This window comes from Shewanella surugensis (assembly GCF_023284005.1).
Taxonomy (GTDB): Bacteria; Pseudomonadota; Gammaproteobacteria; order Enterobacterales; family Shewanellaceae; genus Shewanella; species Shewanella surugensis.
Window position 1 is genome coordinate 1 of sequence record NZ_JAKIKS010000043.1, and the last position, 42,411, is coordinate 42,411.

Below are 42,411 nucleotides of genomic sequence, written 5' to 3' on the forward strand. Positions count from 1 at the left end.
TCATTTTTAGTCATTGCGATGTTCCTTTTGTTAATTGTTGATCGGCCAAGATCAATTAACAGGTTACATCGCAATGCTTTATCCTCATACACCAGAAACGACTATAGCTCTTACTTGAGTATGCTTCCCCCTCATCATTTCATTTTCCTAATGATTACAAATCAATAAAATATCCTCTAAAAACTAAACCCTAAGTAACCTGAACTCGGGATAAGAAATTGAACTAATAGCCCTCTTTGTGATCAGATCTTTCGACCAAGATTAATCAATCACGCAGAGGGCATATGGATAAGTTAGTAGATATATTTTGTGATGTCGATGATTTTTGTACTATTTTTATTCCACAGTGGGAGCAACAATGTCTAACGGATGGAACGCGTAAACGTAAGCGTTCTGGTAGGATGACAATGAGTGAAATCATGACGATTATCATTGCCTTCCATACTTCCCATCATCGAGATTTTAAAAACTTCTACACAGGATATTTAGCGCGTTTCTTTAAATCAGAATTTCCCAATTTGCTGAGCTATACCCGATTCCTTGAAGTCATGCCTAACACTGTTATACCGCTCTGTAGCTACTTTTCATCCTTAAAAAGTGAGGCAACAGGCATAGAGTTTATTGATTCAACGAGTATTAAAGTCTGTCATAATTTACGAATACCAAGACATAAGACCTTATCAGGCTTAGCGAGTCGAGGAAAAGGCACCATGGGATGGTTTTATGGGTTTAAACTTCACCTCATAGTCAATCATCAGGGGGGTTGCCGCAAAAATCACGCCTGCAAATGTACATGATACTAAGCCAGTCAAAGAAATGGTTGTTAATTCAATGGATAAACTCTATGCTGATAAAGGTTACATCAGCAAAGCATTAGCCAGTGAGTTACTCGAACGGGGTGTGAGTATCGTGAATAATGTCCGTAAAAATATGAAAGCCAAAGCGTTATCATTATGGGATAGAGAGATGTTATCTAGGCGGTTTATCATAGAAACAATCAACGACCAGTTAAAAAACATCTCACAAATAGAGCATACTAGACACCGAAGTGTGCATGGTTTCATGCTCAATATAATAGGCGGTTTAGTGGCTTATCAACTCAAAGAGAGAAAGCCACAACTTAATATAACATCAGCTGAATTCAACGCGATGGCAGTGATGCGTTAAACCGATCTGAGGTTAAGTAAGTTACCCACTCAAGTAATCATTGTCAGCATTTGTCACTTCCCTTATGTGATCTACACTCATAGAAGATCCAAATTAAAAAACAGTTCCAGCTCAATAATCCATTGTATTTATCTAATACTAGAACAACACATTCTCTAAAAGGGACTTTTTATGACTGTAAGATTAAACACTCATCAACGTGTGTTATTTTTATGCAGTTTAGGGGGGCTATTAGAATTTTATGATTTTATTATCTCTGCATTATTAGCCAGTTATATTGCGAGTATTTTTTTCCCAACCGAGACCGAAATCAATGGATTGTTAGCGGCTTTTGCTACCTTTGCCGTCGGTTATTTAGCGAGACCTTTGGGCGGTATTATTTTTGGTCATTTTGGTGATGTTTATGGCCGAAAACGTACTTTTACCTTTTCAATTCTGATGATGGCCCTCGCCACATTCTGTATTGGGCTGATCCCAAATTATACGACACTAGGCATTACCGCGCCGATTTTACTTATTTTTTTTAAGATTATACAAGGGATCTCAATTGGAGGAGAAATACCAGGAGCTATCACTTACATTAGCGAGTTTTTTCCTAAAAAGAAGGGCTTAGCAACAGGTGTTGTTTTCTGCTTTCTCATTAGTGGAATAAGCATGGGCTATCTTGTACAAGCAAGTCTCATCAGTTTATATACTGACGAACAAATTACTGCTTGGGCATGGCGATTGCCTTTTTTCTTAGGCGGTATTTTTGGTATTATTGCCTTCTACCTAAGAAAGAAACTGATCGAAATTCCACAATTCATTCCTTATCTGGATCCTAACCAACCTTTTCCCATTCTAGAAGTGCTTAATAAACAATGGAGAGTCTTTATATTGACCACTATTATCACAGGGCTAGGAGCGATAGTCATTGTTAGTTTATTTACTTTTCTCCCCGCTTACCTCACCAAAATCCTCCATTACACACTGAATGATATGATTTGGATGAGTGCGTCTGCTGTTTTTATCGCAGCATTGAGCTGTATTTTGTTCGGCTGGTTATCTGATAAAGTACGTCGTATCAATCTATTACTATTGTTAATCGTCGCGGTGTTTATTCTAGCGACCCCTATTTTTTATATTTATACTGAACATTTCCTTTTATACCCACTTTCACTTGCTCTTAGCGCCCTGCTTGTCGGACTCAGCTGGGGCAATATTCCCGCCATCTTATCAGAATCTTTCCCTAGCAATATTCGCTATTCAGGCATTGGGTTATCTTATAACGTAGGTTTTGGCATTGTTGGCGGTCTTACTCCTTTGATACTCATTAGTAGCATAAAATGGAGTGAGTCAACCATGGCACCTGCTTATGTATTAATGCTCGCATCAGTACTCAGTTTATTAACGCTTGTTTGTTTTAAAAAAAACCTTTCAATGTTCAGTGATAAAGGAGTCTAATAAAGAAACCCCATATATGGATCTAATTACTTTGCAGTCTAGAAGGCTTACTTGAATTTTATGATTTTTGCACTATTAACGAGCGAAATACCTCAGGTATTTTTTCCTATCAAAGCACTACCCTCCATTGCAATTGACCTTATCCGCTTGGAGACAGGTTCATTTACTCTTTAAAAAGCATAGAATGTAGGTAGCGATATCAGGGTTGGTAGTGACTACTGTTACACCCACAGCAATATTACTTATTTTTAAGTATCGTGATCTAAACTCTTTAGACTTCATCGTATTCGAAGACAGCATGACGCATCTCGTCACGGGTCATTATTGGTTCATATTGAATAGCTTCAACTTTGAGAGAATGGAAGAAACTCTCAGCAACAGCGTTGTCCCAACAGTTTCCTTTTCGGCTCATGCTATCAAATATGGTCTTGATTGCAGCTGGTTCTTGATCATCTATCAGCTCTCGTTGAATACGAATGGCACCATAACGCTCTTTACTGTCATCAAAAATTTGCTTTATTTTCACATCTCTATAATCGCGATTAAGCATTCTATTGCTAGGATCTTGAGCATAATGACGCCAGTGATAATACCCACTTCGTGATACTCGAAGCACCCGCGCCATACGTTTCGTTGAGAAACAATGTTGGTGCTCAAGCATGAATTCAAAACGAGCTATTTTTGATTCTTCGCGAAGTAGGTGTCCGCCTTTTTTAAGATAGCTTAAACGTCTGCTTGCTCCGAAAGCTGACGTTTAAGCTTAGCAACTTCGGCGGCAAGCTCGGCTTCCCTCTGGCTAGTGCTTGCTTTCTTGGTTGTTTTTGCACGCCAGCTATAGATTTGTGATTCATGAATACCCAGCTCTTTTGCGGCTTTGGAAACCCCATTTCTTTCAGCTAAAGCAAGTGCTTCTTTCTTGAACTCATCTGTGTGTATTTTGCGTATTTTCTTTGTCATCATATCATACCTCGGTTAGTGATTTTACTCACTTAGCCGAGTGTCCGAAAATACTGCTAGGGATCAGTTATTTAAAAGGTAAATCCAAGGGATCACTGGGTAGCATTTCAAAACAATTCAATGTCATTGCAACGTAGCTATAATAGCCAAAAATACCGATCAACTCGACCAACGAAGACTCCCCAAAAACGGCTAACGCCTCTTGATACAACGGCGTCCCAAGACGCTTAGTGTGGTATAACGTTTGGCCAACGTGATAAATAAGACGTTCTTCGTCATGTTCAAAAGTAGGCTCATTACCCTTTCTTATTGCCTCAATAACATGGACATTCAATCCTTCAGCTTCAGCAATTGGGGCATGAATAAGCCATTCAGCTTGAGATTGCCACCAAGCCGCTGTGACTAATATAGCCAATTCTGATAATCGCCTCGGTAATTGGGTATGATATCGGCAAAATGCACCAAGTTTTTGACTATGCTGTGCTAGTTCAGGACTGTGAAGCCAAGCAAGAAAAGGCCCTTTAATATCACCTCTTCCCGCTTTAATTTCATCTAATATCTCCCTTTGTTGTACACTCATACTTGCTTCATTAAATAAACTTAAGCGGGATTTCATTAGCATCATCTCTTTATCTAAACGTATTAAAACAACCTCTCAAACTCAGTCGAAAAAGAAGACAAGTACAGCCCTATTCTTTCATCACCTGATAAAAAGTCTCTTTAAGCTTCTCTATAATCATATCAATATGCTCATCTTCAATAATAAAGGGAGGTGCTAATAAAATATGATCGCCTTGTCTTCCGTCAATCGTTCCTCCCATGGGATAACACATTAACCCATTTTGCATGGCAATTTGTTTTATACGCGCATGCATTTTCAATTGAGGATCAAAAGGTAATTTCATCTCTTTATTGGCCACCAGCTCCATCCCTAAAAATAACCCTCGACCCCGAATATCCCCAACATAAGGATGTTCGGCAAACGTCTCTGTTAACGCGTGTTGTAAACGCATGCCTTGTCGTTGAACATGCGTTAATAAATCTCTTTTTTCTATCGTTTGTTGCACCGCTAGCGCACCGGCACAAGCCATCGCATGACCAATATAGGTATGCCCATGTTGAAAAAAGCCACTGCCTTGTTCTATACACTGATATATAGTATCGCTGACCAGCGTTGCACCAATAGGCTGATACCCTGCACCGAGTCCCTTAGCAATACATAAAAGATCGGGGCTAACCCCCTCATGCTCAGCGGCAAATAAATGTCCTGTACGGCCCATACCACACATCACCTCATCAAGAATAAGTAAGATGTCGTAACGATCACAAATGTCTCTCACCCCTTTAAAGTAATGTTCTACTGCAGGTACAGCTCCCATCGTTGCACCGACAATAGGCTCAGCGATAAATGCCATCACCTCGTCTTCACCCAGTTCAATGATTTTTTGTTCAAGTTCATTCAATAATCGCTGACAATATTGAGCCGTCGTTTCGCTATCTTCTTGAAAACGATAAGCATGACAGGGGCTCACATGATGAGTTTCGAATAATAAAGGAGCAAAAGGCGCTCTGCGCCAAGCATTTCCCCCAGCGGCTAATGCGCCTAAGGTATTACCATGATAGCTTTGCCGCCGAGCAATAACATGACGACGCTGAGATTGACCACTTTCGACACAATATTGACGAGCCAATTTTAATGCCGATTCTACCGCTTCCGACCCCCCTGAAACAAAATACACATAATCTAATCCTTTAGGTGAACGAGATGCAAGAAAGTCAGCCAGTTCCTCCATAGGCTCAGTCGTAAAAAAACCACTATGGGCATAACAAATCTTATCAGTCTGTAACTTTAACGCTTCGATAACCACAGGATCTGAATGCCCTAAACACGACACCGCCGCCCCCCCACAAGCATCAAGGTAATACTTCCCATCACTATCAATAAGGTACACTCCCTCGCCCTTTACCGCAGTAGGGTATTGAGAACGTAAGTTTCGATGAAATACATGACTCATAATCGATAGGCCTTTTTTATTAAGCAAGCTTCACAGTGTTTATGCTCTATGATTATTCTTAATCTTTTACCTATTTATCATTGAATCAAGATCATAAGAATAAACATTCTTTGTGGGTAAAAAGCTAAAAATTGAATACATAAGATACATTCCAATAAACTTGAACATAAAGTTAAACTGAAATTGATTCAATGACTTTCTGACCAACACCTACGGGGCACTCTATAAACAACAATTAACACATTAATTAAAATCAATAATCAATCAAGTTGATATCAATTTAAACAAAAAAACAAACAATAAACCATATTCATCAACCTTATTAACTGACTGCGATACCATGAGCAGTGGTCATTTTTATTTACTCTTTAAAAGTCATCCTTCGAAATAAAGTTCTCATTTCTTTCTATACTTTTATAACTCTCATTATATTTCATTCACTTTATATCAAGCGTTTCATTATAAACCCATTAAGAATAAGGACATGTTCATGGATCTCAAACGGTTTCGATTAAGTCAGCATTATGCTATCCCTATCCTCACCACGCTAGGACTCATCTCCAGCAGCTTATTTGCCGCAGACAAACCCAATATTCTCGTCATTTGGGGAGATGACATTGGTCAAACGAATGTCAGTGCCTATAGCTTTGGATTGATGGGATACAAAACCCCAAACATAGACCGTATTGCTAAAGATGGCATGATGTTCACTGATTACTACGCAGAGCAATCTTGCACCGCAGGGCGCTCAACCTTTATCACGGGACAAACCGTATTGCGAACCGGATTAAGTAAAGTGGGTTTACCTGGCGCAGATGTAGGATTACAAGCCAAAGATGCCACCATTGCTGAAGTCCTTAAACCGTTAGGTTATGCCACAGGCCAATTTGGCAAAAATCATTTAGGTGACAAAGATGAATTTTTACCTACAAACCATGGATTCGATGAGTTTCTAGGCAACTTGTATCACCTCAATGCAGAAGAAGAGCCGGAAAATAGCAACTACCCTAAAGATCCTGAATTTAAGAAAAAGTTTGGTCCACGGGGCGTCATAAAGTCATCGGCCAATGGCGATATTGTTGATACGGGTCCATTAACCAAAAAACGCATGGAAACCATTGATGATGAAACCATATCAGCAGCCATCACCTTCATGGAAAAAAACGTTAAAGCCAATAAGCCCTTTTTCATTTGGTGGAATGCTACCAGAATGCATTTTCGTACTCACGTCAAACCTGAATATCAAGGGATCTCGGGGATCAGTAATTATGCTGATGGCATGATTGAACATGATAATCATGTCGGTCAACTCCTCGATAAGGTCGATCAACTCGGCATAGAAGATAATACCATTGTCTTCTATTCTACCGACAATGGCCCCCACATGAACACTTGGCCAGATGCAGGATTAACGCCTTTTAGAGGCGAAAAAAATACCAACTGGGAAGGTGCTTATCGTGTCCCTGCCATGGTCAAATGGCCTGGAAAGATCAAAGCGGGTCAAATCTCCAATGAAATCATGCATCACATGGACTGGCTACCCACCTTTGCCTCCGCTGCGGGTAACGACAATATTAAAGAGCAACTCCTTAAAGGCTATAAAGCTGATGGAAAAACCTTTAAAAATCATTTAGACGGTTATAACTTTTTGCCTTACCTCACAGGGAAAGAAGACAAAGGACGCCGAACAGAAATCTTTTACTTCACCGATGATGGTGATTTATCCGCATTACGCTATAACAATTGGAAAGCGGTCTTTATGGAGCAAAGAGTCAACGGCACATTGCAGATCTGGGCAGAGCCTTTTGTGACCTTGCGCTTCCCTAAACTGTTTAATTTACGTATGGATCCCTATGAAACAGCCGATCGAACATCTAACACTTACTATGATTGGGTCATTGATCACGCCTACATGTTTGTCCCTGCACAAGCTTATGTCGCTAATTTCTTAAGCACCTTTAAAGAATATCCTCCAAGCCAAAAGGCCGCGAGCTTTAATTTAGAGCAAGTCATGAGCATGCTTGAACTACCTGCTCAAAACTAGTGCTAATCTAGCGCCATAAACTGGGGGGACTGAATAAGTCAGTATCGAAAGAGTCATCATCATGGTGGCTCTTTTGATACCCAAGCCAATAGAAGATGCGAGATCCTGCTGGATTAACTATCTACGAAATGAATCAATAAATCACTGGATTTTTATTAAAAAATAATGGATGTTAATAAAATGTAATTCACAATGTTAATAACAAAACCTCTATAATTCAAATGATCCCTAAAAAAAATCGATCTATCAGCTCAAGATCATCGAGGAATCGATTATTAAGGCTCGTTTTATCCACCATCACCCTTATCGCTTCACACCCGTCTCATGCAAAACCGATTCATTCAAAGCCGTTAATAAGCCCACAAGTGAATACAGAAATCCACACCTGTATGCAATGCCACCGAGAACAAACCACACAATGGCAAGCTTCTCATCATGCTAAATCCATGCAAAAAGCCGATAGACAGTCGGTATTAGGTCATTTTAATCACTTTACCTTTAAAAATGATAATAGCTGGACGTTATTTGATCATGATAAAAACGGCTTTTACATTGAAACAGGACTAAAAGGTCAACCGGGTCAACGATATTCCATTCCTTTTGTATTTGGCTTTTATCCGTTGCAACAACTGCTTGTGGATATCGGTGGCGGTAGACTACAAGCTTATACCGTTGCTTGGGATGCGCGGTCTATCGAGGAAGGTGGGCAAACTTGGTATGATTTATATGAAGATGCCCACCAGCCTAACAGTCCTTTTTACTGGCAAGGCCAATTTAATAATTGGAATACCCGCTGCGCCCAGTGCCATTCGACTGAATTAACCCGAGGCTACGATCTTAATAATGACCGTTATAATACTCAATGGAGACAACCTAATGTGAGTTGTGAAGCCTGCCATGGCTCAGCATCGGTTCACCTTGCATTACAAAAAGAAGACGCTAATAACAGCCCACAACGTCAGCTCTATTCTGGGTTTGATAAACCACTACAACACCAGCCTCTTTTTACTTTGGATCCACAAGATCACACGGCCAGCCTCACATCATTATTAACCACAAGATTGGCCTTTGAAACACACCGACTTGCTAAGGCTGAACCTTCAAACGCTCAGCTCTCAAAGGAGCCAATATTAACAGCAGAACAAGCTGCAATCTTTGACTCCGTAGGAAACTCAATCGACTCAACGTCTGTATCCCGTATCGAAAATCATGCACTGCCATTGGATAAAGGTCAAGCAAGTCAATGTATTTTATGTCACAGTCGACGTCATACCCTTGTAGAAGGGCAAGGACAAGGGCAAATCAATCAAGAGATCATTCCTCGCCTGGCTCTGCCTCGTTTGTACCATAGAGACGGGCAAATTCAAGATGAGGTCTTTGTCTATGGCTCATTCAGTCAAAGTAAAATGGCTGCTGCAGGGGTGGTATGTAGCCACTGTCACCAAACACACAGTAACGAGCTCATCAGCCAAGACAATCCGCTCTGCACACAATGTCATCGAGCCAGTGTATTTGATAACCCCGCACATACACTGCATTCAATCCCATTACATTCGACAAATAAAGACACTCCTTTGTGTATCGACTGCCATATGCCAAGCAAGACGTATATGGGCGTCGATATAAGGCGCGATCATAGTTTTCGCATTCCTAATCCTTGGGTGAATGAAGCCCTCAATAGCCCTAATGTCTGTTTAAGCTGCCATCAAGATAAAGATCACCGCTGGACTCAACACGCCCTGGCATCTAAAAAAGACGCTATTTTTACCCACAACTCCGATATTGGCACCGCCACCTTACTCAATGAAACCGTCCCAGAACATGCTCAAAAAATCATTGAAAAGTGGGTGCTTGATCCCAGTCAAGCGCCTATGCGCAGAGCAGTACTATTAGATTTGTTAGATTTATCCCAGCCAAGTCATGTCAACGCCCTCAACATTGCAGCCAACGACAACGAAGCGTTAGTCAAGTTAGGCGTATTACATAAACTCAGTTCAGCGCCTTTTTCTTTACAGCTACAAATAGGCTTTGGCTTACTCTACGATGATAATAAAAATGTCAGACTCGAAGCCATTAAACTGCTTTCCCCTGCCTTTAAAACCAACATTCCTGTTACTGCACAAGAAAAGCTACAAGCAGTATTAAAAGAAGCAGTCGCAACCTACCAAACACAACAAGATCTTTTATCGGGTCAATTATCGCTGGCGGATTTAGCTTACAATGTTGGCGATATCGCGCAAGCTAAAGTGCACTATCAAAACGCCTTGCAGCTACAGCCTCAATTTTTACCCGCAAAATTGAATTTAGCCAGCCTGCATCGCGAAACCGGTCAATATCAGCAAGCAAAAAATCTGTTGCAAGCGATCCTAGTCATTGAGGGCAATCATAGCTTAGCCCAATATAATCTAGGCCTTATTTACGTCATTGAAAAACAATGGCCTAAAGCCCTTAGCGCCTTAAACACCGCTGCCAATACCTCACCGGATAATTTACAGTTTGCCTTTGTCTATTTATTGGCATTAGAAGCCAGCGGCCAAATAGATAATGCCCTTGTGCAACTGGAAAAATTAGCTCAACACACTCCTAACGATCCTGCATTGATTGAAATAAGACATAGACTGTCTCAATCACATTAATCAACTGAGTAAGAATAGACCTCTCATCACAACAGTGGCAAAAAAAGCCCCATTCACTATCCTTAATCTTATAAGGGATGACTCATCGATCTCATTAATCATCCCTTAACCTTGTTCTTATACCTGATATCGTCCTCAAGGCAGAGGTGAATGATCCCGCGCGCTGACAATGAGTGATTAGATACCTTATGCAACAACATACTATCAAGACATTTACCATTACTTTCACAACAATACTCTTCCTCCTTCTGCTTAGTGTCTCTGCTCACGCCCAATACCATAAAAAGAGAAATCCCCCCCCAAAGAAACCTAAACTCATTTTGCAAATTACAGTGGATGCACTGCGTGGTGATTTACTTACTCGTTATGCTAAAAATATGAGACAAGGCGGATTTAAGTACTTACTCAATAAAGGCATTGTTTATAATAATGCCCATTACCAACATGCCAATACCGAAACCATCGTCGGTCACGTGTCACTCGCAACGGGTGCGCCACCCACCGTCCATGGCATGGTCGGTAATATCTGGTTTGAACGAAGTCAAAATCGGATTGTGTATAATATCGAAGATCCCCACTACTCCTTACTCACAAAAGGAGCCGGAGTCGATAGCCAAAACGAAATAGACCCCACTCAAAGAGCCGCTAAAAATGAGGGCCGCTCCCCCATGGCGATATTATCAACCACCATTAGTGATGAAATCGCGTCGGCCTTTCCCCGCTCCAATATTTTTGCTGTCTCGATAAAAGATAGGGGCGCAGTCTCCTTCGCTGGACAATACGGCAAAGCCTTCTGGTTTTCAAAAGCCAGCGCTGAATTTGTCACCAGTAACTATTACTATCAAACCTACCCTGACTGGGTAAACCACTGGAATCAAAGCAATCCAACAAAAAAATACCATAATACTCAATGGACACGCAGCCTTGATCAAGACCAATACGTTCATGTAGAAGAAAATCAGCCCTCTTTGAATCCTGATTATAAAACAGACATAGCGGGGTTTTCGACTCGCTTTCCTCATCCCTATGGGCCCTCTGATGATAAATATTTTACCACTAAGTTAACCCTGAGCCCTGCCGGCGATGACTTAACCTTATCATTTGCAAAAACACTCATTGAAAACGAGCACCTCGGTAAAGATGAGATCCCCGATTACCTTTCCATTAGCTTCTCTTCCAATGATTACGTATTACATTTATTTGGTCCATCAAGCCAAGAGGCTGAAGATAACTTACTCAGGTTAGATCTAACATTAAAAGATCTGTTTAGCTATATTGATGAAAAAATTGGATTAGACAATACCTTAATCATATTATCAGCAGATCATGGTGCGCCTGAAATTCCAGGCTATTTAGTAAGAAAATTAGCCACACAGTTAACCACCGCAAGTACGAATAAAGCCCACTATTTCTCTTTAGCCCAATTTCAAGATGAAAACCTATTTACTGCTATTGAACACTCTCTTGGTCTGAAAAAAGGGCAAGGTAAAACACTCATACAACGCTATGCACATCCTTATGTGTACTTAGAACATTCACTCATAAAAAAATATAACCTCGACCTTAAACAAGTCCAAATCAGTATCGCTAACGAAATAATGAAACTTAACGGTGTTGAATATGCAATCCCAAGTACTCAAATTGCAACAGGACAGCTCCCTCAGACACACCTCATGCAATTAGTAACCAATAACTACCATCAATCACGCTCTGGCGATATTCATGTTATTTTTTCTCCTCAGGTTTTTATTAACGATCTTGATGGACTCACTGTGGCTTCAATGCATGGCTCTCCATGGCAATATGATACCTATGTGCCAGTGATATTTGCAGGCGCAAACTTAACACCCCAAACCATCAGCCGTTTCATCACTCCCTATGATATCGCGCCCACTATTGCCTCTTACTTAGCCATCACGCCCCCTTCAGGTTCTTCCTCACCGTTATTACAAGAAGTGATTTCTAGAAAGTAATGGTTCAATAAATCTAAGTTACAAGCACCTTGATTGCTCACCACCACTTATGACATACCACAAGGACATCTATTCGCTATCGATAGCTTCGATCCTCAATATAAAAACCCAACCTCCGTTGACTATTATCTGGATTTTGTTTTTACCCATACACAACAATCCGTACTCAACATCCCCTCACGATAAATAAAGTAAAATAAACACACAATAAATGCACTGTCATGTTTTAAACACACTTACTATAGGATTAACATCCAAAGAGTGTCGCAGGACACTTGTTTATACTCAGGTTTCAATATATGTTAAATTAATAATCGTTTAGCGGTCAAAAAGGATCGCTAACGCCGTTAGCACGCTACTATCGCCAACAATCGTCCATTTTTAAGGGGAATGCAGTGAAAAAAGTCGTGATCAGTGGTACCGGTCTCTATACCCCAGAACATAGCATCTCAAACGATGAATTAGTCATCTCTTTTAATCTCTACGTGGCGCAGTTTAATGAACAACATCGTGCAGCAATCGAAACAGGAGAAATCATTGCCCTAGTAAAAAGTGACAGTGCTTTTATAGAAAAGGCATCCGGCGTAAAAAGTCGCTACGTGGTCGACAAAAAAGGCATCCTCGATCCCAACCGCATGAAACCTTTTATTCCAGACCGTCATAATGATGAAGCATCATTACAATGTGAAATGTCTGTCATTGCCGCCAAAGAAGCCCTTGAACAAGCAGGGAAACAAGCTCAAGATGTCGACATGGTGATTGTTGCCTGCTCGAATTTACAACGCGCATACCCTGCTATCGCCATTGAAATTCAAACTCAACTAGGGATCCAAGGATTCGCTTATGACATGAATGTTGCCTGCAGTTCTGCCACCTTTGGCATTCAGGCCGCAATGAATGCCATTCAAAGTGGTAATGCACGATGCGTCCTCATGTTAAATCCTGAAATTTGTAGCAGTCATTTAAATTTTCGCGATCGCGATAGTCACTTTATTTTTGGTGATGCTTGTACTGCGGTGCTATTAGAAGAAGCAGAACACGCCAGCAGCAATGTCCAATATCTGATCTTAGGCACTAAGCTACAGACTGTTTTTTCTAATAACATACGCAATAATGCCGGCTTTCTAAATCGCTGTGATGAGGCTGGCTTAAAGACTGCTGACAAGCTGTTTATTCAAAATGGCCGTAAAGTCTTTAAAGAAGTTTGCCCAATGGTGGCCGATCATATCAGCGAACATTTACATGCATTATCGCTAACACCCGATACCATTAGTCGATTATGGTTACATCAAGCCAATTTAACCATGAACCAACTTATTGCTAAACGCGTACTGGGCCGTGAAGCCAACATTCATGAAGCACCAATCATTTTAGATCGCTACGCCAATACCAGTTCAGCGGGATCGATTATTGCTTATCACTTACATAAAAGTGATTTATCATCAGGAAGTATCGGAATAATCAGTAGTTTTGGTGCAGGTTATTCGATCGGCAGCGTTATCGTCAAAAAGTGTTAATTTAGAAAGTGAAATGAATACGGTAAGCCAGCATAACCTTATTATTCGCTGGCTTACTCATTTTTCTTTCATGTCATAAAATCATAATTCGGTTGAATCAATAAAGTGGTGAATCGCTTTTCTTTGCTGAGCCTCACTCAATAGATGTAAGTATTGGATAGGATCGCCGATCGCTAATTCTAATAATAATAACGTCTGAGTCGTTTCACAGCGGATCATGTCAATACGAAATTCATGAGCCTTTTCTCCTGTTAACATCAATATACTCTCTAATACTTTTTCAGCAGCATTAAGATCATCTTCACAGGGTGACACCAGTTGTGATGTACCACCGTGCATTTGATGAGTACGGAGATCCAATATCGAAGGGGTTTTTAATACGGTATGTGAGATGGTATTATCATAAATAATAAAGCTATATTCTCCTTCAATTTTCACATTTGGCATAAACTTTTGAATAATAATATCGGGTTTAATATCACAAATTGATGGATTAAAATCATATTCAATCAAATCTACTAAATAATTTTCTTCACCAAAGGTACCATAAACGGGCTTTACCACTAATTTGTCCCCTAGCCCATATTGATGAGCCAGTTGTTGCAATGCTTTTGGCCCAGTAATCGGAGTACTGACAAAATTGGTTGGAATAGTCGGCACCTTAATTCCCTATCACCGCCACGTTTTCCATCATTGATCCCTTTCTTTTTACCCATCCTAAGCATAGTCATTAGCAACATAAAAAGGTGCCTTACTTCTTGAACTGAGCATAATCTGTATTACACTTGATAGCCAAGCTATAACGAAATACCCCCTCTGTGCATCCCATGACTAAAGGTGAAGTAATGAAGGAATTTAGCAATATCATTGAAATTATCTGCCCAAACAAATTAAAACTGACTCCAACGGGAATGAAGTCAAATCACTTTTACCTCAATAAAACGTCGAGTCAATTAAATAGCTTTATTTGTCCACTGTGCCGCGAACAGCACCACTGGAGTGAAAAAGATGTTGTGGATTATTAATATTAATGATTATCAAAGAGCAGGCTATCTTCATAAAAATATTCTTTACCCATTTGATGCATCTTCCTCAAACATTATCGAGGAGACTCTGTAGACAATGAATATGAACAGCATCTCATTTTGGATTATCTTCTATCTTATTATGCTGGCTCTGTCTGTCATCATTGGGTATTTAAAGGGCAATATTATTGCAGGATTTTTACTGGGTTATGTACTAGGTCCTATAGGCCTCATATTAATCTTACTCAGTAAAGACAGAAGAACGATCCAATGCCATGCTTGTCTTGAAAAAATCCATAAGCATTCCTATATATGCCCTCATTGCCAAACAAAAGTACAACATAAACACAAGAAACTCATCAACTAATACAGTGAAGCGTCACTCATATACCCAATATCATTGAGCATGCGGGGGGTCCAGATATGTTAAGTTTATAAACATAAGGTTGGCCGCAGTTCAAAAAGTAAATGAATAACTAATACTGATTGAACCGTCAATAAAACGTCCTGTATCCTCACCTCGTTCACTACTATTCCAGCGATTACCTGAATAATTATTATATTGAACCGTGATCGTTCCTGGGTGCCAATCAAAGTAACCAAAGCCATAAGTATAGTCTGGATTCCAAGGCTGTTTTTGCGAACTGTCTAAATAATAAAAGGCCGTTCCATTGACATACCAGTTGCCAATGATCGCATACTTACAACCCAAACTGATTGTTTGCTGGCCCGTTAAGTATTCAGAAGACGCTAAATCAAAATATTCAGGTGTATAGTTATAATCAAACTGACATCCAATAGCCCCTTTATCAGTAAAGGATAACCAGTCAATCCAAGGCTCTCCAACAGGAAACTTCCAGCCTAATGACCAAGTCCCCTGCCCAAATTCGGTACTTTTTTGTCCCTCTTCGGGGGCAAATCGATTCCCACCATAATTAGAATATAACAAGCTAAAAGTGTACGGCCTCCAATCGCTATAACCAAATACATAAGTATAATCAGGATTCCAAGCTTGCTGTAAATCAGGATCAAAATAATAGTAAGCCGTCGCGGAAATGAACCAATTGCCTAAAATAGAATATTTAAGCGATAAACTCGCCGTTGTATTTTGATTACTCGGCCCCGAGGTTGCATCAGGCGGGAGGGTGGCAGGTGTTTCTGTAAGAGGAATGCCTAAACTCATATTACCATTCCACCTTTTATACCAAGGAGTCTCTTCCCCCCAAGAGAAAAAAGGTAAGTCAAAAGAACTGTTCGCACCTTGCCAAATTTGATCAAACTCCGTTTCTTCCCGTAATATGGATGTTTTTTTTCCGCTATTCTCTAAGTTACCCGATTCAGGCTTAGGTGCATTTTCCGCCATTTGCGTTTGATGACCATTGGCAAAACAACCGTAAGAATATAATAAGAACAATAAACTGATCCCAAATGATAAAAAAAACGTCCCCAAATATGACCATAGTCCCTTCATAATCATGCTTTCATCATCGTTATAGAATATTAATGCTTTCGTGTGTCAGTCCCCGCCTCAATCACATTAAAATAGGGGTGTAATTTCTTGATTTGAACCATAAGCTCACTAAAATAAACGCATTAGTATTAATATTATAAGCTACATTTTCCGCCCCATCTGAGAATAACCCTGTAGGAACATGATAATGTTTCAAGCTATTTTTTATCACTTTATCAGCTAATAACGTGGCGTATTCATCATCAAAAAGCATGCTCATTGCTAACGCAGCTTTATTACTGAATATTTGAACATTCTGTTTCGGCACCTCTTTACCTGATGAAGACACGCTCCACCAAGCATCCCCTTGATAATAAATATTATTATATAAAAACCAAGGTTTTCGATTCAGGGAATCTTCAGCGTAAACTAACAGGCGATTAAAACGTTCAAAATGCTGTTTATGTAATTGATATAAAGTATTTAATTGAAACCAACAGTCTTTTGGTCGACCCACTTCTATTGCATAAAGTAGGTAAGGATCTAAAGTAAAAAAAGGCAAATTACGTTTATCGATTAATAATGTCTTCTCTTCCACCTCAACCTCACCTAGATGACGACAATCATAAGCCTTGTCTACATTAAGGCCTGCAAGTTGATAGCCTTTGGCAGCATATTGTAAATAGCCTAAACGTCCTTCTTGGCGAAAGTGTTCCCCCTTAGATGTTAGCTTTATACCAAAAAGGGTCTTACCTTTTACAGCGTCTTCTAATTTCCATTTATCAGTAATCTTATCAACCTGATGAGATAGTTGGGGTTTTTGCTGCTTAATCACCTCTAACCAAATATAAAGCCGCCCTAAATCCAATGCAGACCAACCATTCCCATGAGAGGCACTTTTACTATAAGGCCCTGAAGGTAATCCCGTCACCGTGTTATATTGCCGATTAGGCAACTTATTGTCATACAATGGCATACTCATCAAGGTTGCTAATAGCTTTTCGAGCCTTATTTGCGTTAACTGGCTTTCAACAACACCCAATGCTTCTAAAGCCAAAATGCCACTAATCGCACTGCCTAAATCCCACATCGTTGTCTGTGTATAACCATTAACAGAGTCAATAAAACCGGTCACATCATTCCAATTGTCTTCCATAAAACGCTGCGCTTTACTTAACAGTAATAACTCTTGTCTCGTTAAAGGAATAACCTCTATACGGGATCGTGCTGATATCTTAACTCCTGATACATTGTCACTCGACTCTTGCATTTCATTGATATTAGGAATGACGGCTCGACGTTGAAAATGAACCGGAAGGTTATCGACCCGTTCATTCAATTTTCCATCTGAAATAACAACTGAACGTGAGAAAGAAGCTCCATTAGAATACGATGGGACAATATCAGTTTCCAATGACTCAACCACAACCAAAAGGGGGAGCAGATGGGAGAACAAATCCGTTTGCAATTGTTCAATCAAAACGAATGGATGCGTCAGGTGCGGTAAAGGTTCATGATCAGCAATCTGGTAATGAGGTTTGAGACTTCTCAATAATCCGCTTTCAGCACCTAATTCAGTATCGTCTTCAGTCGCTGAAACACAAGAAATAAACATGATAAGGGCTGACAACAAACATTGATAATCAAGTCTTATCTTCATCTCTGGCCCATATGTGTTCATTTCACCTTCATGCTCAAAAGTAATATCGTTTACTGATCCAAACGCCTTAAATGATCACCGCCCCAAAGCACTTTAAAATGCAAAAGACAAACATCTTCAAGTACTTTGAATATACACTCTATATTGAAGCTCGACTAAAGTAATGCTCCTTTTCGAGGGAAAATAATAGTGAAGCTATCTCTATCATTAATTTAAATAAAAAACTATTGTATTCTTATATGTTCTGATTTCACTTCTGTTAGCCATTTAGACAAGGATTCTGGTGACATTAGCGTATGTTGACCTAATTCTTTATCAGAAACCTCCATTAACTCGGGGGGTAATAAATTAATAATTTGTTCAAGATCCTTAACCGATTTAACGTGTTCATCAATCACTTTCGCCATGGCAATGTCATGTTCAACTTCACGTGACCTTAACGCTTTCACTAACCCCGTTAATAAAATAAGCCAAGTACTCATCGGGCCTTGTACAACCGACGCAGATTCGGCGGCCGAATCAATAAATGCAAAAGGAATGGTTTCAATCACAAGATCTTCTTTCATTGACGCTAAAATCCAATCGGTATCAAATGAAAAGTCAAATACCGTTGGCGCGGCAAGAATAGCTTCTAACGCACTTCGACTAAATAATTTATACGCTGCTTGGGTATCATAGATCCCTTTTGAGAAGATCTCACTCCCCACCATTCTCTGCATATGCCTTAACGTCTTAATCCCAATACCCCAACGCTCTTCTTGCTTCACTAAAATAGATTCGGCATGCTTTCTATTACCGAGTACCACATCCACATTTCTTTCGATAAAAGGTTCTAAAATAAGTCCTAGCTGCCCTAAATGCACTGAATTATCCGCATCGGTATAAATAATCGCATCCATTTTATCATCTAGCGCCTTAAGACAACCAAAAATAATTGCCCCACCTTTACTTGAATCATCAAGCGAGGCTAACTTGGCAAGAGGCCCTTGAATATCAGTAATTCCATCCTTTAAATGCAATACTTTCACTTTGCTACTTTTCTTGTTTTTCTTCACAATATCTTTAGCAATATTGTAGCTTTTATACGGGCAACCATCATCTACAGGGTATAGATTCCAATTGACATTAGAATCGTTACAGATCCAATTTAACTGCATCATTTTCGCATTTAATGAATCTTCCCCATTGGGATTATGATCGCTTTTTTCACAAAGTCGGTTATGCTCCCCCCACATGGCGTACACAATACCAATATCAAGAGGTACTTGAATTTGTAAAATATAACGACGTGAGCAAACCAATTTCACAGCTAATTGAAACTCAAGTGGACTATTAGGCTGTAAAGATAACTGAATGAATTCTTCAGATGAAATATCGGATAACTCAAGTAGCGCATCCGCTAAATAAAGCAACTGATCTTGATGACGAGACTCTGTTAAATCAAAGTGCTGATTGGCATTACTCACGAGTGTATCTAATATTGATGAGCTACTCATAATGAATCCTTTCATAATATTAATCACTAGACCCTGATCCACATAAACAATAGATCAGAGCCAACCCTATGACTAAGGCTAGTAATTACTCCTCAAATTGCAAGCGACACATCTTTAGTCTTCCACCAGCCGCTTATCATCTAACGCCTTATTTGATTCATCACTCGAGCCATCTTGAGCGGAAGGCTCGACCGTGTTTGGACTCGATGAATGGCGTTTTTGCCTTGCTTCTAATTGTTGATCTTGAATAATGGCTAAATTCCCTCTCGCCAAGGGATTATTTGAAGGTGTCGATTGAATGCTACCTTGTGATGCTGACGACACTCCCCCCGCACTGCTATTAATGGCTTTGGATTGTATTGATTCTTCACCCGCTTTGTCTTCAAAGGGAGGGTTGTCCTCAGCATCAAGATCCGCACTATCGCCCACCTCCGCTTGAGTTTGAATTGCACCAGGTGTGGCAATAAACGATTGAGTTTGAGAAAAATTAGCATCAAAACCTGACAATTTTTTTTGCTGTCCTTTTTTTTGACCTTGAGAACGATTAATCTGCCGCGCATTGGGGGGGGAAACAGCCTGACGAGATTGTGGATCTGAATATTTATTCAAGCCTAATTTAGGCGCAACAAACTGAAAAAAATTGAGTTTATCATCCCATACTTGTAACACCGATAACTCTTTCTCCAAGTTTTCATCAAGACCTCCCGTCACATCGTTCACTTGTAACACAACTGACAATTGTGTATTAGCCGTCTCTAAACGTTGATGTAAATACGCTTGTAACTGCTGCCAGTTGGTTCCTCCGGTTAAAAGGTAACGGGTACTGTCCGCCCAATATTGATAGGCAATAGGATCATTGTTTTTATCTGCCGCAATGGTCGCTAAAGCCGCTGCAAGTCCAGCTGATTGCCACATCGTTTGCTGATCGAGGTTATTTCGATTAGCCAAAAACATCACACTGAGTTTATCCCAATGCTCTGATGCCTGTTTATAGCGACCTTTGGACAATAGATAATTGGTTTTAGTGTAAGGAGAAAGATCAAGATCCTTTGTAACAGCCATTGCCATCGGATCCAATACAATCATGAGTATGAAGATGACCATAACCCATAATCGCAAAGATTTTATGTCCATTGTATTCATAGAAAAGTCTCCGTTAAACACTTTCCTGGATGATAAAAACGCGAATCAAACTGTACATCACGGTATTCTTTATTGTCATTAGGTTGATATAATTTCCCATTGATCTTATAAAGTAACGCCTCCAATACACCCGCATTGGTTTTTAACGTAATGATCTTCTCATAGCCACTAGAAGCTTCATATCGCCCCTCATACCAACCCCGTTGAAGATTATAAAGCTCTCTGACTAAGGTCAGTAAACGATCGGTATAATCTGTTTTCCATAACACCCACATTTGAAAAGCAACACGAGTCGACACTAAAGCAAGATGATCATGACTGCTACCGTCTTCAGCCACCGTAATCCAAGGGGTCCCTAAAGCATAAATGGCATCATAAACAAAATAAGGTTCCCCAGACACAACATGTTCCCCCCTAGCGGTGTACACTCTTTCGAAATCCCACCGACTCTCCTGCACTTGATATATCGAGTCTGCCATTGCCGCTAAAATAGCGTTACTGTGATTCGAATCCATTGAACTGGTATCGTCAATATCATCCCAATTAAATTCTAGCCCTAACCACAAAAAAGGCGTGGTAAACACAGGCCTAAGTACATCATAGTGACGAGGATCTCGGCCATCAAAAAGTAAATCTATCCCGTTAATAGTCGCCACATTATAAGGCTCTAACGCGAGGGACTTACCGGGAATTATTTTCCAATCAAGAAAGCCATATGATGCATACTCTTCAATTCCTAAGCGCCCTTCTTTATAAATGGTCACTTGAGCGTTATTAATATCCCCACCATATAATTCACCTTTATCAGACACTAATACACAAAAATTCCAGCGTAATACTGCCTTATCAATATACTCAGTAAACTCAGGGTTACGTTGCTTTGTAAATGCTAATGCTATCAATAATCGCCCAATATCAATGGAGGACCAGCCAATTTCAGCGGGTTGGTTCGCATAATCCACCATTTGTCCAGTGGTCGTTGAATACACTTTATTGGGTACTTTGTCACTCACAAGCGGCATATTCACCAAAAAATTGATGGCTAATGTGAGCCGTTCGTCATGCTCCTTGGGACTAATAAATTCAAGCTGGCGACCAGCTTCTAACGCAAATAAGTAATCAGCAAGTGAAGATAAATCCATATTGGGATAATTGTCTATCGAATTAACCAGCCCTGTCGCCAATTGTGTATTATTCTCAATATACAACCAAGCCGTTTGTGCCCACTGTAACTCTTGTTCACTCAACTCTCCATATCGGCCTTGTCTGATAAATTGAGATTCACTGACCCCTGTCACACCCGATTGCACACCTTGGTATAAAGCACCGCAAGCCGATAACATTAATATGACGATAAAGATAAAAAGCTGTAAAATAACCCGTCTCAATACTTACTCCTTCTTCAGTATAGATAAGCTATTGAGTACTTACAGAATCAAGATGAGCCAAAGCTTTAGCCTTTTGTTTATTACGAGGTAAACATTTTCCTTCATGTCCAAATTGAGTTTGCAGTGCCTTGCCCCACAAACTCGGTGCCATATCAGCATGATAAGTTAATATTTTTCCTTGAGTTTTATACAACAGTATTTCTAATAAAATACCATTATTATTGGAGGTGAAAGTTTCAATTAAGCCTTTTCCATTTTCATATATTCCTTCATAAAAACCTTTTTCTTTATCATAAGTATGACTGACATGATCAAACAACAAATCGGTATATTCTGTATCCCAGAGTACCCACATCCCCATGGCACCTTTAATCGCCACAGCTGAATATTGAGGTAAATACTCTCCGACTTCAGAAATCGTATTCCATGCAAAACCATCCGTATAAATAGTGTCATAGACAAAATAGGGAGCGCCTGCAAGTTGATGTTCAGTACGCGCGGTGATAATGCCTGTTTCATGATAACGTGCTTCTTGAACACGATAAATTTGCATCGCAAACTCAGCCATCCACTCATGTGAATAATCATTATCATGAGCACTGCGATCTTCAGTTAAATCCCACCCTAGCTCGATACCATCAAGGACATAACTTTCAGTCACTACATAACTGTGAGCCTTTAGTTTACGAGGATCTCGCGTATCGTAAGGAATGTCATAACCATACAGATTTATCGTACCATACGGTTCTGGCAACAAAGCTTGCTCAGTATTAAATCCCCATAATTCAAACCCTTTTGCTGCATATTCCTCATATCCCAATCGCCCTTCTTGTAAATATTGCACCTCTTTACCTTTCTCAAGCAATGCCCCAAACATGGTGCCATTCTCATCCACTACATGACAAAAATTCCAACGTAATACTGCAGAATCAATTGCAGTGCCGTATTCTGGAAAGCGTTGTTTGATAATATATAACCAAATTAATAAACGGCCAAGATCCAGTGCCGAATAACCAATTTCACCGGGTTGGTTAGCATAATCCACTTTAGCTGCCGTTTGAGTATTATAAACCTTGTTAGGTAACTCACCTCTGAACAAATCAATGGTGTTTAATGTTGCAACAAATTTCGTAAAACGGCGATTAAATTCTTCTTTATCAATCACCCCAAACTCATACACACTCACCATGCCGGCTAAATAAGATGCAGCATCCCACCAAGTAACCGATGGATAGTTATTCACCGCATTAACCAGTCCCGTCGACTCTTGATAATTATTCTCAAAATACTTCCAAGCAATCGTCGCCATTTCAAGCTCTTGCTCAGTTAACGGTCCAGAGCGCGGAACAGGTGATGTCCAATGCCTTTCTCGCCCAGTGACCTCATTTGAAAACCCTTGATAACGATTGCCACAAGCCGTCATTAATATGATGAATAAACAAGTCAAAAAAACACGCATATGACACTCCCTATTAAAGCTGCGTATCGACACCAATATTCAACAGCGCCCCGTTTTGCATATAAGCCAGTGACTCTAAAATAATACCGTTAGTATTAGCCGTAATAGCTGTATTGATTTTCCCATCCCGTTCATACAGCCCTGAGTACCAACCTTTTTTCTGATTAAAAAGCGTATCAACACCTTGTATTAACTTGAGTGTATAAGGCGTGTTATACAAGGCGTACCAACCAAATGCCGCTTTCGTCGAAAGTGTCTTTAACTGAGAAGCATCTGCACCAGTATCACTGATAGCATTCCATTCTTTACCATCTGAAAACACGGTGTTATAGACAAAATAAGGAGGTTGATCAACATTATCCTCACTCACCGCAGTCAAAATACCTAATCGGTCAAAGCGGTTCTTTTGTGCCTTGTAGACACGATAAGCAAAAATTCTAGAGATACTATCAGAACCAAACTCAATGCCATCCAAAATATAGGACTCACTAACCACGTAGTTATGTGCATGATATTTAGCTGGATCACGGTTATCAGTTGGCACTTCCACTCCATCGATGGTGATCAGTTTTAAATGATCGGCATACCTTAACGCATTAAAAACATCTCGCCCCATTAAGGCTAAAGCTTTCGAGGCATACTCTTCATAACCAATCCGCCCTTCTTGGACTAAATCAAATTTATCCCCAGTAGGAGAAGGCCTAGCACCAAATAAATACCCCTCTTTATTCATCGCTTCCACTTTCCAATACTCCAATACTTTATTCACTTGTCTATTAAATTTGGGGTATTTCCAGATAAGGATATTCATTGGGACCAGTATTCGACCCACATCAATGGCAGACCAACCTATGCCATTAGGGGTGTCTTTGTTGGAATAATCCACCATTGCAAGCGTTTGAGTATTATAAGCTTTATTGGGTAATAAGTTTTCAACCAAAGGGATGCGAGATAATGTCACTAACGCCTTTTCCATTCGAAGATTAAACTCTGTTTGCGTAATGACATTTAACTGTTGGGCAGAAATCAGTGCCATTAAATAAGAGGCGGTATCCCACATGGTTGTTGAAGGATAACCATCAACAGAGTTCACCAGCCCAGTATTGTCTTGATAGTTGTTTTCAAAATACTGCCAAGCTATTTTAGCCCACTGGTATTCTTCATCTGTCAGGACTCTTGCATCTCTAAAAGGGATGGGCTCAGTCGATGTAAAGCTTAAATTACCTAAGACTTGGCTATAATCGCGCGTCTCGATAGAAAAGGCGAGTACAAGCGCGGTTAATAACCCTGCGATAAATACAATGTGATGACGTGCCTTGACCAAAGAACTACTCGATTCCATAATCTAACCCCTCTCCTTTATCAGTACTCGGTGACCAAAAAGCAGAGGCAATCATGCCCCACATCGCCATCATATTATTTAATGTCCAAAAACTATTAAGGATTAAACCACCCAATGAATAATCACCAAAACTCCCCGTTCCGTAGGCAACCCAAGCAAACCCCATACTAAACAAACTTAATACAAATACGGCAATTTGTGGGATCACTAAATGCAAGAACACACCTTGCTGGCGATCTTTAGGTGTTGTCGGGAAACTGATTTTTTTACCTCTAAGCACTGTCCATAACGCGCGCATATTGACCGGGAAAAAGGATAAAAAATTACTTTTCCCTTGATAACCTGATATTCCCCAAGTCCCAACCATCATGGCCAGTTCAGCGGTTAATACAAAAGGTAAAAAATGCAAATAAAAAGTCGTGTCATAGGCACTCACTGGCGCAATGCTTGTTAGGAAATAAATAATGGGGCAGGCTAAAAAAATAACATTCCAAATGGCGGATAAATTCGACCAAAAACTGGCAGCGTACATTATTTTTTGTTTGAAACTCATGCCTTTTTTAAGTAAAGGATTGTCATTCATAAAGATATCGATTGATCCCCCAGAGTACTTAAATCGTTGTACGGTCCAACTCTGTAGATCTTGAGGAGACAGCATTTTACTTTCAACTTCAGTATGTTGAACTGAACGCCAGTTCCTTTCGGTGTCACCATGAAGAATAATGGAAGTATAAATGTCTTCGGAGACATGAAATTTATAAGGCGTGAATTCAGTATCGAGAATAATCTCTTGCTTTAATCCAGAAGAGATATCTTTATCGACATATTTCTCTTTCGTCAACTTACGGATCTGTCTTTCAATCGCGTCATGCTCTTGGCTAATTTGATGACTATAACTTCTCAGTGCCGCTTCCATGACGGCTTCACGTCTATGTATCGAGCCCGCTCCACAGCAAAAAGACGCATTCGCCCAATTGCGTCTTCGTTGGATCACGTCATAAAACATCTGAGGATCATTAACAAAAGGATCTCGACCTAAGGTTATTGGGCCGTAGAACTTTTCCAATAAGCGACCAAGCCAAGAAAAAGGTCGACCCAAGCGACGTTTCAGCCAAACAGGTAACCTTTCCCCCGCAGGTAAATCAAAAAACCATTGGGGAGTCTGTACCCATGCCACATCAGGATCTCTAAAATAACCTAAGGTATTTTCTAATATACTGGGAAAAGGACGCGTATCCGCATCACAAATAACAATGAAATCACCGTATGTTTGCTCTAACGCATTGCGTAAATTACCCGCTTTATAACCCTCATTATTCTCACGAGTAATATACTCAACGCCCATCTCCTGTGCTAACTTTGCCATTTCTGGCCGTTTACCATCATCGAGAATAAAAATTTTCATTTCAATTTCGTGAGGGTAACGTATTTTAAGCGCATCCCTAATGCTCAATTTAACCAGTTCAGGTTCTTCATCATAAGTGGGAAATAACACATCAATACAAAGCGGTCGGTCTTCGGTTGGATCGTTAACACATTCTCCGATACTACTCGGGACAGGCCTTTTAGGCTCATCTTTAGTCTTCCATAAATTAAAAACAAATAACAGCGAGCCAATAAAAGCACAAGATTCTGCAAACGCTAATGGTAAAGAAAACCACATAGCATCATAATTTAACGCAAACCCCCAACGCCAAACTAGATACCAAATACCTAATGTAAGATTACACGTGGCTAGATATTGATAAAGTAACTCTCTAAAATGACTATGTTTAACGGGTTCTGGTGGGGTTCTATTTTCAAACTCATTAAAATAAAAATCCATTTTACTTCTCCATATTACCGTTCTTTAAAAGCTGCATAATACACCGCTAATAGACCAATCAAGCTGGCGTTATAATCAATGGCAAATTCATTGACCGCATAAGATTTTTCATTATCAACATAGCTCAACATACCTAAACCTTTTGGCGCGATCCCCGCTTGAGCATGTTCATTTGGGCCTCCCACCAAAAAACCAGGTAAATTAACGCCACTGGCATTTTGATATAAATGATGAATATGCTTAACGGAAAGACTGCCAAAACCGGTTACAAAACTTAAATTAAACGCATTGGCACCCAATAAGTAATCTAGTTGCGATTGACTATATTGCCAATATTTAAACGAATGGTTTAATGATTGTGCTAATTGAGATGACCAAGCCAATAACAATCCAGCCTCAGCAGCCATCTTATTTGACCCCCAAATAAAACGGTCATTCGCCACAAAAAAGGGCTGCGATTGGGCAATTTGTGCATACTCTGCCGCTTTGGCATGTAAATCATTTTGTAAAAAAGTAAACGCTTTCTTTTTAGAAAGAATAAGATGCCAAATGCCCATTAACGCGGGATTTTTCCATTCAAATATATCAAGGTATTCAGGGGTGTAAAGCGCTAGAAAGATCGTCTTATATTGCTCATTTTTCGTTGCCAGATACAGCTCAGCCAAGGCCCATAATCTATCATCAACATCCGTTAATAAACTGGTCTCCGTATCATGAACATTACTCATATAAGCCCCAGAACCACTATCATCCTCTTTCTTCCAATCAATGAATTGCTTCGGTGTGCGGGCCAAATATCCCCAAGCACGTATCGCTGCATTCAAATAACGTTTAGCCTCAGTGGTATCAAATGCTGCATATATACGACTAGCAAAAGCCATTGTTGCAGCAAATTTAGCCGTATCGGCGCTGCTCACACCGTAAATATAACGAAGTTGAGGATCATTCCATGGGCCGGTGACTTTAGGCCAATGCTGCCCTGATACTTTGCGATAGACAGCACCATCACTGCGTTGCATTTTTTCCAACCAATGCAGACCGATCCTCGCCTCTTGCAACACATAAGGTAACTGACTCTTTTTTAACTCTTCAGGCTGAAAGGCTACTGAATGAAATAAAGACGGTACTTGTCGATAAGCTTCCAGTAAATGGGCAATGGTAATCGTTGTCGTCGCCACATATTTGCCAAAATCGCCGGCATCATACCAACCCCCATTAACATCAACCCATTCATTCTTCATATGAAAGCTATCGGCACGATAGATCAATCCATCATGAATATGACTCGGGGGGCGAGACACTCCCGTTTCTCTATCTTCAATTTCAACACCAGAACGTTGTAAATATAATGCTCTAATTAATCGGTACAATAATGGGTTATAAACATCATCGTTAATCTGAAAAGGCGCTGATAATTGTTTCCCTGCTTGAAAACGATACCAACCTACTTGCGTCAATCGGCTAAAGTCAACGGTTGAAACCGTCCGTTTCTGATCTAAGCGTAAGCGATTTATCTTCACGGGGAATTGTTTTGTCCTCCCCGTTTCCATATCAATCAATTTCACTTGAGTCGTTGAGGCATTGATCCAATAAGCCCTCTTTTTTGCTAACCGTGGATAACCTAGTTGATTTACCACTATATCGACGTCAGAGACGACTTCACTTGCATAATGATCAAACGGAAGTAATAAACAAAAACACCAAACACATCCCCCCCATTTTATACTCATAGTAATTCTCGCTCTAATTGCTCGGTATTATATTCATTTATTGATAAGACTTTACCTGAGGGATCTTTAACAATGAGAGAGAACTTTTCAACTTTCAGCCTGGAGATTGGCAGCTTAATACGTGTCATTCCATTAGGTTTGATATTGACATTAACTTGCAGTAGCGGCATTTGTGTCGTTTCATCAACTAACCACACTGAGGCATTGTGATAACTAACGCGACTGTCATTGATCAGTGCAACGGCCATTGATTTAGTCTGCACATTCGGTAACGCCTCAACCACAGGTAACAAAATTTGATAGGCTTGCTGCATCGTATCAAATCCCGCTTTGGGATGACGTTGATAGTCTAAAACAGACCAAGTAATAGAAGGCCAACTATCAACAAACATAAATTGATAAATAGCAGCAATATCAGTCTGTCTGCGTAGACGTAAACTTTCACTGGCATATTTAATTACATTGGCTTGGTAACGTTGCGAATGACTGACAAACTCCTTCAGGCTATTACCCATCTCTATTTGTGCAATATTCAACGTTTGTTCTGGTTGATAATTATGGTATTTAAGTAAGTTGATATCATCAAATGTCAACGGCCATCGTGTTGAATTGGGTTGAGTGGAATTGGATAAGATCTGTTTCATCAAGCTCAGGCTGGGTAACGCTTGAGCACCAAATTCACTGACTATGGGGGCAAGGGGTTTATCTCTATAAAACTGATACCGTCCCCAATACCACCCAAACCAAGGATGCTCTCGAGTGAATGATGCTTTTCTAACAATACGTGCATCCTGTGTTTTTAATAACTGCTGATAAACTGCTTCCGTTAGTTTTTGATTATGCTCGGCTTGATAACTTTTATATTGCTGCGCCATCCAAACGGCATCCCAAGGCGGTTCATTATGGCCACACCAAATGGCAATTGACGCATGGTTAAACAGCATATCGGTCATAACCTTAGTTTGCCTAACCGCTTCTTTAGTAAAATTAGGATCATCTAAATAACCCCATTGCAAAGGAAAGTCTTGCCAGACAATCATCCCATACCGATCTGCTAATTGATAAAAGTGCTTTCCGGTCACATGGGCATGAACCCTAACACTATTAATATTAGCCTGTTGCATGAATAAAATGTCTTGTTCATAATCATCAAAGGTCATATCCCCTAACCATTGACTGGCGATATAATTCGTTCCTCTAATAAAATAAGCCTCACCATTGACATAAAATGTGGCTTGTTTTTCATCGAATTGAAATTGCCTGAAACCAATATCCACTTTTTGTTGATCGGAAACCTTATCTAATTCAAACAGTGCATCAACAACCGACACCGATACTTGTAATGAATATAATGTCGGGCTTCCCCAATCCCACGGCCACCATAAATCGCGAGGTTTTTCAGGAAAATCCCAATGAACTTGTTGTTGGTTATGAGTCACATTCACTAACATACTGTGCTGACTATCAAGCCTATCCTCAGCATTCAATAAAGTAAAATCAACCCTAATTTGACCTCTAAAATAACTGTCTAAGTCAACAACGACCTTTCCGCCTGTTTTAACCGTTTTCAAATCAATAATATTAGGCGTCACTTTCACACTCGATATGGCAACAGGCCCAGTAGAGATTAAGCTTACATCTCCCCATATTCCGCCTGAATTCCTATCCTGTCCCGCATCAGACCAAGCGCTCCCAGGACGGGTATCATGATGGCTTAATACCCCCTTAATTAACGTTTTATTCAGTGACCAATCCTCTCCATTGGTCTCTATAGGGCTGGTAACCTTCACATTTAATTGATTGATTCCCTCACTAACAGCGCTGGTCACCTCTGTTTTAAAAGGGGAGAAATACCCATGATGTTGAGCGAGTAACTTACCATTTACGCTCACATCAGCACTGTAATCCACGGCATCAAACACTAACCATAACCGCTCATTCTTATTGAGCATATCAAGATTAAATTCACGACTATAGAAAGCAACCCCATGATGTTCGATACCATAACTAGACCAATTACTGGGAACAGGTATTTCACTCGATCTAAAAGGAGCCGTTGATGAGCTAGAATACTCAAGTAGCCAGGTGCCATTTAATGATTGAACATTAGACTGCCAAACAGGGGGATTACAACAACCTAACGCAAAGTATATTGAAACTGCAATCAAGCATCCTTTCATTTATCAAGCCCACTTTCTGGTTGGGTATGACGAAAGAAGGTCAGAGTATTACGGCCAATCTCACTGATGTATTCCGTCTTATCCGTTAATTCTTGTAAAATCCTTAAGCCTCTATTGCTAACCGTCCATGTTTCTGGATCCTCTGGATCCGGAACTACAAACTCTTCAGTTAATTTATCGTCTAATAAATCTAACGGCATCGCCGTACCATAATCAGACACTTTAACCACTAAAGTCGGATTGCCTTGTTCGCAATAAGACTCAATTTCAAGCTTATCTCCTTCAACGGAATGATAAGAATGTTCAAAGACATTATTCACAATTTCAACTAAACATAATTCCATTTGGCAAATAAGCTCTTCAGCCAACTCTAATTCATGCCAAAACGGGATGATATCAGCAGATACCTCTCGAGAAGTATTTAGACTACTTGGGTATATCCGATTAAATCCCTTTAATACAGGCATATGATTTCCTTTTATTTTACTGGTTGCATCCCAGATTGATTTCCCTGCGATGCGATCCCTGTAAAAACCTCAACATTTTTCTCGATGTTAGAAATAGATTTTGACATATTACGATTTTTAAGAACATGAATATATTCACTATTCTCTAATAATTGTGTATATCCATCATGACCTATTAAATAGTCACCAAACATGGTTTTATTGGCAATATAAGCTTCATCTTCAATATGAATATAATCACAAATTAAAGTATTACTGACTAATGCTTTTGAATCTATCTTACAATTTGCGCCAATAACGGCAGGACCGATTATGCTGGCTCCATTACCGATTTCACAGCCATTGCTAATGAGTACAGGTGGAGTGATTTGACATTGTTCAATATCAATCACGGTATTAATTCCCACCCACACCCCTGAAGCAACTTGTGTTCCAGGGATCGGATAACCTTTGACCTTGCCCTTTAAAATATCACTGGTCACAGACCAGATATCATTGACCTTTCCCACATCCAGCCATTGAAAGTCCATATTAACCGCATAAAAATCAATTTCTTTTTCAACCAATAAAGGAAATAAATCAGCCCCAATATCAAACTCGGTATTTGACGGAATAAAATCAAAGATAGCCGGTTCAAAAATATAAATCCCTGTGTTTATCTGGTTAGATAAGGCTTTCTCTTTTGTTGGCTTTTCTTGAAATTGAGACACTAATCCATGCTTATCGGTGACAACTACACCATATTGACTCACTTCAGATAATGGTACTTTTTTAGTAATTATTGTTGCCAATCCCCCACATTGTTTATGATGCTGAACGGCTTGCTTTAAATCTAAATCAATCCAAGCATCACCACAAACAACAATAAACGTGGCATCAAAGAAGGCCGAAAAGTCTTGAATTTTCTTCATGCCCCCCGCAGAGCCGAGTGCTTGACAAATATACTTCCCCCCTTGTTCAACCACCTCATAAGAATAAGAAAGTTGTACATTAAAATGATGACCATCACCAAAATAGCTCTCTATACTTTCAGCAAGATGACTGGTATTAATGACTATTTTATCTATCCCATGTTTAGAAAAGAGTTGTATCATTGACTCCATTACTGGCTTCCCTAAAATAGGGATCATAGGCTTAGGGATCATATGTGATATAGGTCTAATGCGTGTCCCTTTTCCTGCTGCCAGTATCATTCCTTTCATCAATAATCCCTCTATTTACTTGATGTCGCATCTTCTATCGTGGCATGACTTAAAATTAATTTATCGATCCGGGTCAGTTTAAGTAACTCTTGAACCGATTTTTGCGGATTGACAATACTGATTTTGGTATTGCGAAGTAACTTATACACCCCCATGACAGCGCCCAATCCACTGCTATCCATAAAGCGTACTTGCCCTAAATCCAACACCAGATGCTCAGCAATATTACCTTTCACCAGATCGATTTCATTACGAAATGAAGGGGCGAGTTTGGCATCAAACCGATCTTCATTTATTTGAAGTACTGTGTATTTGTTTTCTTCAATGAGCTCGTATTGCATTGTTCATCTCCTTCCGGGTAGCCTTTCCATTCAAAAACCAGCACACTGACATCATCATCAAACTGCTCTTTACCTTGCCAACTTCTCACTTCGTTTATAACAGTATTGGCTTGTATCGATGTGGGCTGCTCTCGTATATCAAAAATCAATTCCTTTAATCTTGCTTCAGAAAACTGATGACTGTCTTTTTCAGCTTCGGTGATCCCATCGGAATAAAGCCAGATTTTATCACCAGCGGCTAGCTCTATTGTACGAGTGGTATATTCGGCAAAATCAAACACCCCCACAACATAACTATCTTGCTCAACAAACACCGCTTTATCTTTACTATTTTGCATCCATACCAGCGGTGGATGGCCAGCAAAAGCATAAGAAAGCATGCCGGTTTGGGTATTTAAAATGGCGTACACCATGGTAAAATAGAGATCGCTTCCCTCTTGACTTAAATACAATTCATTCAATTGCTGAATAACTTGACAAGGTGAAGTTATTTTATAATAAGGGGCTTTATCTGTTTTTTGTCTCACCAATGATGAACTATCGGCACTCACACTGATGCTTTGCTGAACTGAAAAGGACATTAAAGCGGAAGAAACGCCGTGCCCTGCTACATCAAATAAATAAATCCCCACATTGTTTTCATCCAGCTGCATACAGCCCAGCATGTCACCCCCAATTTGTGCACTGGGTATCGATACATAATTAAGCTCAGCTCTGGCGAAATGGGGATCATTGGGTAATAAACGTTTAATAAACTCACCCGCCGCCGCTAAATCTTGCTTAATCGTGGCATAAGCGGAATCTAATTCCGCATTTTTTTTAACCAGCTCATTATTGAGAGCCAATGTTCTAAAACCGGCTTGCAAACGAGCATCTAACTCATCGATATTGGTATCTTTTGCAATAAAATCATCCGCACCAGCATTGATCCCTTCAATGATAGAATCTTGATCGTCTCTGGCAGACAATAATACAAAAAAGATATAACGAGCATAATGAGGAGATTTGAGCTGTTGGCATAATTCAATGCCATCACACTCAGGCATAATCCAATCACTCAACACCATTTGAATATTGGGATGCGCTTGCAGCTTTAGTAGTGCTTCATTACCATTAAGCGCCGTTATGACATGATAACCACGAGAAGTCAGTTTCTTCTTAATGATCATGAGTAAGACTTTTGTATCTTCAACCAGTAAAATAGTCTTCATATTAAATGTCAGTCCAAATGCTTTTGGTTGACTGCGTAATAACTACGAACATCAACACCAATAAATCCTTTTACTGTTGAAATTCTAGTAATGAATCAGCCTTTCAACAAGCTAATACAGTTTATAAAAATATATTTACGCTATGAACTCATAAGCATTTTTTAATAAAAGGAACACACGACTAGATAAAAGTATTAATAATATTATAAGATTAACAAACTACTCTTATTCTTCCTCAATCAAAAAACATTGATGAAACCAAATATAAAAACCGATAGGCACACTGCACATACAACCCAAAAGAACTAGTACAGAAGCTGTATAAAGAGATCACTCATTACGACTTGTTAAATGATGAGATAGGATTATATCGTAAGACATCTCGATATTTAAAGTGGCGTTCAGTGAATTAAATACTGTGCTAGAGGATCTTAATGATTAATCATTTAACATATGCAGCTTTATTGGCGATACAAATCATTAGCCTAAATTGTCATCATTTAATGAAATACTGCCCGCATCTAAATCACTCCATATCACCACATCACCTTCTTCACTTGAAAAAACAAAACCTTGCAGCTGTTCAATATCAACTCCTTCAGATTCATATTTTTCTTTTAAATCGCCGTCTAATTCTTGACTTGATAGCATGGATTCTGATTGGCTCCAATGATCACCCGATAACGTCACATTTTCACTGCCGACAACGAGAAAGTTACTCTCAGAAGCAGACTCAGCATTATTACCTACATTGCCACCAGCACCTTCTTGGTATATTTTATCTAACGACAACATTAGCTGTACATCGTCAATACCCTCATCGACAATAAATGCTTCTACGTTTTGGATCCCACTGCCAGTCATATCAATAACATTATCTTCAATTGCTGACACTTCCAATACATCAAAACCTGTTCCCCCATCGTAACGAAATTCGGTATTATCCATTTCTCCACTGACTGTCTCACCAAAATCACTATGATCGAACATGATAGTGTCATCACCTTCACCGCCAAACAAAGTGTCAACGCCTGTACCTCCGTCTAAATGATCATCTCCGCTACCAGCGTATAGTTCATCATTACCGCTTCCACCATCCAGAATATCATCACCTTCACCTGCAAATAACGAATCATTGCCCGATTGCCCTTTCAACGTGTCACTGCCTTCATCACCAAATAACTGATCGCTCCCTCCACCGCCAAGTAATTGATCATCGCCTAAGCCACCATATAATTGATCGCTTCCCCCATCACCCGATAATTGATCATCCCCCCTTTCACCAAACAACTGATCACTTCCACTTCCGCCCTTTAATGTATCTTGACCTTCACCGCCGAACAACAGATCACTTCCTCCCCCCGCACTTAATTTGTCATCTCCCAGCCCACCTTCCAGCATGTCAATCCCACTCCCTGAACTGAGAATATCATCGCCTGCATCACCTGCAAGCGTATTATCGCCATCGCCTGCATTAAGCACATCATCGCCATCACCACCGGATAACGTATCATTGCCCGCTCCCGAGACTAAATTATCCTGGCCCGCATCACCTGCAAGCGTATTATCGCCATCGCCCGCATTAAGCACATCATCGCCATCACCACCGGATAACGTATCATTGCCCGCTCCCGAGACTAAATTATCATCGCCTGCATCCCCCGCAAGGGTATTATCGCCATCGCCCGCATTAAGCACATCATCGCCATCGCCACCCGATAACACATCACTGCCCGCTCCCGAAACGAGTTCATCCTCACCCAACCCACCCTCGAGTCGATTATCACCCACAAGCGCTTCAAGATAATCCTGACCTTCTCCACCCATTAAAATATCGTCACCCGTCCCCGAATAGAGTCTGTCATCACCCGTCCCACCCGATAATATATTATCGCCACTTTGTGCATGCAGTTCATCAATCCCTTCCCCGCCCGCTAAGGTGTCATTACCCGAGCCTGCAAATAATTTGTCATCACCTTCTCCACCAGAAAGCACATCATTACCTTCACCACCCAATAACACATCATCACCCGCCCCACCATCGACACTGTCATCCCCACTACCTGCATCGACTAAATCCGCTCCTGCACCAGCATCCACATCGTCATTACCACTGCCGCTATACAATAAATCATCACCGTCATTGCCTTGCAGGGTATCATTACCCTCTCCACCATAGAGCTGATCTTGGCCTTCCCCCCCCGCTAACAAATCATGACCTGCTTCGCCGAAAAGTAAATCATCTCCTTCACCTCCCAAAAGAGAATCGACTCCTTCTCCGCCAAATAAGGCATCCTCTCCCTCATTACCTTCGATGACATCGTCACCATCACTACCAAACGCAGTGTCATTTCCTTCTCCACCGAAAATGACATCGTCGCCTACACCCGCATCAATAAAGTCATCACCCACCTGACCATGGAGTTCATCGGCTCCATCCCCACCATAAATAATATCTGAACCGTCTCCCGCATAAACGGTATCTGAATCGACTCCACCGTATATTTCATCAGTGCCATCTGCAGTATTGATCATATTATCACCCGCCTCCCCAAAGACGCGATCATCCCCGCTCCCCGTATCTATATCATCATTCCCACTACCAGCAAAAACAGTATCTTGACCATCACCGGTGGTAATGACATCATCGCCGCTCCCACCAGATACTAAATCATCTCCCATACCCGCAATAATCGTATCTTGGCCCCCATCGCCATAAAGCTCATCATTGGCACTGCCGCCGAACAAAGTATCATTTCCCTCCCCACCAGAAAGCAATCCTCGCTCATCTTCGGCATGAAGAATATCATTTCCTCCTTCGCCGTATAATTCATCATAGCCTTCACCACCGATCAGCTCATCATTTCCTTCTCCGCCAAACAAGCGATCGTCGCCTTTCCCCCCGATAACGCTATCGTCTCCAGAGCCTGCATAAACAGTATCATCTCCGTCCTCACCAAACAGTTCATCATTACCTGCATCGCCCGATAGGATGTCATCACCAATACCCCCATATAGAGTGTCACTTCCTCCGCCACCCATTAACCTATCATCACCCTCTTCACCTTCAAGCACATCATCGCCATCGCCGCCATCCAGTAAATCATTACCGATCCCTGCAACTAAACGATCTTCATTGTCTCCTCCGTAGAGACGGTCATCGCCTTCGCCACCAAATAGCACATCATTACCGCCATCACCAAAAAGTTGATCGTTTCCTTCTTCACCTTCAACAATATCATCACCGCCACCCGCAAAAGCCAAATCATCACCCGCCCCGGCCAAAATAACATCATCTCCAGAACCCGCATCTATCGTATCATCCCCACCAGCAGCGAATAAGGTGTCATCCCCCAAGCCACCTAATAACACATCATCCCCTTCTTGCGCATTGAGAATATCGTCACCACTGCCCCCATCAAGAAGATTATTCCCACTGCCTGAAAAGAGTTCATCATTGCCTTCTCCCGCTCGGATTTCATCATCCCCTGAACCACCTTCCAATCTATCTTCTCCCGCTCCGCCAAAAAGTGTGTCCTGTCCTTCTCCGCCCATTAAATGATCGTCACCTTCATCACCAAAAAGCATGTCATCGCCACTGCCTCCATCGACAATATCACTATCGGCTCCCGCATAAACATGATCATCTCCCGCCCCAGCATCAATCTTGTCTTGTCCTCCCTCGGCATAAATAACATCATCTCCCGTACCTGACGCTATAGTGTCCTTACCTTCACCTGCATAGACATAATCATCACCCGCTCCCGCGTCGATAATATTATCCCCATCGCCAGAATAAAGATGATCGTCGCCTTCACCAGCCACTAAATGATCATCGCCACCTCCAGCATAAAGCGCATCATCACCTGCCCCAGCATCAATGAAATTATGACCTTCTCCGCCATAAAGTTGATCATGTCCTTCTCCCCCTAAAATATGATCATCTCCCCCTTCTGCATAAACCAAATCATCCCCTTCACCCGCAATAATCGTATCTTGATCTATCCCGCCATAAACAGTGTCATTTCCAAGCCCCGCATCAAGCATATTACGTCCTGATAAACCAAACAGGGTATCATCCCCTTCACCCCCTAATAATATGTCATCCCCCGTTCCAGCATGCAGCTCATCATTACCCAATCCACCTTTCAGATAATCATTACCTTCTTCACCAAATAATGTATCTGCACCTTCTCCGCCCATAAGCACATCGGCACCTTGGCCCGCCAACAGTGTATCTGCACCTTCTCCTCCAGAGAGTACGTCCATTCCCGTACCCGCCATTAACACATCATCACCTTCACCACCGCTCAATATATCCGCACCTTCATCCCCCTGTAACCAATCATTTCCTTCGCCTCCCACCAGCAAATCATCTCCTTGCCCACCAAAGAGTTGATCCTGTCCTCCATCACCAAACAACTGATCATTGCCATCATCACCTATCAGCTGATCATTTCCTTCGCCACCAGAGAGTGTGTCATCTCCCAGTTCACCCATCACAATATCATCACCGGCTCCCCCACTGACATTGTCAGCGTCATCTCCGCCCATAAGCACATCAACACCAGTCCCTCCCGTGAGTTCATCCTCTCCTTGACCACCCATCAATAAATCATCCCCTTCATCGCCGAAAAGTTGATCGTTATTGATCCCGCCTTCTAATTGATCATCTCCCTCTCCACCACTGAGATTATCTTCTCCTTGTTGGCCCATAATAAGATCGTCACCTTCCCCCCCTTCAATCACATCGTCGTACATATTATGTGTCACAAGCTCCACTCGGTTGATGTCAATCACCGTATCGGGATCAACATTAACGGCTTGTAATTGTATTTGAATATCTTCATCAAGATTGATTTGCTCTGGAGAGAGTTCAAAGTCCAACTGCATCACACCATTACCTTGATCGTTTAACATGGCTGTCGCCACAATGACCATTTGTCCTGTTAAATCTTCACCCATAATGTTCACTGACAAGGCATTATTATTTGTTAAAGCAGGACTATCTTCAGGCAAATGAATATTTAATGAGAAATGACCACCATCATTATTAACAAACTGATTTACAGAAATATTTTGTGTAGAAGCATTATCAGCAGTCACTTGCGCTAGGGCATTGTCAGACACTAATTCACTGTCAAAAACACTTTGCTCGACTCCCCATGCGGTCGTTTCGGCCGTTTCAACAACGGGTGTTACTGGCGTACTGACATCAGCCAACATTTGATCGCCTAAAATAAAATCTTTCCCTTCTTGACCCGATATACTGTCATTCCCTTCACCACCAATGAGATAGTCATCTCCTGACTGCCCATCAATGACATCATTACCACTGCCACCATCGATATCATCATCAAGGCTTGTTCCCACCAATAGATCATCTTTATCTGTTGCTTTCATGGCAAAACTCCTTTTAAGACCAACTTTGAATCAACAACAATATGTCACAACTGCCATTTGAAAATGATGACTAACTTTCTCTAAAAGATAAATTAAATGAGTTACTGAGAGGTGAGAGTAAATATTGTAATAAGGTGCGAGGCGCTAAAACAATATACACATCTGCAGACATACCAGGATGAAGCTTAATGGCCTTATCCAACATTCGTGCCGAATCTAACCTCACTTTAACCAAATAACCATCCGTTTCTTTGCCGCTTAAGCCAAAAAACCTATCAGCAGAAACATGAATAATTTCCCCTTTTATTGGGGCAACATTACGCCCATCATACGCTGTCAGTCTAACTTGAGCAGACAAGCCTGAATGCACCACATCGATATCTTCGGGTTTCACATAGGCTTCAACGATGATGGTATCTGAATCAGGCACTAACTCCATCACGACCTGCCCAGGCAAAATCACAGCACCAATAGAATGTACCGTCATGGCAACAATAATGCCGCTATGCTCAGCAGTAATATTAATATGCTGTCGAGTTTCAGTGTGCGCAGCAAGAAGTTGTAAGGCTTCATCACGTGACAGCCTTTGTTTTTGAATATGCTCTGCCAACTTTTGTTGCGATTGATCATAATGACTATCATAACCGTGCTCTATTTCTCCAAGTTGAGCCAGAGTAATGGCTTGCTTCGCATGTAATTGAATTAATGTAGCTTCAATACTGGACTCTGTTCTTTGAATTGATAAGTGACGAGATTTAGAGACATATCCATCGGTTAATAGGACTTCATTCATTCGAACTTCTTCTCTCACTAAGCCCAATTGCTTTTTAATTGACTTAATTTCTAAATCAATGCCCTCAAGAGAATGCGCTAATTGACGTTTTTTAAAATCGAATTGTTGTTTTACATGATCATCATCAGATTGTTGCCTTTCAAACATGAGAGATTGCATCGCCATTAACTGCACTACCTCTAACCGATGCTGATATTCAAGTAATGAGCCTGAAAATATCAATTCATCAACATTGTTCAATAATGCTGTCAAACGATCGATCTGGGCTTGCGCATTAAGTACTTTAAGCAATACACGTTGATAATTTGACTCGACTTGGTGATCAGCTAATGCAATTAATGTCTGACCTTTTGTAACGCTTTGACCTTCTTCTACCAAAATTTGCTTAACTTGCCCCCCATGTAAATGCTGAATTTTCTTCCTTTGACTTTCGACCACGAGCGTCCCAGAAGCAACAGCGGCGGCATCAACTTTCACCAATGAAGCCCATAGAACAAACCCACCGATAGCCAAAATGATAACCCCCATACCATATTGAATCAGTTTCTTAGTACTAAAAGTTATATTGCTATCCATTGCGCCATCCTTATTGCTTCATTGCTTCAGTCTTATCCACCTCTTCGACAGCATGTTCAGTTTGCTGACTGATTTCTTGAATATCAGAGATAAACTTTTCTTTTGGCCCCGCTTTCTCTATTCGACCATCACGTAAACAGACAACCCAATCCATTTGCCTTAAAAAACCAGCCCGATGGCTGATCATCATTACGGTAATATTATTTTCTTTGCAATTTAGCAGTACAATCGCCAAGGCCACTTCACCTTCGGGGTCTAAATTTGAATTAGGCTCATCCAAAATCAGTACTTTCGGCTTAGAAAAAAGCGCTCTGGCTAATGCCAAACGCTGTTTTTGACCTCCGCTAATTTGCACACCATTCTCACCTAATAAAGTTTCATAGCCTTGTGGTAAGGCAATAATCAGTTCATGAACACAAGCTTGTATCGCTGCATCAATAATATCTTTAGGATCTGCATCAGAAAATCGACAAATATTTTGTGCCACTGTACCCGCTAGAATTTCGACATCCTGAGAGACAAAACCAATATACTGCCCTAACTCTTGTGCATTCCATTGACTAATACAGGCACCATCTAATTTAATTCTCCCTGCGGTGGGTGAAATAATACCCATCAATAATTTAACTAATGTCGACTTTCCCGATCCACTTGGGCCGATAATAGCCAAAGACAAGCCAGCTTGTAGCCTGAAGCTAATATTCTGTAAAATAGGGGCATGATGATGAGAAGTTCTATAAATCACATTCTCGAGATGAAACTCACCTTTGGGCACAGGTAGAGCTGTCTTGATCATTTCAGGCGCTCTTTCTATCGACAATAATAACCGCTTATAAGCACTCCAAGCTGACTCCCAATTTTTCCAACAACCCACGGCTTGCTCGATGGGTGCTAAAGCCCTACCAAGAATAATGGACGCCGCAATAATTTCACCCGCACCTAATTGCTGATTTAAGACCAACCCCACTCCTATCCCAATAACGGCCACCTGAAGTAGTGTCCTTACCAATCGAGTTAACACCAACATCATGCTGATTTTATCGGCTACTAGCCATTGTAAAAAAAGCAAATGCTTGTGACTTTTACCCCAATGCCTCGCCACATTCGATGCCATCCCCATGGCTTGTAATGAACTGGCATGACGTAGAATATCGTTAATTTGCATGCCACTGGTGATCACCGCTTGAGATGCCTCATTATCGGTTAATATTGCCGCTCTCTTCACCCCGTAAGCGAGCAGTGATAACGCAATGGCCCCAACGGTCGCTGTAATGCCCAATAAAGGGTGTAACATATACAAAACTAAGATAAAAACGATCACCCAAGGTAAATCAAAAATAGCACTGGTTGAAGGCGTTAATAACAAACTTTTCACTTCACGAACATCCAACAGGCTTTGCTTATGTATCCCCCCTTCTCGTGCTGAATCTTTAATCGCTTGACTCACCAGAGACAAACTCAAATCCATTTCAAGTTTTAAGCCACTTTGTTGCATTAGTTTATTACGAAAAAAATCCAAACATGCTTGGGTCACTAATAAGAAAATAATGAGATAGGTGAGATTTAACAGTGTGTCGATGCTTGCACTCGCTAACACTCTTCCAAATAGTTGTAAGCTATAAAGCGGAAGTGCCAGCATGAGAATATTAATGAAGAAACTAAATACCGCCACATATTTAAGCTCATACTTCAATCGTAAAATAATGCTTTGCCATGTCTCTTGCATTAATCTGCACTCCATTGCAAAATTTTAACTCCACACCTTTATTAATGATTATAGCCAGAATTTAAAAACTATTCGCATTGACTAGTACAAAAGCATAACCCATCCAAATAACACCGCAATTGATCATCAATGACTAGGGGGCGTTGACAATTGGCCATGATTAGCTGATTAAGATACAATTTTTCTCTTTGAAATTCATATGTCTCGTAAAATGATTAGCGATAAGCAGTGGCGACGAATTC

The 42,411-nt window shown here is 40.6% G+C and carries 28 protein-coding genes and 2 pseudogenes; 8 read left to right on the top strand and 22 right to left on the bottom strand.

From position 1 onward, the window contains the following. Window positions 1-284: 284 nt before the first annotated feature. Together L2764_RS12260 and L2764_RS12265 are read left to right on the top strand one after the other, a co-directional pair. A pseudogene (locus L2764_RS12260) lies at window positions 285-1,167 on the top strand (IS982 family transposase). Between the two features lie 171 nt (window positions 1,168-1,338). Further along, a complete protein-coding gene (locus L2764_RS12265; RefSeq protein WP_248940544.1) occupies window positions 1,339-2,610 on the top strand; it encodes an MFS transporter in 1,272 nt (423 codons plus the stop codon). Between the two features lie 274 nt (window positions 2,611-2,884). Here the strand turns inward: L2764_RS12265 and L2764_RS12270 are convergent. From L2764_RS12270 to L2764_RS12285, 4 genes and pseudogenes are all read right to left on the bottom strand, one after another. Further along, window positions 2,885-3,025: pseudogene (locus L2764_RS12270) on the bottom strand (IS3 family transposase); the annotation flags it as partial. A gap of 308 nt (window positions 3,026-3,333) precedes the next feature. Beyond that, window positions 3,334-3,570, bottom strand: a complete 237-nt coding sequence (locus L2764_RS12275) for a transposase (RefSeq protein WP_248940545.1) — start codon at window positions 3,568-3,570, stop codon at window positions 3,334-3,336. Between the two features lie 64 nt (window positions 3,571-3,634). After that, the gene (locus L2764_RS12280) at window positions 3,635-4,183 is read right to left on the bottom strand and encodes a carboxymuconolactone decarboxylase family protein (protein ID WP_248940546.1); all 549 of its coding nucleotides are present in this window, start codon (window positions 4,181-4,183) and stop codon (window positions 3,635-3,637) included. A gap of 73 nt (window positions 4,184-4,256) precedes the next feature. After that, window positions 4,257-5,582: an aspartate aminotransferase family protein gene (locus tag L2764_RS12285; RefSeq protein ID WP_248940547.1), complete on the bottom strand. Its 1,326-nt coding sequence runs from the start codon at window positions 5,580-5,582 to the stop codon at window positions 4,257-4,259. A 490-nt stretch (window positions 5,583-6,072) separates the two neighbouring features. Here L2764_RS12285 and L2764_RS12290 point away from each other — a divergent pair, with 490 nt between their 5' ends. The 4 genes from L2764_RS12290 to L2764_RS12305 all read left to right on the top strand — a co-directional run bounded on the left by L2764_RS12290 (window position 6,073) and on the right by L2764_RS12305 (window position 13,752). Then, window positions 6,073-7,626, top strand: a complete 1,554-nt coding sequence (locus L2764_RS12290) for an arylsulfatase (RefSeq protein ID WP_248940548.1) — start codon at window positions 6,073-6,075, stop codon at window positions 7,624-7,626. 365 nt (window positions 7,627-7,991) lie between these two features. Continuing rightward, window positions 7,992-10,262 carry a tetratricopeptide repeat protein gene (locus L2764_RS12295; protein WP_248940549.1) on the top strand — a complete coding sequence of 757 codons (2,271 nt, stop codon included), beginning with the start codon at window positions 7,992-7,994 and terminating at the stop codon, window positions 10,260-10,262. Window positions 10,263-10,450: 188 nt separating this feature from the next. Then, entirely contained in the window at window positions 10,451-12,235 is a 1,785-nt protein-coding gene (locus tag L2764_RS12300) for an alkaline phosphatase family protein (protein WP_248940550.1), read from the top strand. A 395-nt stretch (window positions 12,236-12,630) separates the two neighbouring features. Then, window positions 12,631-13,752, top strand: coding sequence for a beta-ketoacyl-ACP synthase III (locus L2764_RS12305; protein ID WP_248940551.1), 1,122 nt, complete (start codon window positions 12,631-12,633; stop codon window positions 13,750-13,752). Between the two features lie 81 nt (window positions 13,753-13,833). On the opposite strand, the gene L2764_RS12310 is transcribed toward L2764_RS12305, so the two are convergent. After that, window positions 13,834-14,412 (bottom strand): ATP-grasp domain-containing protein, encoded by a 579-nt coding sequence (locus tag L2764_RS12310; RefSeq protein WP_248940552.1) that lies wholly within the window; start codon window positions 14,410-14,412, stop codon window positions 13,834-13,836. A 185-nt stretch (window positions 14,413-14,597) separates the two neighbouring features. Between L2764_RS12310 and L2764_RS12315 the strand changes: the two genes are divergently transcribed. Both L2764_RS12315 and L2764_RS12320 read left to right on the top strand, forming a co-directional pair. Next, window positions 14,598-14,777 carry a hypothetical protein gene (locus tag L2764_RS12315; protein ID WP_248940553.1) on the top strand — a complete coding sequence of 60 codons (180 nt, stop codon included), beginning with the start codon at window positions 14,598-14,600 and terminating at the stop codon, window positions 14,775-14,777. A 97-nt stretch (window positions 14,778-14,874) separates the two neighbouring features. Then, complete coding sequence (locus tag L2764_RS12320; RefSeq protein WP_248940554.1) at window positions 14,875-15,144, top strand: hypothetical protein; 270 nt, start codon at window positions 14,875-14,877, stop codon at window positions 15,142-15,144. Between the two features lie 90 nt (window positions 15,145-15,234). Here the strand turns inward: L2764_RS12320 and L2764_RS12325 are convergent, their stop codons facing one another. The 17 genes from L2764_RS12325 to L2764_RS12405 form a co-directional block, all read right to left on the bottom strand. Beyond that, window positions 15,235-16,191 carry a hypothetical protein gene (locus L2764_RS12325; RefSeq protein WP_248940555.1) on the bottom strand — a complete coding sequence of 319 codons (957 nt, stop codon included), beginning with the start codon at window positions 16,189-16,191 and terminating at the stop codon, window positions 15,235-15,237. Window positions 16,192-16,309: 118 nt separating this feature from the next. After that, window positions 16,310-17,887: a DUF3131 domain-containing protein gene (locus L2764_RS12330; RefSeq protein ID WP_248940556.1), complete on the bottom strand. Its 1,578-nt coding sequence runs from the start codon at window positions 17,885-17,887 to the stop codon at window positions 16,310-16,312. A 224-nt stretch (window positions 17,888-18,111) separates the two neighbouring features. Next, window positions 18,112-19,383: a glycosyltransferase gene (locus L2764_RS12335; protein ID WP_248940557.1), complete on the bottom strand. Its 1,272-nt coding sequence runs from the start codon at window positions 19,381-19,383 to the stop codon at window positions 18,112-18,114. A gap of 114 nt (window positions 19,384-19,497) precedes the next feature. Further along, a complete protein-coding gene (locus tag L2764_RS12340) occupies window positions 19,498-20,526 on the bottom strand; it encodes a hypothetical protein (RefSeq protein WP_248940558.1) in 1,029 nt (342 codons plus the stop codon). After that, window positions 20,523-21,914, bottom strand: coding sequence for a DUF3131 domain-containing protein (locus L2764_RS12345; RefSeq protein ID WP_248940559.1), 1,392 nt, complete (start codon window positions 21,912-21,914; stop codon window positions 20,523-20,525). Before L2764_RS12345 ends, L2764_RS12340 begins: the two co-directional genes overlap by 4 nt. Window positions 21,915-21,942: 28 nt before the next feature. Next, window positions 21,943-23,373: a DUF3131 domain-containing protein gene (locus L2764_RS12350; RefSeq protein ID WP_248940560.1), complete on the bottom strand. Its 1,431-nt coding sequence runs from the start codon at window positions 23,371-23,373 to the stop codon at window positions 21,943-21,945. A 13-nt stretch (window positions 23,374-23,386) separates the two neighbouring features. Beyond that, complete coding sequence (locus L2764_RS12355) at window positions 23,387-24,715, bottom strand: DUF3131 domain-containing protein (protein WP_248940561.1); 1,329 nt, start codon at window positions 24,713-24,715, stop codon at window positions 23,387-23,389. Continuing rightward, entirely contained in the window at window positions 24,702-26,540 is a 1,839-nt protein-coding gene (locus tag L2764_RS12360) for a glycosyltransferase family 2 protein (protein ID WP_248940562.1), read from the bottom strand. Before L2764_RS12360 ends, L2764_RS12355 begins: the two co-directional genes overlap by 14 nt. A gap of 14 nt (window positions 26,541-26,554) precedes the next feature. Next, entirely contained in the window at window positions 26,555-28,270 is a 1,716-nt protein-coding gene (locus tag L2764_RS12365) for a glycoside hydrolase family 9 protein (protein ID WP_248940563.1), read from the bottom strand. Next, window positions 28,267-30,450: a glycoside hydrolase family 2 protein gene (locus tag L2764_RS12370; RefSeq protein WP_248940564.1), complete on the bottom strand. Its 2,184-nt coding sequence runs from the start codon at window positions 30,448-30,450 to the stop codon at window positions 28,267-28,269. Before L2764_RS12370 ends, L2764_RS12365 begins: the two co-directional genes overlap by 4 nt. Next, window positions 30,447-30,917, bottom strand: a complete 471-nt coding sequence (locus L2764_RS12375) for an ATP-binding protein (protein WP_248940565.1) — start codon at window positions 30,915-30,917, stop codon at window positions 30,447-30,449. Before L2764_RS12375 ends, L2764_RS12370 begins: the two co-directional genes overlap by 4 nt. Before the next feature lie 11 nt (window positions 30,918-30,928). Further along, window positions 30,929-32,119: a nucleotidyltransferase family protein gene (locus tag L2764_RS12380; protein WP_248940566.1), complete on the bottom strand. Its 1,191-nt coding sequence runs from the start codon at window positions 32,117-32,119 to the stop codon at window positions 30,929-30,931. 11 nt (window positions 32,120-32,130) lie between these two features. After that, window positions 32,131-32,460 carry an STAS domain-containing protein gene (locus L2764_RS12385; protein ID WP_248940567.1) on the bottom strand — a complete coding sequence of 110 codons (330 nt, stop codon included), beginning with the start codon at window positions 32,458-32,460 and terminating at the stop codon, window positions 32,131-32,133. Then, complete coding sequence (locus tag L2764_RS12390) at window positions 32,412-33,671, bottom strand: PP2C family protein-serine/threonine phosphatase (protein ID WP_248940568.1); 1,260 nt, start codon at window positions 33,669-33,671, stop codon at window positions 32,412-32,414. The genes L2764_RS12385 and L2764_RS12390 overlap by 49 nt, the downstream gene beginning before the upstream one ends. 480 nt (window positions 33,672-34,151) lie before the next feature. Next, complete coding sequence (locus L2764_RS12395) at window positions 34,152-39,074, bottom strand: calcium-binding protein (RefSeq protein WP_248940569.1); 4,923 nt, start codon at window positions 39,072-39,074, stop codon at window positions 34,152-34,154. 70 nt (window positions 39,075-39,144) lie between these two features. Further along, window positions 39,145-40,443 carry an HlyD family type I secretion periplasmic adaptor subunit gene (locus L2764_RS12400; protein ID WP_248940570.1) on the bottom strand — a complete coding sequence of 433 codons (1,299 nt, stop codon included), beginning with the start codon at window positions 40,441-40,443 and terminating at the stop codon, window positions 39,145-39,147. A gap of 10 nt (window positions 40,444-40,453) precedes the next feature. Further along, on the bottom strand, window positions 40,454-42,169 hold the full coding sequence (locus tag L2764_RS12405) for a type I secretion system permease/ATPase (RefSeq protein WP_248940571.1): 1,716 nt from the start codon (window positions 42,167-42,169) through the stop codon (window positions 40,454-40,456). Window positions 42,170-42,411: the final 242 nt, after the last annotated feature.

Coding starts and splice junctions, on each gene's coding strand:
- L2764_RS12380 (WP_248940566.1), bottom strand. CDS start 32,119: ATGAAAGGAATGATACTGGCAGCAGGAAAAGGGACACGCATTAGACCT.
- L2764_RS12400 (WP_248940570.1), bottom strand. CDS start 40,443: ATGGATAGCAATATAACTTTTAGTACTAAGAAACTGATTCAATATGGT.
- L2764_RS12350 (WP_248940560.1), bottom strand. CDS start 23,373: ATGCGTGTTTTTTTGACTTGTTTATTCATCATATTAATGACGGCTTGT.
- L2764_RS12335 (WP_248940557.1), bottom strand. CDS start 19,383: ATGAGTAGCTCATCAATATTAGATACACTCGTGAGTAATGCCAATCAG.
- L2764_RS12265 (WP_248940544.1), top strand. CDS start 1,339: ATGACTGTAAGATTAAACACTCATCAACGTGTGTTATTTTTATGCAGT.
- L2764_RS12365 (WP_248940563.1), bottom strand. CDS start 28,270: ATGAGTATAAAATGGGGGGGATGTGTTTGGTGTTTTTGTTTATTACTT.
- L2764_RS12290 (WP_248940548.1), top strand. CDS start 6,073: ATGGATCTCAAACGGTTTCGATTAAGTCAGCATTATGCTATCCCTATC.
- L2764_RS12395 (WP_248940569.1), bottom strand. CDS start 39,074: ATGAAAGCAACAGATAAAGATGATCTATTGGTGGGAACAAGCCTTGAT.
- L2764_RS12280 (WP_248940546.1), bottom strand. CDS start 4,183: ATGAAATCCCGCTTAAGTTTATTTAATGAAGCAAGTATGAGTGTACAA.
- L2764_RS12275 (WP_248940545.1), bottom strand. CDS start 3,570: ATGATGACAAAGAAAATACGCAAAATACACACAGATGAGTTCAAGAAA.
- L2764_RS12360 (WP_248940562.1), bottom strand. CDS start 26,540: ATGGATTTTTATTTTAATGAGTTTGAAAATAGAACCCCACCAGAACCC.
- L2764_RS12390 (WP_248940568.1), bottom strand. CDS start 33,671: ATGAAGACTATTTTACTGGTTGAAGATACAAAAGTCTTACTCATGATC.
- L2764_RS12320 (WP_248940554.1), top strand. CDS start 14,875: ATGAATATGAACAGCATCTCATTTTGGATTATCTTCTATCTTATTATG.
- L2764_RS12355 (WP_248940561.1), bottom strand. CDS start 24,715: ATGGAATCGAGTAGTTCTTTGGTCAAGGCACGTCATCACATTGTATTT.
- L2764_RS12375 (WP_248940565.1), bottom strand. CDS start 30,917: ATGCCTGTATTAAAGGGATTTAATCGGATATACCCAAGTAGTCTAAAT.
- L2764_RS12300 (WP_248940550.1), top strand. CDS start 10,451: ATGCAACAACATACTATCAAGACATTTACCATTACTTTCACAACAATA.
- L2764_RS12385 (WP_248940567.1), bottom strand. CDS start 32,460: ATGCAATACGAGCTCATTGAAGAAAACAAATACACAGTACTTCAAATA.
- L2764_RS12330 (WP_248940556.1), bottom strand. CDS start 17,887: ATGAAGATAAGACTTGATTATCAATGTTTGTTGTCAGCCCTTATCATG.
- L2764_RS12370 (WP_248940564.1), bottom strand. CDS start 30,450: ATGAAAGGATGCTTGATTGCAGTTTCAATATACTTTGCGTTAGGTTGT.
- L2764_RS12285 (WP_248940547.1), bottom strand. CDS start 5,582: ATGAGTCATGTATTTCATCGAAACTTACGTTCTCAATACCCTACTGCG.
- L2764_RS12405 (WP_248940571.1), bottom strand. CDS start 42,169: ATGCAAGAGACATGGCAAAGCATTATTTTACGATTGAAGTATGAGCTT.
- L2764_RS12315 (WP_248940553.1), top strand. CDS start 14,598: ATGAAGGAATTTAGCAATATCATTGAAATTATCTGCCCAAACAAATTA.
- L2764_RS12340 (WP_248940558.1), bottom strand. CDS start 20,526: ATGAATACAATGGACATAAAATCTTTGCGATTATGGGTTATGGTCATC.